This is a genomic window from Fodinibius sp. AD559 (assembly GCF_052712805.1).
The window spans coordinates 518,169-575,839 of the sequence record NZ_JBQPVW010000001.1 but is presented as its reverse complement, the minus strand read 5'-3'; the positions used below and the strand labels follow the sequence as shown (position 1 = coordinate 575,839).

The window sequence follows — 57,671 nt, the reverse complement described above, 5'->3', positions numbered from 1 at the left end:
CCAGGTCTTCGAGACTCTTAATATATCCCAGTCCACGCACCAAATACTCTACATTATTCATTTCTATAGTCCGGGCCCCCACATCAACATTACTGCCGCGGACGGCTTCAAAGATCTGTTTCATGGTAATATCGTACACCTGCATCGCCTCCGGATCAACGTCCACCTGGTATTCCTTGACATATCCACCAACGGGTGCTACCTCGGCTACCCCCTGGGCTGAAGTCAGAGCATAATCCACCGTATAATCCTGGATTGTGCGCAATTCCTGCAGATCCCAGCCCCCGGCCGGGTTCCCATTGCTGTCTCGTCCCTCCAGAGTATACCAAAATATTTGTCCCAAACCGGTGGCATCAGGTCCAAGCGATGGTTGTACGTCCTCAGGCAAGATGCCCGAGGGAAGCGCATTAAGCTTTTCCAGGATACGAGATCGACTCCAGTAAAATTCGATATCCTCCTCAAAAATTACATAGATGGTGGAGAGACCGATCATAGAACTGCTTCGTATATTTTTAACTCCGGGAAGCCCCAGCAACTCTGTCGTCAGCGGATAGGTAATCTGATCTTCAATATCCTGTGGCGAACGTCCCGGCCATTCGGTATGAATGATCTGCTGATTTTCACCGAGATCAGGGATGGCATCTACCGGAACCGGATCACGTGGAAAAATTTCGTCAAGCTGCCAGTTAAAGGGAGCCACGGAAATACCCCATCCCACAAAAAGGAGAAGCAAAAGTACCGAGATAAGTTTGTTTTCAAGAAAGAAACGTATGGTTTTGTCGAGCATTGAATTAGTCATGAGTATTGAATTATTGAGCAATACGAAAAGCACACGCAGTAGGATTATTCTATGTTAATTTGTAATCCGTGATGCGTAAAAGCCTTAAAAAGGTTAAAAGGCTTATATAAGTGACTAATTCAGAAAAGTGCTATTTAGCAAGAATAGAGGGGGAGATTCCGGTTGCTGGCTCAGTTCGGCATTTGCAAGAAAAGTGGGAATAGATGCCGATTCGGTGTCAATAAAATAGAAGATCGAAACAACAAATGGCTGCACCAATTTTTTATTAACAGTTGGAATAGTCTTGTTTGTTAGATCTGTTTGGGTAATCTCACAAGTCAGGGTCCAACTGCAATTGTCGTTTGGGCTGCCAGAGTTCAGTTGATCCGAATCATTTTGATCAGATTGGTATGCCATCAACATACACTGTTTATCGGCAACTGTATTTATTGGCGATTGTTGCATTTCCGTATCACAATGTACGGCTGCCACCAAAGTGGACGGCAGGCTAATACTCAAAGCAAGAAATATTGCTATGAATAGTGCAAAAAGGCGATATGTCGTTGAATGTCGTTTCATCTGAAAATTGAATTCCCAAAATTAGTAAAAAAACCGGCAGTAATGAAATTGTTTTTTTTAAGTGTTATCAACCGATAAATATATTGTTTAGAAACTGAGCTAATATGGAAATATTATTTTATCAATCGTTCAATAGACAAAAAACTTTTATTTTGAGCTTCTGGGAAATACCTTTACTTATTTGACTTATCAATTACCTTATTTAGAAAACATTATTCATGCGTATAGTTTCTCTACTGCCCAGCACTACCGAAATTGTTACCGCTCTCGGCAAGAAGGATGAGCTCGTCGGTCGATCTCACGAATGCAATTATCCCGAAGGAATAACTGATCTTCCCTACTGTACTGAGCCGAAGTTCAACCCTGACGGAAACAGCTATGAGATAGACCAGCGGGTAAAAGCATTGCTGCAGGAAGGGCTTTCAGTGTATAGAGTAGATCAACAAAAACTGACTGAGCTGGAACCCGATATTATACTAACGCAAGATCACTGCGAAGTGTGCGCGGCCTCTTTTAATGAGGTAAAAGAAGCAGTCCACTCGAGTCTTAGTGATCATGTGAAAGTAGTTTCGGTATCACCTACTGATTTATCGAGCTGGGTACAATCGATCCGAACCATTGCAGATGCTATTGATGCCAGTGAAGCTGCCGAAGAACTTACCCAGCGCATGAAATCGGAACTACAGTACATCCAACAAAAAACAAGTGAACTCACACTTCCAAAGGTGCTTTCTATAGAGTGGATGGATCCGTTGATGACCGCCGGAAACTGGATTCCGGAACTAGTGCAAATTGCGGGCGGTATTCCTGTGGGCTCTAAATCGGGGAAACATTCCCCGCAAATCTCATGGAAAAAAATCCAACAGCTCAATCCAGATATTATCACGATCATTCCCTGCGGTTATTCTGTTCATCAAACCCTTTCAGAAATTTCAACGCTTACCTCTCGTAATAACTGGAATCAACTCCGCGCCGTACAAAACAAACAGATATATATTGCTGACGGCGATCACTATTTTAACCGTCCGGGGCCACGCCTGGTGGATTCCACACGCATCTTAGCAGAGATCATACATCCTGCCCTGTTCCGAAAAGAAGAACATCCAGAGTGGATCAACTTTGCCACCCATCAATTCCAGCAGAAAATAGCATCAACTTTATGAAACAGAGAGTAACTATCATTGGTGCTACTTCCGGCATCGGACGAGCCCTGACAGTTGAAATGCACGAGCGCGGATATGTAGTGGGCGCAACGGGTCGTCGTCTCGAACGACTGGAAGAATTGCGCAATCAACTTAAAACAAATATTCATATTCAATATATGGATGTGGCCGAACTCGACGATGCTATCAACCAGCTCGATCAGCTTAAAAAAGATATGGGAGGACTGGATATCATCGTGCTTAACGCCGGGGTCTCGAACTATCAAAAAGAATCCGTGGGACGACAAGCCGACCTGCACGTAATTGATGTCAACGTTCGTGGATTTGCAAATCTGGCAAGCTATAGCTTCAACCTGTTTGAGGAACAGGGATACGGTCACATTGTGGGAATCTCATCTGTTGCCTCTCTGTTTGGCTGGGGATTAAACATCCCCTATAACGCTTCTAAATCATTTGTGAATACCTATCTTCAAGGATATAGACAAAAGGCCAATCATTCAGATGCAGATATTTCCGTTTCAACAATTTTACCGGGCTTCGTAGAATCCGAGATGACTGACGGCAAAAAAGATCTGTTCTGGGTACAAGAAACAGAAAAAGCGGCTAAACAAATCGCCGACGCCATTGAACGCAAAAAAAATGAAGCTTTTATCACAAAACGCTGGCAACTTGTGGGATGGTTGGTCAAAATGACTCCCAACTGGATATGGAATCGAATGTAATTTTAAAATTTTGAAACTACTTTTAGAAAGTGTCAAATATTAGCGCCGGCATACTACTTTTTACCCGTAAACCCAGTTTAGAATTGCTGCTGGCTCATCCCGGCGGCCCCTACTGGTGGGATAAAGATGAAGGAGCATGGTCGATTCCCAAGGGTGAGGTCGAAGACGACGAGGATTTGTTGGATGCCGCCAAGCGAGAATTCAAGGAAGAGCTTAACTTTGTTCCCGAAGGGGATTTTATCGATTTGGGATCGGTAAAACAGAAAGGTGGCAAAATCGTGTATGCCTGGGCCATAGAATATCAAATTCCCGATGACTTTATCTTTGCTCCCAACGAGTTTGAAATAGAGTGGCCGCCCAATTCCGGGAAAACGGAATTATTCCCCGAAATTGATCGGATAGAATATTTTGGTCCCTTTGAAGCACGCGAGAAAATCAATCCCGCTCAACGTGAGTTTATCAGCCGACTCATTGATTACTGCAGTCGAAACCGGTAATGCAATTACTGTTTAAATTAATAAGCCCATAGGCGGAGTCCCATCCAATCCCAATAGAAAAAGAACAGGGTAAATCCTATTAACGTCACTGAAATAATAGAGAAGTAAATTTTTATAGCAGGATGTATCTCTTTTTGCCAGCTGCGCAAGCTTGTCCATAGTGCCCCAACAGAACTTACCCCAAACAGGTAGGTAGCTGCAGTAATTAACATTGCGGCAAAAGTTCGCTCACCGATCGTTAACAATTCAAGCTGTGATGCTCCCAAGACTAACAATCCGATGCTGCACAACGCGGCAAACGGCCACCAGAAAAGTGCCTGATACGAAAACGGTGTATGGTTTGAGCTGTATTTGCGATAACCTTCAAACGGTATCCAAAACAAGCTGAACAATAATAAGGTTACCAATATCCCTAAGCCACCAAAAAATGCCCCGCGGTATACATACTTTTTCCAGCTCCCCGTTTTCACATAAAAGTTACTGTCATGCTGCATTACTTGTCCATACTCTTCCGTACCCATAAAAAAGGTAGAAGCCATTATTTTATCTTTGCTGCGAAATTTATTTTCCGAAACGGGCAGTAATGACTTGGTCGACTCCATAAATCCTTTAGTACACAACGTATCATCAGATACCTCAAGCGTTACTCCATCTAACAATACATGCAGCGGCATAAACAGTTGGTTTCGTGGACTCCGATAGGCGTAATATCCCTCATATTTATCTAACTGTTTCTCGGATAATTCAACGGTAGATTGTGGCTCCGGTTTTTTGACATTATCCAGTAAAAATCTTGTCACTTTTTCTCGGATATCACCAAAACCCGAAGAGCTGTTTAACAGCAATACATATCCCAAGTCATATTCCGGGAAATACATGTACTGGGATACAAAACCATCGATACCGCCTCCATGATTTAAATTTGGGTACCCAGCCATTTCAGAATTTGTAATTCCCAGTCCGTAGCCCCTGCTAAATCCATGTTTAGCAGCAAGCGTCGTCTCTGTCGTTTCCATCCTCTCAACTAAGATTTCCGCAATAATTTCTTGTCCATTAAGCGAACCATTATTAAGCAAGAGTTGTACAAACTTTGCCATATCAGTGGGTGACGAATGCAGCATACCAGCCGGACGCAAATAAATGTGCTGATATTCAACCGGCTCATATTCTCCTTTGTAACCCGTAGCCAGAGCTTCTTTTACAGAATCGCTGTACGCAAATGAAGACCTGTTCATTTCTAAAGGATTTAAAATATGTTCTCGCAGATAATCTTCATACGACTGACCGGTTACTTTTTCAATAATATAGCCTGCCACCGCATAGCCCGGATTGGAATATGAATACCGAGTACCCGGGCGCCAACGCACTTCTCTTGATTTGGGATTGATGCTCAAGGCTTTTTCGAGAGATATATTGGGATCATGTCGGGTATTATAAAACTCGCTAAAGTGCATATCATCAAATCCGGCCGTGTGCTCCAACAGGTGTTTAACTCGTACGGGATCGGTTTCATGCCACCGATTCTTGATTTCGACCTCGGGCACCAGCTCTTGCACTTCATCATCGAGGCTCAGTTTCCCATCTTGCACAAGCTGCATTATCCCCATAGCCACGAACGTTTTGGATATAGATCCAACCCGAAACAGATGATCAGCAGTGACCGGTTTTTTATCCTCATAATCTGCATAACCCACACCTCCGGACCAGATAACAGAATCTTTATGCACCAAGGCTATTCCTGCTCCCGGAATATTATTTTCCTGAAGCAAAGAATCGACTGTTGTTTGCAAGGAATCAATATCAGCAACTATTGAATGATCCTGTTTTTGTTGTGCTAACATATCACCGGAAGAAAGGCAAAAAACTAACAACAATAATGCTACTGAAATCCAACATCTTTTACTCATATTGTATCCTATTTTATCTCCACCCTATTTCTTATTCAGTTGTAATTACGTCTATTAATTTTCATTGTTACAATTAAAATAATGAATACAGAACGCTAATTATCAATCTGAAGTTAATGTAATATAGAAGCTACGATAACACTATTAATTTAAATAAATCGAATATTTCATTATGGAAGGCAAAAAATTATTAATGCTTGTAGGAGATTTCGGAGAAGATTATGAAATCATGGTGCCATTTCAGGCATTGCAGATGGTAGGCCATACCGTGCATGCGGTTTGTCCCGGAAAAAAGAAAGGAGATACCGTAAAAACGGCTATTCACGATTTTGAAGGAGATCAAACCTATACCGAAAAACCGGGCCATAATTTCGCCCTCAATGCTACTTTTGATAAAGCTGATCCCGCTGACTACGACGGACTTGTTGTTGCCGGCGGTCGTGCCCCGGAATACCTGCGTCTCGAAGATGGCGTACTGGACATGGTTCGTCATTTCTTTGAGGAGGACAAACCCGTTGCAGCTATCTGTCACGGACTCCAGATTTTATCCGCTGCCGACGTGATCAGCGGTAAAACTTTAACAGCCTACCCCGCATGTGGTCCTGAGATGGAAGCCGCCGGTGCCGATTTCAAAGATGTAGAAGCGACGGAAGTTGTTGTTGATGGTAAGCTCGTAACATCACCCGCCTGGCCAGGACATCCCAAATGGTTGAGCGCTTTTCTGGATGTTTTGGGCACTAAAATTACTCACTAAAAAAAGAATAGCTGAAATGATGAGCGAGGAGAATTAACTCTCCTCGCTTTTTCTATTCGCACAAGTAAAAATTTGCACTAATTTAAATGGCTTTTGAGTCTCAAAGTTCGACATTAATCTTAAAGGATTGTATAATGCAAAAGTCTTAGTTCAGCGGCATTTATCAAAATAGGATTGGATAAAAAAAAGAATGTCCTCAACATTTGAAACCTCCATACAATGGGTGCTATTATTTATATTTCTAACAACCATTGGAGGTTGTGAGATATCACAAAGAAATAGCGATCAAATTCTATCCAAACTCCAACTCCCGGATGGCTTTAAAGCAGAGATTTTCGCTGATAGTGTACCCAATGCTCGTCAGCTTGCTATGGGGGATAACGGAATCATTTATGCGGGAAGCCGAGAAGCGGGAAATGTATATGCTATCGTAGATAAGAACGAAGATTACAAGGCTGATCGTGTTCACACCATTGCCGAGGATATGAACATGCCGAGTGGTATTGCCTACCGAAACGGCTCGCTCTATATTGCTGCTGTCAGTACCATCTATCGCTATGATAGTATTGACGAGAACCTACAAAATCCGTCCGATCCTGTTATTGTTACAGATGAGTATCCCGCTGATGGACACCATGGCTGGAAATTTATTGCTTTTGGTCCCGATAATAAACTCTACGTACCCGTAGGCGCTCCCTGCAATATTTGTAACCCGGATGACAAAATTTTTGCCAGCATCACTCGTATCAATCCGAATGGAACAGGTCGTGAAATTATTGCTGAGGGCGTTCGCAATTCGGTCGGCTTCGACTGGCATCCCCAGACAGACAATCTATGGTTTACCGATAACGGCCGCGACTGGTTGGGCGATAATCGTCCGCCGGATGAGCTGAATCACCTGTCAGAAATCGGTCAACATTTCGGTTATCCCTACAAACACGGCCACGATATCTGGGATCCCAAATTTGGCGATAAAGGTAGAACGATGAATCGGGAGTTCACTGATCCGGCCCAGGCTCTGGGGCCTCACGTAGCACCATTGGGAATGATTTTTTATACCGGTGATATGTTTCCGGAAACATATCACAACCAAATTTTGATTGCAGAACACGGAAGTTGGAACAGAACTGAAAAAATCGGGTATCGTATAACGAAGGTTACTCTTAAAGACGGCGAAACTACTTCTTATGAACCGTTCATTGAAGGTTGGCTTCAAGATAATGAATCGGTATGGGGACGTCCCGTCGATTTGTTACAATTGCCGGATGGATCAGTACTTATCTCTGACGACCACAGCGGCGTAATTTATCGCATTAGTTATCAAAACGGTTAAATAAATATATAATGTCACCACTTCGAAAACGAGGTATCTATCGTAATGTTGGACTTTTAATTATTCGAATTGGACTCGGTATCATGTTTATTTTACACGGTTACCCAAAAATGTTTGGCGGTCCCGATACCTGGGTCGAAGTAGGATCAGCCATGCAGTTTCTGGGAATTAATTTTGCCCCCATGTTTTTTGGCTTTATGGCCGGTGTTACCGAATTTTTTGGAGGGATATTCTTATTATTCGGCCTCTTTTTTACGCCCAGTGTGATATTCCTTTTTATCGTGATGCTGGTAGCTACGATACAACATATTGGGGCCGGCGATGGCTTTGTTAACTATTCTCACAGCATTGAAATTGCTATCGTTTTTGCAGGATTATTGTTTATAGGTCCCGGCAAATACAGCCTTGATCGTAAACTCCAACAAAGAAACAGGCGGCGCTACTAAAAACTTTTCCTATCATGAAAGCAATGGTTTTACATTCCGTTGGCAAACCCTTGGAACTACAGGATATTCCAACTCCTAATCCCGATAAAAACCAGCTACTGTTAAAAGTACAAACCTGTGGCGTTTGCCGAACCGATCTTCATATTATTGACGGTGAACTGGAAGATCCCAACTTGCCGCTTGTATTGGGTCACCAAATTGTAGGTACAATAGCAGAAGTGGGCAAAAATGTATCAGGGTTTAAAGCAGGTGATAAAGTGGGTGTCCCCTGGCTGGGATATACCTGTGGTAATTGTGAGTTCTGTCAAAAAAATCAGGAGAACCTCTGCAACAATGCCCTTTTTACCGGCTATGATATCAACGGCGGTTTTGCCGAGTATGCCGTAGCCGATGCCCGGTTTTGTTTTCCCATTCCTAATAATTATCCGGCTATTCAAGCTGCACCGCTGCTCTGCGCCGGACTTATCGGCTATCGATCTTTACGTAAAACTAACAATGCACAACGATTAGGATTTTACGGATTTGGATCGGCTGCTCATATTCTTACCCAGGTTGCTTTTCATCAGAACAAAGAAATATATGCTTTTACTCGTCCGGGCGATAAAAAAAGTCAGGAGTTTGCCGAAAGCATCGGAGCTACATGGGCCGGGGGATCTGAAACACTGCCACCCCAAAAGTTGGATGCAGCAATCATTTTTGCACCCGTAGGTCCCCTTGTTCCACAGGCACTAAAATCCATTAAAAAAGGAGGAAAGGTCGTCTGTGCCGGCATCCACATGAGTGACATCCCAAGCTTTCCGTACAACGATCTTTGGGAGGAACGATCTATTGAGTCCGTAGCCAATCTAACTCGTCGGGATGGTACCGAGTTTATGCAGATAGCTCCTAAGGTACCGATTGAATCTCAAGTTACAACCTATCCACTTACCGAAGCTAACCAGGCGCTCGATGATTTACGAGCCGGAAATTTTGAGGGATCGGCCGTATTAACCATTAGTGACGGGTAACTTTAGTTAGCCAGATAAGTTATGACATAAAGTCCTATTATTTGTATCTTTGCGGGCTATAATAGCAGATAAAAATTAATCCGAGCTCTTCTAAACACATTTATCCTCATGCACGACATTGTTTTAATCCCCGGTGATGGTATTGGCCCCGAAATCACAGAATCAGTAACAACTATTTTAGATGAAGCCGGTGCAGATATAAACTGGATACGCTGCACGGCAGGCCTCTCCGCCCACAAAGAACTGGGTGATCCTCTTCCCGGCGATACCATTGCGGCCATTGAAAAACACCGTATTGCATTAAAAGGACCATTGACCACTCCTGTCGGTTCCGGTTTCCGTTCGGTTAATGTAGCCATGCGCAAAAAGTTCGAACTCTATAGCAACATTCGTCCGGCTAAAACCTTACCTCATATCAAAAGCCGATTCGATGATGTAAATCTGGTCATGTTTCGTGAGAATACCGAGGGCCTGTATATCGGCAAAGAGCAGTGGGTAAAAGAAAACAGCCACGCCGAAAGTATTGCTGTCGTCACACGAAGTGCAAGTGAAAAGATAATTCGTGCTGCTTTTGAATACGCTAAAAAGAAAGATCGAAAGAAAGTTACGCTCGTCCATAAGGCTAATATTCTCAAGTTCACTTGTGGTCTTTTTATGGAGGTCGGCGAAGAGATTGCTAAGAATTATCCCGAAATTGAGTATGAAGATCTGATCGTCGACAACATGGCTATGCAGATGGTATTGCAACCGGAACAATTTGATGTGATCGTAACCACTAATCTCTTTGGAGATATTCTCTCTGATCTGGCTTCGGGATTGGTTGGTGGACTCGGCTTAACAGGTGCTGCAAACATTGGCGATGATACGGCCATGTTCGAAGCAGTTCACGGTTCTGCTCCCGATATAGCGGGACAAAATAAAGCAAACCCTATTGCCTTCCTGTTCTCAGCCCTGATGATGCTTGAACATATTGGCGAAGAGAATCGTGCTGACAGAATTCGCCAGGCTGTTTATTATACGCTGGAAAATAAATCAGCTTGCACCCCCGATATCGGCGGTAACGGAACAACCAAAACCTTTACAGAGGCTGTCGTTAGGAATCTGAAAAAGTAATTACCACCCATCCTATTAATATTAGCGCATTGTGCATTTCAAATAATAATTATTGAAGTGCACAATGCATTTTTTAATCCAAAGTCACAAACGAAACATCTATAGCTTCAGTATCCAAAAGGGCAATCGTGGCCTCCTCATCAAATCCATGAGCCGTGCCGGGATTTACTGCTAAGGTGTTTTTGACAAATTCGACTCTTTTTTCGTGGGTATGCCCAGATATTACCACATCATACTTACCACACTGTTCTAATGCTTCCGTAATAGGCATATTCGTCCCATGATACAGGGCAATAGTTCGGTTAGCTACAATCACTTCGCCGAAACTACCTAAATGCGTCGCTCCTATCTCGCTAAACTTTTCCAAGATCAAATAATGATCTCCATCGTTATTGCCAAAAACTCCTTTCAAATTGAATCCCTTAAAGGGTGGAATGGTAAAGGGACTACAGAAATCACCGGCATGTAAAATAAGTTCTACATCACGTTCTTTAAATATTTTGACGGCATTTTCAATATTCTGAACATGATCGTGAGAATCTGAAATGAGTCCAATAATCATAGTATTTACTTTTTTAGATATTTATAAGATTTAGAAAGAGATTACAAATTTTAGGCATCCGACTAATATTATTGGCTTTACAAAAAGTAATTTCTATTATTATCATACTTTTGATTATTAACCTAAAAACAGAGGCGCTGACATTATGAAGAAATTATCATTATTCATATTAACATTATCAATTATCTGTTTCATCGGGGGGCCAACTACCACTACTGCCCAGGATTTTGAGGGCGTTATTTATTTTGAGATGGCAGACTTAGCTAAGCAGGGTATGGGCGAAATGCCTTATATGGTGAAGGGTAATAAGGGCCGCATGGAGATGAGCCATCAGGGACAAAAAAGTGCTATGATTATGTTACCGGATGAATCAAAGATGGTGATTGTTATTGAACAGATGCAGGGTTATATAGAAATGGATCTCAATAATAATGACATCGGCAATACGGAAATGGATAAAGCATCTGAGATAGACATGACTAACACAGGTGAAACCAAGACTATTGCCGGCAGAACATGCGAAGTTTGGAGAATGGAATCAAAAGATGGCACCTTCGAAACTTGCATGGCCAAAGGCATGGGCACTTTTATGATGCCTCAAAACCAAATGCAAAAACGCAATCCTCCGGCTTGGGCTCAAAAATTTGCAGAAGAAGGATCTATGCCACTTGAAATTGTTGAAATCAAGGACGGAAGTCGCACCGTTCAGATGAAGGCCACAAAGATTGAAGAAAAATCACTTTCTGATGATCTCTTTAAAGTGCCGGAAGGATATCGTGATATGAGCGGCATGATGAAGGGAATGCAAAAGAGGAATTAGATCCCAAAGAATTCAGCCCATTTTAAAAGCGGCACCTTAGTTAAAGGTGTCGCTTTTTATTTGCTAATTTATCTCTGCAAGTAACTCTTCTGCTTGTTGCCGATATTCTTTTTCGGCCTCCGCTTCTATCACATTATTTAGTATGCCTTTCGCTCTATCCTTACTCCCATTTTTAGCCAACAATTTACCGGCCAAATAGCCCGAAACAACATAAAAAGAACGGTTTTCTGTATCCGGCAGCTCCCCACCCAATGTAAAAGCTTTGGTATAACAATCGATAGCTTCATCGTTACGTTCTCTCTTTTCTAAAATACGTCCCTTCCAAGTAAGCAACTCTTCTTGTACCACCTTAGGATCCGGTAGATCTTTCTCCTTCCATCTCTGCAAATTGCTCTCAATAACTTTTAATGCTTCATCAAAACGAGACTGTTTATAATAGCTCTTTACCAAAACCCGAACATAATAACTGTTATTGGGATATCTCTGATTAAGCTTTTCGAAATTACGGACGGCCACTCCAAAATTCTTTTCATAGTTGTAGTGAATATTACCCAGAAAATAAATGGCTTCTGCCTGGGCAAAAATCGCGTTTTTTGATGCATTTTCTATAGCTTCCAGCCCTTTTTTCTTATCACCATCAGGGAGTGCCCAACTAACCGTTTTTACCACGGGATACTCATCAGGTATATAATCCAAATAGTAGAGTTTCAACCCCTCTGCAAGTTTCAAGTCATTTAGTTCGGGCTGAATATCAAGAAGGTAATTATAAGCCTGTATTGCTTTGCGGCCATAATTTATGCTCGTTATCCACTCTTCGCGATTCGCGTATTGACGGGCCATATATCCGTTACTTATTGCTCGAATCAACAATCCGTCTACATGGTTGGGCTGACGATGAAGCAACTTGCCCGCTTGATAATCAGTCTTTTTCATCATCTCAAAAAATTGCTCATCGTGCGAGCGATCGTGAAGATCCGTCAACACCGTCCACCACAATTGCATGCCTTCAAAAAGGATCCACAGAGGATGATCCGGGTATTCATCCTTCCAATCACTTAGCCTATTCTGAGCACCCTCAAAATTGAGATTATACACCGAATCCACAGCCGCCTTGGCATCTGTTCTAAAATCAGGATTATTAATGAGTTCGGGAACCTGGGCGCGTACCGGCTGAAAAATAGTTAGTACGAAGAATAGAAGGAATAAGTAGCGAATAATTTTCACCTTTTTTACTATAATAACTGATTCAATTCCGACTTATTTTAAATGCGATTGGAACCAGTTACCCGTGATACTCAAAACGGTTATAAATGCTTCGGGAAATTCTTCATCCTCAAACGGATGCGCAGTATCAAAAGTGTGACCAGAATCCGGGATCAATTCAATTTTCTTATCTTCGGCATTACAATGTTCATACAACTTTTCCGCCTCACTATAGGGCACTCCCTCATCACCTTTAGAATGAACAAAAAGGGCCGGTATATCTAATTCCTGAACGCGTTTTACAGCCATTAAGCGATCGGCATTTTCAATGGCATCTTTATAAACCACATCTTTAACAGGCATCATTTGACCTGTTCGGCCATTTTTAATTTCGGTGACACCCTTTTCTTCCCAGTCATTAATCATTTCATCACTCCAACGGGCATTGTAATCGGCCACTGCAGACCATGTAACCAAACACTTTATTTCGGGATATTCTGCCGCAACTGCTACAGCTGTATGCCCCCCGCGTGAATGTCCCAAGACACCAATGGTGCTCGCATCCAAAGAAACCCCTTCTCCTGCGATATCTTTGTCTTTTAACGCCTTGATGACCGTTCCTACATCCTCTAAATCCTGGCTTAGCGTTTCTCGGGCAAACAGATCCAGCTGATCAAATTCAGTCATACTTTCACTTACACCATTCAGCGAAAAGTTCATCGCCAAGACCGCAAACCCAGCTTTACTCAGTTCATGGCAGGCATCCGGAAAAGCGCCCCAGTCTTTGAAGCCCTTAAATCCATGCAGAAATAATATTACCGGCAAGTTATCCTGTTTGGTATCCGTCGGATAATATAAATCGTAATAGATGGGAAGATTTTCGGTAGATGGTACAGAAGATGAAATTTTTGAAATCTTATTATCCTTCATGAATATTAATATGGTCTATATAGCTATTATAAAAAGGCTTCGTTCCGTTACTCTACTTAGGAACGAAATAACAAAGTAAAAGTCACCTTTCATGTCATCCAATTAATCAAAATCGAGCGGATCAAGCTTAACCAACTTACGCAAGCCATTGATCTCGCCTTTCTTAAGGTAGCGCCAGCGGCCCATTTTTACATCGCGGAGCGTAAGCCCGGCATATTCAATGCGTTTTAGCTTCGTCACCTCAGTGCCAAAATATTCTACCATTCGACGTACAAGACGATTTCGTCCTTCAAAAATAGAAAGGACAAAACCATCGGGCGTTCGTGCAATATTATATGCCTGTGCTGTGCCGTCCTCAAGCTCAATACCTTGAGACAACTGCTGAAGTTCATCATCTTTCAGACCGCGCTCGGTTTCCACTTCGTACGTTTTTCGCACCTCGTAACTGGGATGCATCAATCGATTCGCCAAATCTCCATCGTTGGTTAAAATCAACAATCCCATAGTATGACGATCAAGACGACCCACAGGATACACGCGTTTGCCTGTCGCATTCTCAATTTTATCCATCACCGTATCGCGATTACGAGGATCATCGGTCGTGGTAATCGTATCTTTTGGCTTATTTAGCAGGATATACACAAACTTTTCAAGGCTCAAAACCTGTCCCTCTACCTCAACCTTGTCCGTTCGCTGGACTTTAACCCCCATCTGGGTAACCACCTCATCATTCACTTTTACCTTGCCGGCTGCAATATAATCATCCGCTTTACGCCGCGAAGTAAATCCACAGTGGGCAATATATTTGTTCAGACGAATCTCCTCGTCCTCATCGTAATTCTGGTCAACCTGGTGGTCAGGCTCTTCAATTTTTCCTCGTTTATTTCTCTTCTTTCTTCGTCGACTCATCCTCTAAATTTTCCTGAATATTATCCGATTCATTTTCCAATTCCTCACTTATTTCGTCGTCCTCGTCACTTTCTTCCTCGTCATTAAGCTGCAACACATCTGCCGTATATCCATCCAGATCGGGCACTTCATCCTCATCAATTTTTTCTACGGCCTCAATTAATGACATCGCCGTTTCCGTAGCGTCCTCGTCTTCTGCCGTCTCCTGTAGTTCCTTGAGCTCCAGCTGACGATCAAACAAAAACTGGCGGTGCTCGGCCATATCATCATCTTTGAGGATCTCTTCAATTTCTCGCGGCTTGGGCAGCTCATCAATCGAGTTAATGCCAAAATGCTTCAGGAAGTGCTTGGTCGTCCGATACAATAGCGGCTTCCCGGGAGCATCCAACCGACCGGAAACCTCGATAAGCACTTTCTCCAACAACTGACGCAGCATGTAACCAGAATCCACACCCCGAATATCATCCACTTCGGGCTTAGTAATCGGCTGTTTGTACGCCACAATAGCAAGCGTTTCTATAGCTGATTGTGATAGTTTTCGATAGGCACTTTCGTGCTGAAAAATACTGAGCCAGGGCTCGAAACGCTTTTTCGTTGAAAACGTATATCCGCCCGCTACATGCTCAATATTAAATGCCAGCCCATTTTCTTCGTACCGCTGATTCAGCTTCTCTACAAAAGGTTCTATAGCATCAACTTCCAATCCTAAATTCTCTTCTCCCTTTGCAATAATCTCACAAATCTTTTCTTCCGAAATAGGTTCCGGACTGGCAAAAATAAGCGCTTCAATTACTGAAGACAGGCGCGTACCGTCAACAAATTGATAGTCTTGCATAACTGTTCCCGTTGTAGGAAAAATTCTTCTTTAAATTACGGCCGTATTCACAAGGGCCATAAAATAACAAATTTTTTACCCTTCATTCTCTTTAATGATAAAAAAGCCGTCGTTACCCTGTCGCTGATAGAGGGGCATCAAAATATAGCCATCCGTTTGTGCGATAATTTTGCCTTCATTATCATTAGCGAGCCACTCCCCTTTTTTAATAGGCTGAAAATTTGAGTAGCCCGGTCGCATGGCAAAACCGTCGCCCGGATCAATAATATGCTGATACACCAGTTCGGTCTCCACCGGTAGGTGTTGGGTATGTTGCTTCAGGTGACGTTCATACTCCTTTATTTTTTCCACATACTGTTTTTCGATAGATCCCACCGCATGGAGCAAAAGTAAAAGCGAAGCCGTTATATTATATTCTGTCAGCTCATTTTCATGCTGGCCACCTTCCAACCCAAATGAGATAAAACCCTGATCCTGGTAATATCCCAGCGCTGTGCCGCGAAGCGATTTCTCAATCCCAAAAACCATGGGCACATACAAGTTGGACAATAGTTCGCGCTGACGGGGATCAGAACTTGTAATACTGAACATGCTACCCTCAGCAGAAAACGTGTGAACATCTGCCAATACAACCGGCCCATCGCTGCGCTCTTCGATATCATCAAGAATAGGGAGCAGCTGCTTCATCTGCCTACGCTCATTTGACTTAATACGAGCTTCAGGCATATCCCGGACCTTCTCAATTATCGAAGGAAACCACAGGCGATTCATATCCTCATCAAGATAACGGACATTGTGTTCAAGCGCCGGCAAATTCGCGCGGAGAATAACTAACCGTCCATTAATTCGCGGTCGAATACCGTCGAGCATTTCCAATATATTTTGGGCCGCGTCAACTCCGGCAGACTCATTGCCATGCAACCCCGTTACCAACACTACAGTAGGCCCACCGGGATCACCTTCAATAGTTCCCAAAATCCGATCGCCTTCTGTTTCTGGTGCAATATTACTTTTCGTCGGATTCCTCATTCTCCTCATTATTCAAATGTAATACTTTCAACAATCTGCGTGCTATTCTCATATAATTGTGCTCGGTAATAATCCCAACGAGCCTGTTATTTTTTACCACAGGAAGACACCCAATTTCCTGGCTATTCATAATTTCCATCGCTTCCATGATAGAGGCCTCCGGATGAATAGTAATAGGATTCTCGATCATGATATCTTCAACCGTCTCTACAACGTTTTCATCATGATTTACCGACTTCGAATAGGCATTAAAAACCATCCGCATCGTCACCAAGCCAACAAGATGTTTTTTGTCATCCTCTACCGGAACATACCGGATACGCCGCCAATCTATCAAGTTTGCCGTAAACTCTACCAAGTCATCTTTCTGTACCGTAAACAGATCCGTAGTCATAAACTCTTCGACGATTAAGCTCGAAGGCTTCCAGTGCTCCAGATCCTCCATGCGGGCACGTCCCCATTTATGTACCGGCTCACCCTTTTTCTGATTTTTGATCATCGCCGTAGTTATCGCCGCCAGAGTCTGCTCCTTGGAACCATGCTCCTTCATCAACGATGCATAATTATTTAGCATCCAATGTGATGGAGTTTGTCCCGCCGTTACCCGTTGCTCAATAATATCCAGATATTCTGTAATATCGCTATCATCTATCTTTGCTTCCTCGAGTCCTTCCCTGGCAATGGGCAACAGCTCTTCGGTTATCAAATCCACTGCATTAATACGCTGATCATCGAACCACCGCAACTTCGTATCGAGTCCCATTTTAGAAACCGCCATAAAATTCATCCGGGCATCATCAAAATCCATCTCTTCAGATACATTGGGATGATAATCTTCCATCTTATTCATCAAACCCAGCCAAAACGCAGAATTAGCCACTTCATCCGTAACCGTCGGGCCAGAGGGACAAACCCTATTCTCGATACGTAGATGTGCCTTCCCATCAGTAATACCGTAGCAGGGGCGATTCCAGCGATACACCGTCCCGTTATGGACCTGTAAAGCTCGTAAGGCCGGTGGCGTACCTTCATCCAACAACTTTTCTACATCTTCTGTTACCTCCGAACTCAACATTACCCGATAGCGGGCAGTATCTTCTTGAAAAATCTCAAGAATACTCTCGTCTACCCACTTATTACCAAACGTTACGCGCGGGCTACTTTCTCGCAGATGATCACCTACCGTTCGCGTATCTACTGACTGCTGGAAAAGGGCAATTCGGGTCTCATTCCATAATCGCTTACCAAACAGAATGGGTGAACCAACAGTTGACGCCAGTACGGGAGCTGTTACCAGCTGAGCAATATTATACTTGGGCACAAATTCCTCGGGCCCTACCTGCAGGTGCACCTGGAACCCGGTATTACACGCTTCCAGTAGCGGGGAATCACATTTCATTAACAGCTCATCCATGCCCTGGATACGCACATCATAATCACCGCCACGCAGTTTGTTGATAGCCTGGGTAAGTGCGCGATAACGCTGTAATGGCGTTTGGTTTTTCAGATCGATATCAACCTTGCGAATGGTCGGCAAAATGCCCGTCAATACAATTTCTCCTCCGAGCTCTTCCGTTGCCATTCGGACCTCATCAACCTGCTTCTGGAGATTCTTCTCCATCCTCGAAAGGCAGTCCCCTTTAAATTCAAGGGGATCCATATTTATTTCGAGATTGAATTTTGCGTATTCCGTAGTAAAGCTGCCATTTTCATCTCCCTGTAAATGCTCAAGCACTTCCATGTTGTGAGGCCAGGCTTTAGCCTGTTGGTCAACCAGACAAAGCTCCTGTTCGGCTCCAATCCGTATGGTATCGGTATCAAACCAATCGTCCTCATTAAGCATACGATCCAGCGCCCGGAGATCCTTCAACACATATTTCATAAAGCGCTGTACTTCTTCCTGACTGTCGGCCAATTTTACCCGAGATTCGCCCATAGGCACCTCTTTATTAATTATAAAGGTATCTTTCCGCTGTAATAATCGAATTTATTATACAGAATGCAAGCGTTCTATCCTGCATTTTCTAAATGCGTGTTATCTAACAAATAATTTCAGCTGATAATTTAATCAAAATTACAAAAGGTGATTATTCCAACGCATCCACATTTACATTAATACGAACGGAACTGGCGCCTTTCGGTTTTCGACCATCAAACAGATCAAACGTCCTGTCAAGCATTTGCTCAATAGCCGAAGCGCCATTGGTCGGATCTACTTTAATAAAGCTCTCCCACCGATAGAAATTTTGCATTTTCGCAATAGCCGCCGGTGATGGACCCAATACCGAGTCAAAACCTCCTAATACTTCCGTCAGGCATTCGGTATAGGTTTCTGCCACTCTTTGGACACGTCCCTCCTGCTCACCCTTAAATATAAACCTGATAATGCGCGAATACGGTGGATACTGCAGCATTTTACGATAGGCCAGCTCCTGACGCGCAAATGACTTGTAATCGTGTTCTTTCGCTTTTTGTATTGCGGGATGATCGGGCTGCCAAGTCTGGAAAAATACCTTGCCCTCCTTATCAGCTCTACCCGAGCGCCCCGCTACCTGGCTCAACAGCTGATACATCCGCTCTCCCGAACGGAACGAAGGAAAAGCAAGCTCGGTATCAGCATCAATGACTCCTACCACCGTCACATCCGGAAAATCTAATCCCTTCCCCACAATCTGAGTTCCAACCAGTATATCAGCCTCTTTTCGTCCAAATGCCTTTAAAATTTTTGAATGGGCATTCTTGCCCGAAGTCGTATCAAAATCCATGCGCAGCGTTTCCGCATCGGGGTAGAGCTCAGCAATTTGCTCCTCCAGCTGCTGGGTTCCACTACCTCGAGCTTCCACCGAATTATTTCCACATTCCTTGCACCGGCGGGGCTGACGTTCGGAATAACCACAATAGTGACATCGCAACTGCTTTTTTGCTTTGTGAAAGGTCAAACTCACTGAACAATTCGGACATTCAGGGATTTCTCCACACGTTGCGCATTGCAAATACGATGCAAAGCCTCTTCTGTTATACAAAAGGATTGCTTGTTCATTCTTTTCTATGGCTTCATCAATTGCATTATAAAGAGGAATGGCGATCGGTCCTTTCATAGCCGATTTATATTGTTTGAGATCGAGCAATTTCACCTCAGGAAGTTTCGCATCAAAGGGACGCTCATTAATTTCCAAGTATTCGCTTTTCCCTTTCTTCGTCCCGTACAGAGAAACCATACTTGGCGTCGCCGATCCCAAGACGACCGGCACATCATTGATATGGGCTCGCATAATCGCTACATCGCGTCCGTTATAACGGGGAGCGGGATCTTCCTGCTTATACGACATATCGTGCTCCTCATCTACCACGATAAGTCCCAGGTTCTGCACCGGGGCAAAGACCGCTGATCGGGCTCCTATAGCTATTCGTTTTTCTCCCTTTTGCAGGGCACGCCATGCATCATATCGCTCCCGGTCGGTGAGCCTGCTATGCAATACGGCAATATCGTCACCGAATATCAGATGAAACCGCTTTACAATTTGTGGCGTTAAACCAATCTCAGGAACAAGAACCAATCCCCCTTTCCCCTGGTCCAATACTTTCTTTAAAGCATGGATATATACTTCTGTTTTCCCACTGCCCGTTATACCATATAACAAGTAGCTGCCGAACGATTCTTTATCAATTGATTTTTCAATCTCACAAAAAGCCGCCTGCTGCTCATCATTTAGCGTATTAAGCTGTGTGGGATCATACTCCAGCTTCATACTCAAATTGGTGGTCTCGACCTCGTCGTATTTAATTATCCCTTCCTCCGCGATTCTGTTGAGCGTATAGTATTCCAACAACTCAAAATCGGACAGCTCTTTTTGAAACTCCGGCAGGTCCAAACCAAGCAATACTTTCAGTGCTTGAACCCATTTATAATTCTTACCCTCTTTCTCATGCTCCTCAACAATTTTTTGGGCTTCCCTTTTGCTTTTTTCTCCCTTCCATTGCCACAATTTATCCGTACTCGGATCCATCTTCATTTCCGGTTCCTCCCAGACTTCCAGTACCTTCTGGCCCACCAGTTTATCGATAACTTTATCACCCCACCTCTTTTGGGCTTCAGCTAACAAGTAGGATCCGTTCTGCTGAATTTCTTCAACGATTTCAACTTCATCGTCATTAAGAAAATCAGGTAATTCACTTTCTATTGCTTTCAAATATTTCTGGGCATAAAAATTTAATCCCACCGGCAATGCAGCCTGTATCACTTCACCCCATCCACAGTAATAAAAACGGTGAATCCATTCAGTTAGCTTTAATAACTCTTCAGAAATAATCGGCTTTTCATCGAGCACCTGCTGCACCGGGCGGGTATTAAAGTCAGGTTTCTCATCATGGATGCTAACGACAATCCCGATTTTTTTATGCTTTTGCAGGGGCACCCACACCCGTTTACCCACTTCTATATCACCTTGATACTCCTCGGGCAGGCTATAAGTAAATTGCCGCCGAACAGCGGTAGGGAATACAATGTCTGCGTATAAGGACAAGCCTATCTATTTACTATGGGTTATCATTGAAAGCTGCTGCAAAGCATATTCATTCTGTGGCTGTGAGTCAATATATAATACAAATAAAAAAGGGCTCCGATTGCTCGGAGCCCCTTTAATTCGATACTTACCGTAAAACGATAAGCTAAGTTTTTCTAACGGTTAATTTACAGAACTGGCATAGTCTGTATCCCAGAAAAGAAGCGTGCTTGTTTCATCACCATCTCCACCTAAAGCATCAGATGCTGCTTCCCAGTTAGACTGGTTTAGGTTCTGCTCGTCTACAGGATAGGTAAAGCGAACGGGGATATCATCTTCGACATCAGCATTTGGATTATCATTGGCAACAAACCATGTCGGATGATCCAGTCGTCGCCAATCAGTCCATGCTTGCAGATTATCATTCATGTACTGACCTAACCATTTCTGAACAGCAATTGCTTTCAGCTTGTCTTGCAAGCTACCAGCAGTCGGATAAGGGTTATTAGCTACATAAGTAGCAATTTCACCTGAATCTATCTCCTTCTCCGCTGCAGATGGTTCTTGTCCTTCTTCCCAAATTCCGCCAGCTTGTGCGGCTTCACTCCAATAATTCATATCAGCAGCTATAGCTTCATTGTAATGTTCAGCTGCTGTTGTGACAGGATCACCAGTGATCACAGATGTACCTGTAGGATGTTGAGCAGTCCAACCCCGAGCTTGAGCTTCTGCTCGGATAAATTGAACCTCATCATAACCCAGAAGAACACCTTCAAAATCATTTTGGATTAAAGGCCCCTGAATATGGGAGTAATCAACGTAGTCGTTAGATACACCATAGGTTCCACCAACATAGTTGCCATCAACTTGGGTGAAATGTATTGGACGACGTGGGTCATCCATACTATTCATCATATTGATCAGCGTGTTAGAAGCAACAAAGTCGTTACGACCTGTGCTTATAACATCTTCCCAAACCGGGTTGGTATGCGGCTGCGAAGATTGAAATTGAAGAGTCAGCTGATCAGCATTTGAACCAAATGCATTTGGTGAGGCTTCATTAATAGCAGTTTGTGCTGCTCCTGCATCTACATCGGTTAATTGTATAGCCAAGCGCATTTTAAGCGAATTGGCAAACTTCACCCAAGCATCAACATTGCCACCATAGAAAACATCTGCGGTAGCCGAGAAGCCTGAGCTTCCTGAATTCAGATCACTAATGGCCGTATTCAACCGACTCATAAGATCTGAATAAATGGTTTCATCGTCGTCGTATGCAGGAGAAGGATTTTCAGCATCCAACGCTTCTGTATATGGAATATCACCAAATACAGTGACAAGCTGATGGTATGCCATCACCTGCATGACTTCGATTTGAGCCTGCATTACCGTTTTCTGTCCATCAGGAATAAGCTCATCTTCAGCAATAAGGGTCGAAGACTCCTTCAAGTCATTGAGTACATCGCGATAGATTTCACTCCAATAGTTAGAAGGAATAGAGCGACCGGTTAAATTATACTGAGATTCATCAGCATATGTGGTCGCAGCCCAGTACTGAGACATGAACATAAACATGTTATCGTTGTAGTCTACGCTTGTATTCAACGTTCCCAAACTAACGAGAGCGTTGGAAAACAAGGGATCCGCCGGTACATCAGTTGCGCCTTTCGGATTCTCATTCAAGCTGGTCAAATCATCCTCGCACGAACCGAGTACCAGTGCAAATACTAATAAAGGTAATAATAGTTTTCTCATGGTATTCAATCCTAAAATTCAAGTTTCAAGTTAAACGTGAAGTTGCGTGTGGATGGATAAGCACCACCTTGATAACCTTGTACGTTACCTGCAACAATTCCCTGCTCAGGGTCGGCATGCGGAATATTTTTATGAATAATCCACAAGTTACGACCAATAGCCGAAACAGAAGCCCCCTTGATTGGTCCAACCTTGTCAAGAAGGTTTTGCGGTAAGTTATAGGTTAATCCTACTTCTCGAAGCTTCACATAACTGCCGTCGTAGATAAACTGAGCAGCAGGATTGGTCACCCAACCGTAAGCTCCGTAGTAGACATCAGCACGCGCACGAACATCGTTTTTACTTCCATCAGCCTTGTAACCGTCGAGGATCACTCCACCACCGTTAGTAAGACTATTACGCTTAGGATTGCCTAAGTCGTTCATACCAGCAGTAATGGGATATTGACCCGTTCCCTGACCGTAGTATTGGTCGAGTGAGAAGATATCTCCTCCCCATCGCACGTCAACCAAGAAGTTGAGTGAGATGTTTTTGTAATTCAAGCGGTTGGAAATACCACCCGTCCAGTCAGGATTCATGTTCCCAATAATGTTATTGGAGGATGAGGTGATTGCATAATAACCACCTTCTACCAGCTTTTTGCCGCCATTTTCGCTCCAGGCTTCATCATCAAGATTGACGAAGTCAGTTCCACGGATTGCACCGTAGGGTTCACCTTCTGCCGCACTAATGGAAACACCACCCTGTGGCGAAGCTAACTGATAGTTATCAATACCTGGTGCAAGAGCTTCAACTTCGTTGATGTTTTTGCTCCAGTTTACATTCATTGTCCAGGCAAAGTCTTGGCTTACAACCGGACGTAGTGTTGCAGAAACCTCCCAACCTCGGTTTACAACGCTACCAGCATTTACAAACTTCGTTGCATAACCGGTAGCTCGAGAAACCTCAGTAGCAAGAATCTGATCAGTTGTATTTTGGTCGTAATAATTTACGTCTAAAGTTGCACGATCATTAAATACGCCCAACTGCAATCCAACTTCCCAACTCTTAGTACGTTCTGGCTTCAGGTTGGAATTATTCTTCGTGGATGGCAGCGTATAAAGACCCGCTGGTCCAAAGTTAGAAGGACGCGAATAGGTGTCACGTATACTGTGCGGAGGTGCGGTATTACCAACCTCAGCCCAGCTACCACGAATCTTACCGAATGACAACCAGTCTGCGTCAACAAACTCACTAAACGTAAATCCGGCAGAAACTGATGGATAGTAATAGACGTTTTCGCCATCAGGTAAACTTGAAGACTTATCCCGTCGGCCCGTGGCTTCCAAGTTAAAGAACCCGCCGTAGTTCACATTTAAGCTTGCAAAATAACCATTTACACCCAACTCCTGATCTGTTTCACCTGGATATTGGATTGAATTAACTGAGTTACTGAGAGAATACAAGCGAGGAACTACGAGCCCACCGTTTGTTTGTGCAGATATAGCCTCTTGGTGATTACGACGTAAGTTCATACCAACGACACCGCTAACACGAACATCTTCGTTCAGCTGCTTATTATAGTTGGCAAGAAGGTCATAGTTAAACTCACTAAAGTTCTCCGTCATTCGATAGTATCCTGCATAGTCAGTACCATGTCCAATACTACCAACGTTATTACGCTCTTCGATAAGCTGACTATAACTGTCAATACTTACTCGACCGGTTAAATTTAACCAATCAGAAACTTCGTAATTCGCTTCCACGTTTCCGAAATAACGGTCGCGCTCATCAGTAGCATAGTTTTCATAGCGATCCCAATATGGATTGTTCCAGTAAATAGGACGTTCACCCAATCCACCTTGTGCCCAGTTCCATGTTTCGTTGGTACGATTGCGGAAATAAGCACGTTTTTGGTCTTCAAGATCAACAGAAGTATTCCACCACTGGCGGAATGCACTCATCATGGTACTATAACCACGAGATGGTCGAGCATAACCTTGAGTCTTAGAATACTGAATCTTACCGGAAACAGAGAATTTGTCACTCACATCATAGCCGGCAGAGAAATTCAGCTTATTCTTATCAAGCTTTGCATTTGGAACAATACCGGTTGTATTTGTTTGGTTATAACCCATGTTATAATAACCGCCATCGAAACCACCATTGATCTGGATACTGTTGGTAAAGTCTGTACCCGTATCAAAGAAATCAACTGGTGTATTTTCAGGAGCTTCCCAGGGAGTTGGCGTCATAAAGTTAGGCCCTCCTTCAACAAAGGCATCCCATTGATACACAGATTGACCTTCAAACTTCGGACCATATGAAGCGTCACTATACGGATTACCAATGGTTTCGTCAGAACCATCTTCATCAATATCCATTGATCCAAAAGAAGGTACATAGCCACCACCGTACTGCATCTGGTGATCAACAAATGTATTCTTATTAATCTTCTGGATCGTGGCACTGGAGTTGAATGTTACTTCAACAGGTCGGTCTCCCGATTTACCACCTTTGGTTTCAATTATAATCGCACCATTTGATGCTCGAGAACCGTATAGCGCTGCCGCAGCAGGTCCTTTCAGCACGTTAACAGATGCAATATTATCCGGATTAACATCGACGCCGGTATTTCCATAGTCATAACCGGCAAAACCAGCTTCAGTACTGGCATCGTTGAATTCCTGGTTTGCATAAGGCACACCGTCAACAACGAATAGTACCTGGTTATTCCCGGAAATAGACTTGTACCCACGCATCACAATATTTGTGGAACCACCCATTCCATTAGACTGGCTTACTTTAAGACCGGCTACACGGCCGCTCAAAGAAGCAGCAAAATTATCATTTCGACTTTCAGCAATAATCTCGCCGTCAACCTGCTGTGCAGAATAGGGGAGATCGTTCAAACTTTGTTCAACGCCATACGCTGTTACCACAACGTCATCAAGCTGTTGCATTGATGATGAAAGTGGAATGTCGAGCGTAACCGTTGATTGGTCAACTGTGACCTCTTGTTCGAACGTGTCATAGCCTACGAAGCTGGCGCGCACGGTATATGTACCGTACTCAACCCCTTCGATCGTAAACTCACCTTGTGCGTTGGTAGCGGCACCCCGCTGCAACTCCACAATGTAGACGTTTACACTAGGCAATGTTTCACCCGAACTTTCGTCGGTAACTGTACCTGTTATTGTCCCGGACTGCGCAAAGGCAGAGGCGGAAAATATCAGGCATAACGTAAATAGAGATAGTAGTTTTTTTACCATAGCCCTGATTTGTTTTAGTTATGATTATAATAAATCCCAAAGAGTGCTAAGTGAATAGACTTAACACTCTCTTAATAGTTTTCAACCACGCTCTTATATATGTAAAATTGTTCAAAGAATAAAATATTTCATAATGATTATTCGTTGTGCCTTTTTCGACCTCTCAAAACCCAGACAAATAGCCATATCTGATTGTAGCGCAATGAATTAATGTAATCAAAAAACGTCCCTTCTCTTTATAATGTGTTTCACAATTAGGGAATATTCTATTGTAAAAATGTTTTACATGTTCATTTTAACAAACTGCAGAGAGAGCATTTTCACGGCCTGAAGCTTGCTGAAGCAGTTTTCTAATCAATTTCCACTTCAACTACAGTTTTATACCTGAAAAATTCCAATTAAATCCTGTTTAGAAAAGAAATCTACCAAGACCCTACATTTTTTAAGGAAAACACTGCGTAATAAAAAAGCACCGAGCTTATTTCAATCCGGTGCTCAAAAAAAACTTGCTTGTCCTTTAATTATCGTCACTTGCGGCTTTAGTAACAATTTCAATTACTCCATAACCCGATTGTCCACCATACTGCGAGGCTTCTGATTCGGACAATAACCGCACAGATTTTATTTCGCCCGGTGAAAACATCTGCGCTACATTCGGATAATTACGACCTACCTTCTGGCCATCAACGACAAATAACGGCTGGCGCTGGTCGCTATCTCCTACTGCAAGATCACCTTTCCCTGAAGAAGTAGCCCCACGACTGGCTCCCGAAAATCCTCTGGGTCGCAACATGACCTTGGCATAATCACCACTGCCGGTTACCTGAACACCATTAATGCGACGAAGGTGATCTTCCAATGTCATGTTTTCGGTTCCATCGGTTCCAGCCGTACTCTTTTGGTTTGTGGTACTACTGGTTGCACATCCGGCCATCATTAAAAGTGATGCCACGATGATCAACTTTATTCCTTTGTTTACAAATTCCATAACGATATTCTTTTGTTTTATGTTTATCCTATTAAAAATGGTACAAACTAATCATCAACAAGTAAAGACGGTCCATCACATTTATTTATTACTTTCTATAAAGAGAGCTATTGGAGACAGTCAATCTCCCTAAAACCCTCTTCCCAAAGAGGGACTTTGTATTGATTGCTAAGCAAACAATCATTAGCTCTATAATGATCAACAAGTTCCTCCTTAGAGAAGCCTGCCTGCGCGAAACCTTCAGACAGATAAGGCTGCCATAAATACAAAAGCTTCGGCGAAAGCTGGGAGAACAGGAGAATTGAATGGTTTGAACCCATAGCTTAGAACTAACTTTAATAGGTAAATACGTTAGACTAAATACCATTTCTGGGCTTTATTTAATTATCCAAGCCATCCTTCCCGATCTAAACTTCGATATTGAATCGCTTCTGCAATATGATTGGATCGAATACTTTCTGATCGCTCAAGATCGGCAATTGTTCTCGATACTTTAAGAATACGATCGTATGCACGGGCCGATAATCCCAATGAAGTAATTGCTTTTTTCAGCATCTGCTTACCGGCATCATCGAGCGTACATATTTTGCGCGACATCTTGGTATTCATCTGCGCATTACAATATACATCCTCTATACCCATAAAGCGTTGCGTTTGCACTTCGCGGGCTCGAATCACCCTTTTTCTGATATCATAAGAGGGCTCTCCCTTTGCTTTACTTGAAAGCTCATCATAACTCACTTTCTGTACTTCAATATGGAGGTCAATTCGGTCAAGCATAGGCCCGCTTATTTTACTCAGATAGCGCTGCATCTGTGCAGGAGAAGCTCCCCCCGGATCGGCAGGGTCGTACCAATCACCGGTAGGTGACGGATTCATGGAAGCAACCAACATAATTCTACTGGGATAACTTACGCTCATGCGCGCACGCGATATACTAACAGAGCCATCTTCGAGCGGTTGCCGCATAACTTCGAGGGCACTGCGCTTGAATTCGGGCAGCTCATCCAAAAACAAAACTCCATTGTGTGCCATAGAAATTTCTCCCGGCATCGGAATACTTCCCCCTCCAACCAAAGCCACATCCGAAACCGTGTGGTGGGGAGAACGAAACGGTCGCTTCGTTACCAACGCTTCTCCTGTGGGCAATAATCCCGCTACGGAATGGATTTTTGTTGTTTCCAAAGCTTCATCAAGCGTTAGCGGTGGTAATATGGTAGGTAACCGCCGTGCCATCATGGTCTTCCCCGATCCCGGTGGCCCGACCATAATAACATTGTGGCCGCCAGCCGCAGAAACTTCCAACGCACGTTTAACGTTTTCCTGTCCTCGCACATCACTAAAATCCAGGATCTCCCCTTCTCCATTTTGCCTGAACATCTTCTTTACATCTATATTCAGCGGCTGGTACGGATCCATATCACGCAACCAGCCCATCACCTCTGTTAAATGTTCAAACGCATACACATCAATACCATCGACAACAGCAGCTTCCGGACCATTTGCAGCCGGAACCACCACATTTGTTAATCCTTTATCACGAGCCTGTACCACCATTGGCAACACTCCGTTTACGGGACGTAATTTACCGTCGAGCGCCAATTCCCCTAAAATTAACGTTTCCTCAAGCTTATCGGTTTTAATTTGTCCGGATACGTTCAACAGTGTTACAGCGATAGGCAGATCAAAGGCACTGCCCTCTTTGGGAAGATCGGCCGGAGCCAGATTAACCGTAATTCGTCCCTTTGGAAATTCGGCATTTGAATTCTTCAGCGCCGCTTCAATACGATCGCTTGATTCACTTACGGCCCGATCCGGCAATCCCACTAAAAAATATTTGGGCACTCCGGTAGACATATTTGTTTCTACTTCGATGAGGCGGGCATCAACTCCAATGGTAGAAGCGCAATAAACACGTGATAACATAATATCTCCTGATGAATCATTTACTATTATTTAACGTAGTAAGACCTTGAAGCAAATGATTCCTTACAAAAGGAGTTTATTTTTCTAATAATCAGCAGCAAATATTAAGATGAAAACTCACATTATGAATACTTCAAACTCCCGAAAAACATTTACGGAAGAAATACAAGGCACTGTTTCTGAAATTATCAGTCAGGTCAAAAAGCTGATTAAGGAAGGCAACGCTCGGCGGGTCATCATTAAAAATTCGAAGGGCAAAGTGTTATTTCAATCTCAACTAACGGTTGGCGTAGGCGGAGCGGCTATTCTGACAAGCATTGCCCCCATCGTTTCGGCTATTGGAATGTTTGCTCTGTTTATGAATGATGTCAAAGTTATTGTTGAACGTTATCCTAAGGACGAAACCGAAGAAGATAATGATGAATATGAAGTGGAAGCTGAGTTTATCGAAATCCGGGATGAGGAAGACGAAGAAGAGACTGCTTCCAACCAAAAAGACAAAACTGGATCAGAAAATAAAACCGATAAAACGGTAGGCAAAGGTGGAGAAACGTGAGACGGCAGAGGGCAAACGCGAATCTCTTTCTGATAAACGCCAGCTAATCTGAGAAACATATCAAGTGATATTTCCGCACCTTAGAAATAAAAAGTACGTTTGCCGTCTCACTCCCAGCGTCTACCGTTATCACTTCCAATGCTCTTCGGCTACGGCTTCTTTGGAGACTTCCATTTCAGCCAGATAGCTTTCAGCATCGAGGGCAGCCTTACAGCCGGTGCCAGCTGCCGTAACGGCCTGTCGATATACCGCATCCATTGCGTCACCACAGGCAAAAATACCGGGCATATCCGTCTTTGTTGACTGGCCTTTGGTTTGGATGTATCCGACATCATCCATCTTGAGCACGCCTTTAAAAAGATCGGTATTGGGCTTATGTCCAATAGCAATAAAGACTCCTGTTACATCATCAAGCGTCGTAATTTCCTGGGTCTCATTGTTGATGACTTTTACTCCGTCAACGGCATCTTCGCCCAACACCTCTTCGAGCTCAGTATCCCACATAAACTCAATTTTTTCGTCATTAAACGCACGCTGCTGCATAGTCTTTGAAGCACGCAGTTCCTGGCGTCGATGGAGCACCGTAACTTTACTGGCAAATTTCGTTAGGAACGTTGCTTCTTCCATGGCAGTATCACCACCACCTACAACAATTACATGCTGATCACGGAAGAAAGCACCATCGCAAGTGGCACAGGCAGAAACTCCTTTCCCGCGCATTTTTTGCTCGCTATCAAGTCCCAGCCATTTCGCCGATGCACCGGTAGATACTATAATAGCCTTGGCTTTTATTGCTACCTCTTCATCAATAGTCATTTTATAGGGACGATCATCAAACTCAATATTTGTTACCATGCCGTAACGCGTATCAGCACCAAAACGCTGTGCCTGTTCGCGAAAATCCTGCATCATTTGGGGCCCCATCACGCCTTCGGGATATCCAGGGTAGTTCTCGACATCCGTCGTCTGCATCAATTGCCCGCCGGGTTCAGGTCCCTCGAACACAATCGGACTCAAATCGGCCCGCGCTGCATACAGTGCAGCTGTTAATCCTGCGGGACCACTTCCCACGATTACCACATCAAACGTTTTTCCTGCAATATCTTCCATGAGTAGTTTTACCTGTTTTCGCTTAATAATTTCATGTTAAAGTACAAAAATAAGAGGTGAGAATTGAGTCGATATTTCCTATCTCCTTAATAAGATTCATCAATTAAAAAAAATACTGCCTAATCCTTCGATGACTTGGTTAACCTAAATCTTACATTGCTATGTTTAACTCTATATTAATGGAAGCCCACAATATAGATCTTATCACTAATTCCATTACAAAAATCCCATTTGCAATACCGTAACTTTTCAATAAGTTATGCTTTAACCTTAAACTCTTCGGGTATTTACTGTGATTATAGCTATTCCAAAAGAAACGGCCGAGCGCGAGAACCGGGTGGCCCTTATTCCAGATACAATCTCAAAGCTTGTTGAGAACAGCCACGATGTTTGGGTTGAATCTGACGCCGGTAAAGCTTCCAGCTATTTAGATGAAGCCTACCAGTCGGCAGGTGCAGAAATTATTACCGATCGCGCCAAACTTTTTGCTGATTCCGACATCCTGATCAGTATCCAAACACCACCGGAAGAAGATCTCAACAAAATGAAGTCCGGAAGCATACTGATCTGCTTTTTGTGGGCGTTACAAAACGAGAATACAGTTTCTTTCTTACAAGAAAAGAATATTACGGCATTGGGGATGGACGCCGTCCCGCGTATTTCGCGTGCACAAAGTATGGATGCGCTTTCTTCGATGAGTTCTATTGCCGGATACAAATCGGCCCTGATTGCAGCTAACGAATTGGATCGCTATATGCCGATGATGATGACGGCAGCAGGTACGGTTGCTCCGGCCAAAGTTTTAGTGCTCGGTGCGGGAGTTGCGGGACTACAAGCCATTGCTACAGCCAAACGACTGGGTGCTAAAGTAGAAGCTTTTGACATTCGCGCCGCTGTTAAAGAACAAGTTGAAAGTTTGGGTGCTACCTTTGTGGAAGTTCCTGATTTGGATGAAGAATCGGAAACTGAAAGCGGTTATGCCAAAGAACTGGCTGAAGATGAACAGGAACGCCAGCGCCAGGTTATTCACGAGCACGCGAAAAAATCTGATATTATTATTACGACAGCGCTCATTCCCGGAAAACCTGCTCCGCTTTTGGTAACCAAAGAGATGGTTGAAGATATGCACGCCGGAGCAGTTATTGTGGATCTGGCTGCCGAGCAAGGAGGTAACTGTGAAGTTACCGAACCGGGAGAAACGGCCATCAAAGATGATGTAAAAGTTATTGGTCCGTTAAATATACCCAGCCAGCTGGCCTATCACGCAAGCCAATTATATTCGAAAAATATGCTTTCATTGCTGAATCATCTTATTCAAGACGACAAAGCAGAATTCGATTTTGAGGATGAAATTACGCTAAATACAACCATAACACACCAGGGCGAAATTATCAGCCCCATGCTTAAAAATAATTAAAAATGAAGAATTAGGAATTAATGGTTTTTATCCCATTCCTAATTCCTCATTCCTAATTTAATTACACAGTCATGTCAGGACTCATTTTTAATTTATTTATCTTCGTACTGGCCTCATTTATAGGCTTCGAGCTTATCTCGAAAGTTCCGCCAACGCTACACACTCCATTAATGTCAGGTGCTAATGCCATTTCGGGCATTACCATTTTGGGCGCTCTCATTGTTGCGGGTCAGGTGGATAACCAAATCGCCCAATATATCGGATTCGTGGCCATCGTTTTTGCAACCATCAACGTTGTAGGCGGATTTATGGTAACCGACCGCATGCTGGAAATGTTCAAGAAAAAAGATAAGAACAATGAGTGATTTTCTACCACCATCTATCCAAGCGATTCTACCTGATCTAATCCAGCTGGTTTACCTGGTAGCTACTGGTATTTTTATTATTGGGATTAAACGCCTCGGTTCTCCCGCAACCGCACGATCAGGTAATCAATTAGCTGCTCTGGGAATGTTCATCGGTGTTGTTGTCACGCTATTTGACCAGCAAATTATCACTTACGAGTACATTATTGCAGGTATCGTAGTTGGAGCAGCCATTGGTGCTACAGCTGCCAAAAAAGTAGAAATGACCGCCATGCCCGAGATGGTTGCTATTTTTAATGGATTTGGCGGTGGAGCATCGGCAGTAGTTGCCTGGGGTGAATTCACCCGCTTCGAAGCTTCTGCCATTGCTACGCAGGACTTAGTAACCATCGGACTCAGTATCCTCATCGGTTCTATTACTTTTACCGGCAGTTTTATCGCCTTTGGGAAGCTCAAGGGATTCATCAGCGGAAACCCCATTACCTTTCCCGGACACAATATTTTTAATGGATTACTAACAATCGGTACCCTTGGACTCGTCGGGTGGCTCACCTATGATCCCACAAGTCAGCTAATATTCTGGATGTTGTTTGGTATTGCACTCTTACTCGGAATTTTGACAGTCATTCCTATCGGTGGAGCGGATATGCCGGTCGTCATTTCGCTATTGAACTCCTACTCCGGGATTGCTGCCTCGATGGCCGGATTTGTCATCAACAATAACCTGCTCATTATCAGTGGTGCGCTTGTCGGAGCAGCCGGACTCATCCTCACAAATATTATGTGTAAAGCCATGAATCGCTCACTCGGTAATGTGCTATTCGGTGCCTTCGGCGGTGATAGTGGTTCGGGAAGTGGTCCGGCCGCAGACACCGACAAGACCGTCCGCGAAACAACACCTGATGATGTGGCTCTGCAATGCGCCTATTCCGACCGCGTAGTTGTTGTACCGGGATACGGATTAGCAGTTGCCCAGGCCCAACACGTGCTCAAAGAAGTCGTCGACAAACTTGAAAAACGAGGCGTGGAAGTTAAATATGGGATTCATCCCGTTGCGGGACGTATGCCCGGACATATGAATGTGCTTTTGGCCGAAGCCGATGTGCCTTACGATCAGCTTTATGATATGGAGCAGATCAATCCGGAATTTAAGTCAACGGATGTGGTGCTGATTATCGGGGCCAATGATGTTGTAAATCCAGTGGCCAAAACAGAGCCCGGAAGTCCAATTTACGGTATGCCGATTATGAATGTGGATGAAGCTGAACGAACGATTGTCTTTAAGCGGAGCCTAAGTCCCGGTTTTGCCGGCATTGATAATCCACTTTTTTATAAAGAGTCCAACCAGATGTTTTTTGGGGATGCCAAGAAAACCTTGCAGTCCCTGGCAAAATCTTTAGATGATGTATAATCAAGATTCAGGATTTAAGAAACAGGATCTCCTCTTAGCTTTTATGTCCTTTTTCAACTGACTTAATAAAATCGTGAAGTTTTCGGCCCAGAATGTCTAACTTCTGTGACAACCTTTGGAATATCTCTTCATCATTTAAAGAACCTGTTTCTAATAGTATTTCAAGATGATCTCGAGTTTCATCTACGGAGGAATGAGCATAAATCAAGAATCTTATAAAATCTTGTTTGTATCGTCTCCTACCATATTGCTCAAAAATATTCGACCTAATAGATTTTGAAGAACGTCTAATCTGACTTCCCGTCTCATATAATCCAAATTTGGGTGGTTTCATAGACATTTTATGTACATCTATAACCACTTCTCTTGACAATTTCCAAATATCTAATTTTTTATAACTCATAATTTTCAGCCTTTTTATAAGAAAGACCGATATGATCCAGATACCTTACAGAAAAACTTTGTAGGCTTACACTTACAATACCAATTCAGGATATTCTATTGTAAGCTTCCCTATCTTTCATCCTGTGACCTGCATCCTACTCTATTCAAACTCCACACACCCTTCTGTAGGCTGATATACTGCAGCCGATTGTTGATAGACGAGCTCACCTCCAAGATGCCCCACATAACCCAAGAAACCGCAACCTGCAATAAGTAAAATTCCTAACCCAAAGTGCAGGTACTTTTTAGTAATAATATTCAGATAGCCCTTAAATGCTACCCAGTCAATCACTACAAAAGCAGAAAACAAATATCCCACGGTAAAAGCAAAGCGCTCATGATCTTTAGCAACCGTAGGATCACACAGTGAACGTGCCACTTGCCCATCAGCCAAATTGCCGGTGTACACTGCAACCCAGGCTCCAATCGTACCAATAAAAACCAACAACCTACCCGAAGGGCGTAGATGCGGAAATTGTTTGTGTAGAAACATGCTTGCAATCCAGAACAATGAACCCACAAGCAGTAACGCTACCGGGATATGAACAACAAACGGGTGGATCAACTCCACCCGCCACATACTTAATGGATCTTGCATTTCAATTAATCCCTATCGGTTTTCGAGAATCTCAACTCGCAAAGGATCTAAACGCTGGCCTACCTTCTCAACTTCAACGCGAACATTTTGTCCAGTAGCAAGGCTATCAAATGGAACGGCTGTTGTATCTTTCACCAATTCAGTCTCTTCGATAAAATATAACTCCAATGTTTTGTCATCTGCTGTTTTTACATAAATTTCAGATTCCTCCGCATTCACTTCCTGTATCGTTCCTTCATAGATACCGCTCTCTACAACATCTGTCGACTCCCCGCCACATGCTACAACAAGCATTAGCACTATCGCGAAGCTTCCCAATTTTGTGATCAATGATTTCATAGTCTTTCTTTGTTAGATTAATGATAATTAGAATACCCTTTATAACACTTTAAAGTTAAGGGGTTTGTAATCAGAAGCAAACATTCGTAAAGAGATTCGAAAAATCAATATAAAGCTAATATTTGAATATGGATACAAATGAAAACTGATTACAACCAATAAATCTATATTAGATACAACAAGATTTACAGCCTAACTTTCTTCCTCATCCCGATCATAATGTTGCATAGCCATCCAGAAAAAGATTGTCGCCAATACTCCACAGCAGGTAAATACCAGCATCAGGGCTTTTGCCGCGCCGTAATCTCCGGTAAAAATCGTATCCATGAGCCATCCGGTAAGTGGCGGACCAATACCAAATCCCACCACGCTAATCACAAACAGATACAATCCGCTGGCCAACGCCCGCATATTTGGCTTCACCAAATACTGCAAAATTGCTGCCGCAATTCCGTTGTAGGATGAGGAAATCACATTCGCCAACCCAATTAAAATCAACGCTGTCATCGCAGATTCTGCAAACAATCCATAATAGTACAGTGGCAGGCACCCCAAAGCTGCAACGATACCCGGTACAAACCGATACGAAGGTTTTATTTTTTGACCCAGCCAGTCCGCAGCCTTGCCCGACGCCATCACGCTGAGTCCCGTCGCCATCATAAACCAGCCATATTGCGGAACCAAGGAACCTGCACCATGGATATCAGTAAGGACTATCCCAATAAAACCCAAAATTGTGTAGCCGGTAAAAGCCATAAAAGAGAATCCAAGGAAATGGTATCGTATGGTTTTTTTGCGGATGATATACCCGACCACATCGCCAAAACTCTGCTCGGCATCAAATCGCCGGTTCTCTTGGGATTGCGTAATCCCTCTGGGAAACTCTTTAATCACAAACCACGCTACGGCAGCAATCAGCAGCCCCGGTGCTCCCACGGCTATCAAAGAGGTGCGCCAATCGTAAGCTTCGGCAATGCCACCGCCAACCAAGAATGAAACGCCAATCCCTACAAATATTCCGGCAGCATAAATAGAAAAAACCGTCCCTCGCTGTTCGGGCTTAAAATAATCAGAAAGCAAGGAATATACGGCCGGACTTAAGGCCGATTCACTCATCCCCACAAAGAAACGGGCGACAATCAGAAAAGTAAGTGAAGTCGCAAATCCACTAACTACGGTCATCAGGCTCCACACCACCAAGCCGACTACGATCATAAGCTTCCGGGAATAAATGTCAGCCAGCCGCCCCATCGGTATACCGCACAACGCATAAATAAAGGAAAAGGCGGTGCCGTAGAGAATGCCTACCTGGAAATTACTCAGCGAAAGTTCATCCTGAATCTCCGGAGCTAATACCGCAATAATTTGTCGATCTACAAAGCTGGAAATATAGATGAGGGTTAGCAATCCCAGTACTAACCACGCATAAGGACTCGAAACTAATTTTTTAGCCTTTTCTTTTGGTAGAGACATTCCGTTTGTTTTCATTTATTTAGTGAAGGCAAAGGTAGGGGAAATTAGACGTTGAAATCTACCTTTGACAATAATTTTTTACTGCAAACTCTGAACTCACGAATGTTCGAGACACGCCAAGTTCAGGATCACACAAAAACAATAATAGAAACCTTAGCAAAACCCATCTGATGGCTGATTTTGCCATCCGATGGGTACGTTAGAACTTTGTTAATCCATCCGATCGCAAATTCAGCGTTCGGATGAGGTAGTAATTCGAAACCTTCTATCAAGTATATCCGATAAACAATCATCAAAAATGGCGAAAACCAAGCAGTACGATGATCTCCCGAAACTCCCCGAAAAAACGGAAGAGCAAAAAGCCCATGCCAAAGAAATTCTGGATAAACTTTACGAGCACTATCCGAATCCGCATTGTGCATTAGACTATCGAAACCCCTTTGAATTACTATGTGCCACCATTTTGAGCGCACAGTGCACCGATGTACGCGTCAATAAGACGACACCGAGTTTGTTTGAAGCTTATCCAACGCCCGAAGCCATGGCTGAAGCACCCATTCAAGAATTGGAAGAGCTCGTTCGTTCCACCGGTTTTTATCGCAACAAGGCCAAGGCATTAAAGCAATCATCCCAAGCTATTGTAGAAAAACACGACGGCGAAGTCCCCCAGAACATGGACGATCTTTTGGAGTTTTATGGTGTTGCACGTAAAACGGCCAATGTGGTGCTTGGCAATGCCTTTAATATAAATAAGGGGGTTGTTGTGGATACACACGTGCGTCGATTTTCAAATCGGTATGGACTTACGGAGCACGAAAAAAACACGGACAAAATCGAACGTGACCTCATGGCGCTCTTTCCGCGGGAACACTGGACCAATCTTTCGCATTTGATGATTCACCACGGGCGGAATGCCTGCAAGTCGCGTATTTCCGAACCGCCCGATCATCCACTTTGTGAGCAGTATGGGATTAAGTGCGAATGTCAGGCAATGAGGAAAAATAATTGATCTAATAATCATCCCCCTTAGTCCCCCTTCGAAGGGGGAAATTCACTGTGCTTTTCAATGAATCAGGGAGATAAAAAAACAGAAGAAAATCAATAAACTATGAGTGAGGAAAAGCTTTTTGATTCTAAGTCACAACCTATTCCCCCTTTGCGGCGGGATATTCAGGTTATACCCATACAAGAAAATGGCAGTGCCCTCCTCTATTTCCATGATCAGCGAGGATATGCCACTTCTGATTTTGCCCTAAAGCGCGAAGCCGGGCAATTGCTTTCTATCCTCGACGGACAAAAAAGCATTAACGACCTGGAGCCTCACCTGGGAAAGGGCATCAGCAAAGATGATCTGTTACAATTTATCCAGCTGTTGGATAAAAACCGGGTTTTAGCTTCCGATTATTTTGAGCAGCATGCCGAAACCATCGAAGCGAAATATGAGGCATCAACAGTGCACCAATCCGTAACGGCCGGCAACTCTTACCCTGCCGATCCCAACGACCTAAAAGATTATTTGGATAACGCTTTTGCAAAGCATGCCCAAGAAAATCTCAACTTACCCGACTCTGCTAAAGCCCTTTATGCTCCGCATATCGATCCCCGGGTTGCGTTGGAAAGTTATGTAAAGGCTTTTGCTCCCATTCGTGATTTAAAACCCAACCGCGTAATTATGCTGGCTACATCGCATCATGCCGGACTCTATCCCGATCTCTATCAAAACAATCCTTTTATTCTGATCAATAAAGACTTTAACATGCCATTGGGAACGATTCCCAGAGATCAGAAAGCTATTAAGAAATTACAACATGCCGATACTGACATGGGAATCTCCGCCCATGATCGTGCTCACCGTATGGAGCACAGCCTCGAACTGCACCTACTTTTTCTGAGCTATCTTTGGGATCACGAATACGAAATTGTGCCTTTCGTTATCCGAGGGCTGGACGACTTGTATTATGTGGAAGATGGTCATTTGGGTCAGCAGCTTAATAATTTTTCCGCATTTCTAAACAAAAAGTACGCGGATGATAACGACACCTTTTTCCTAATCAGTGGCGACTTAGCTCATATCGGCAAAAAGTTTGGGGATGACTCACCAGCCGCAACAATGTTTGATGATGTAAAGTCCTTCGATCAGCGCTTTTTAGAACATGGATCTCAAAACAGCCGGGCTGCAATGCTTGAACTCATGAAAAAAGATTATGACCCTTATCGCATTTGTGGATTCCCACCGCTATATACCTTCCTACAGGCTATGCCTAATATACAGGGAGAAATTTTGAGCTATGATTTATGGGATGAACGTGAACGAGACAGTGCCGTGACTTTTGGTTCTATTTTATACAATGATCAGTAACCATTTTGAAAAATAGTTATCTCATTGCACATTCCGTTCTGTAGAAATCTTTATTTACTCTTGTAAAAAACAAAGATTTCTCGCTTCACTACGTTCTGCTCGAAATGACAAGGTGGTTTTTTTTATCTACTTATCAAGGATCTCCATTTTGTCGGCGAAGTAAGCAGTGAAATCACGCATATCTTCAGCCATCCCCTCTTCTTCGGTGGCATTTTCCAGTGTATCAGCCATCGTTACCAGCGTCTGATGAAAGAAGATTTTCATCTCATCTTTGGTCATCTCTTTTGTCCACAAATCCAAGCGCAGCGTATCCTGCTTTTTGGGGTCCCACATCGATAAAAACATCGCCTTGCAGTTGGCAATACCTTCACCCTCTTTATCGGTAGCATTCCAGTCTATTTTTTCGGGCACATTATTATCGTCGAGCTCTACAGTAATACTAATTTCTTTTTTGTTATCAGACATAATATCTATTCATTTAAAATTTTGACATAAAAATATTCAAAACTTCCCAACTTTATAAAAAGAACAACAATGAATTTGACCTCTTTTGTTCATCTGTCACGCATATACTACTGAAGCATTTGTAGTTTCAGGATTTATCATAACTAAGAAATTTCTCTCAATATTAAACAAGACCTCTGCGATAAATTTTGGGCTTCAATCAATGTATGCCAATAATTTTGATTTTAAACTCAATAAAAAGACATCTGTTATGAAGTTGTATACCTATCCGGCAATACGTTCTTTAATATACAAGCTATTCACCGTAGTCTTATTCACAACTTTTTTCTTTTGGGGATGTTCACCAAGTGCACAGTTATTAAACGATATACCTGTCAATTCAGCAGAAATAAAGGTACTAAATCAAAATAATGAACCTATAGAAGGGGCCCAGGTTGAAGCCTCGAATGGACGTAAATCCACTACTGATTCCACCGGTGTTGCTACGATACGATTTGGAACCGTCGGCCTTTACACCGTTAGCGTAATAGCAGAAAATTATATGCCTTCAAATTTTACGCTCACCATGCCATCCGCCAACAATGAAACGTTCACCCGTCATCTATCGCAACAGGTTAACTACACAGGGATGAGTGGAATGAACTTTGGTTCGGCCAATATGTACCCCATGATGTTCAGCTATCTCTTCAGTAGTTACGGATACGGTCTTGAGTTAGACTCCTATGAAGAATCAGAAATGACAAAATGGAAAATCACGACTGAAGGTGATGGTCTCATCATGAAGAAAGCCTTTCTGAAAAAGTTAGATAACGGCAAAGAGTGGTGGCAAATCGCTCTCCTTGAAAAGGAATCCGAGAACCCTCAATACATCGCCGAGGTACTGTTTTCCGAAAATAGAAAATCTATCCTCCGATATCGGGAACAGGTGGCAGATGGAGAAATACAGGAGAAGCCGGTTTCTGAAGGCTGGTACAGTCAACCTACAGAACTCACACAAGAATCAATTGAAGGTGCAAAGGAAAAAACTAATGTATCTGTTGAAACACCAGCGGGAACTTTTAAAACAGACTTGCTGAACTTTGGAGTTACCGTTGGAACATCTCTTAAAATGTGGCGTGTGGATAAAGGCATTCCGGGCGGTGTTGTAAAATACCAAACAACAAGAGAGGGAGAAGTCTTATACGAGAGTGAACTGCTCTCGTACGGGAATGATGCCAAATCGCTACTTAACAGCTTTTAAAGCTGAAAATAAAAAGGCCTCATTCATCGCAAAATGAATGAGGCCAAAATTAATTACTAAACTGCTATTAAAAATTAATAGCGATAATGATCAGGCTTGTATGGTCCCTCTTTGGGAACATCAATATATTCAGCCTGCTCTTCAGAAAGCTCTTCAAGCTCCACTCCAATTTTCTTGAGGTGCAGACGAGCCACTTTTTCATCCAGCTCTTTTGGCAATACACTTACTTCCAGATCAAAATCTTCCGGACGATTCCAGAGTGCAATCTGTGCCAGCGTCTGGTTGGTAAAGCTGTTTGACATCACAAAAGAGGGATGCCCTGTTGCATTACCAAGGTTCATCAAGCGACCTTCGGAAAGGAGAATAATCTCTTTTCCATTGTCATCGAGCTTAAACAGATCAACCTGCGGCTTGATGTTATCGCGCTCAGAATTTTCTTTGAGCCAAGATACATCAATTTCGTTATCAAAGTGACCGATATTACCGACAATCGTCTTATCCTTCATATTCTTGAAGTGACGCTCAGTAATAATATCTTTATTACCCGTTGCCGTAACTACGATGTCTGCTTCTTTAACAGCATCGTCCATCTTCATCACTCTGTAGCCTTCCATAGCAGCTTGAAGTGCACAGATGGGATCAATTTCCGTAACGATAACACGAGCACCGGCTCCGCGTAACGAAGCAGCAGAACCTTTCCCGACGTCGCCGTATCCGGCAACAACCGCAACTTTTCCTGCCAGCATAATATCGGTAGCACGCTTAACCGCATCTACACAAGACTCGCGGCAACCGTACTTATTGTCAAACTTTGATTTGGTTACCGAATCATTAACGTTGATTGCAGGAGCACCCAGCGTTCCGTTTTTCGACATTTGATAGAGGCGATTCACACCGGTCGTGGTCTCCTCAGAAATTCCGTTGATGCCGTCAAGCAGCTCGGGATAATCTTCATGCACCAGCTTGGTCAAATCTCCACCGTCATCAAGAATCATATTCAGCGGCTCACCGTCTTCAAAGAAGAGCGTCTGCTCAATCGCCCACCAAAACTCTTCTTCGTTCATTCCTTTCCATGCATATACCGGAACACCTCGCTCTGCCATTGCAGCAGCGGCGTGATCTTGGGTAGAAAAAATATTGCATGAAGACCACTGAACTTCAGCGCCGAGCTCAAGTAATGTTTCAATCAATACTGCTGTTTGTACCGTCATATGCAGGCAACCCGCGATACGTGCTCCTTTCAACGGTTGTTCATCTGCATATTCTTCGCGGAGTGCCATCAGCCCGGGCATTTCTGCTTCGGCCAAACGTATCTCTTTACGGCCAAAATCAGCCAGTCCAATGTCCTTAACTTTGTAAGGAAGTTTCTCTTTTACCTTCTGTGTCATGAATTTTATTACTTAATTTCCGTTTTGTGAAAGTTTATAAAAATACAATATTTACCGACGTTACTCAACAACAGCGAATTAAAATAGATTCCTTCGTAATACTATATTATTTATGCTGCTCGATGATCTTTTTTAGTTTCTTATAATCTTCCTTTGGGCCGGACGTTCCCATCGACTTTTCTATAAAATTTCCTTCGGCATCAACATATACCTTAAAGGGGATACCCTGCACGCCTAACTTTCGATGCAGGTTATTTGAATCCATGAGATACTCGAAGGTATAATCATTCTTCTGGGCAAAGGCCTCAGCATCTTCCTTTGTATCCGTAAATCCGGGTGTAACTGCCAGCACTACAAAACTATCAGAATATTCTTCCTGCACTTTCTGCATAGTTGGAAAACTTGCCAGACAGGGTTTGCACCATGTCTCCCAAAAATCGATAAGTACCACCTTCCCTTCAAAATCCGAAATTGACACCTCATTACCATCAAAATCAGTAAACGTAGCCTGCTCTACATACTCGGCGTCCGTTTGCGGTTCTGACTCTGTTTCCGACGTCGTTTTCTGCTGCGGCTCATCTGAGGAGCTACAACTTGCTATCAGTATAAAAGCGAATGCAAGTAAAAAGGAAATACCGGATCTTCTAATCATAAATTTCATATTGTATATTAATAAGTAAGATAAATCTGCTTTAACAACGAAGGAATATAAAATCAATTTCACACTAATTTAATTCTTATCCCAAAAAGAATAACGTTTTATTTATCCCCAGTCTGCGTTTTTGTATTTTTGGCGACTAATTTTAGGGATGAATAAACTTTAGCTCATGGCAACATACGATTTCATCATAGTTGGAGCCGGTATTATTGGTCTTTCAACAGCATATAAAATTTCTGAATCCTACCCAGATTTAGATATCCTGGTGCTTGAAAAAGAAGACAACGTTGCTGCTCACCAGACCGGCAACAACTCAGGCGTTATTCACTCGGGTATTTACTACAAGCCTAACAGCTATCGTGCGAAAAATTGCGTGGACGGACGCCACCAACTTGTCGATTTTTGCAAGCAATATGATGTAGATTATGAAATTTGTGGCAAGGTGATTGTCGCCACCGATGAAGATGATATTCCGCGTTTAAACAAAATTTTTGAAACGGGTCAAATTAACGGAATCGAGAACATCAAAAAAATCGACCCACAGGAAGTTACCGAAATTGAACCTTACGTTACCAACAGTGTAAAAGGTATTCACGTGCCCTGTTCGGGCATTGTGGATTATATGGGCGTTTGCCAACAACTGCGAACGCTTATCGAACAAAACGGCAACCGCGTTGCCTGTGGACAAGAGGTTACCCAAATTAAACAAAAGGAAAGCAGTCTTGCGGTTAATACCACAATCGATGTCTTTTCCGGGAGATACCTAATCAACTGTGCCGGTTTGTACAGCGATCATGTGGCAGAATCTGCAGGGGTTCACCCCGATATCCAAATCGTGCCCTTCCGAGGTGAATACTATGAGCTAAAACCGGAAGTCGAGCATTTTGTTAACGGATTGATTTACCCTATGCCCAATCCGGCGTTTCCATTCCTGGGCGTGCACTTTACCAAAATGGTCCGCGGTGCAGTAGAATGCGGACCCAATGCCGTTTTTGCTTTTAAACGCGAAGGCTATGATAAGCTCTCTTTTGATCTGGAGGAAACCATTGAAACGCTCAACTTTCCAGGATTCTATAACCTGTCCAGAAAGTACTGGAAAATGGGATTGGATGAGTGGTACCGATCCTTTTCCAAAAGAGCTTTTGTAAAAGGACTTCAAAAATTAATCCCCTCCATTCGTCCCAAACATCTCCAACCATCCCCTTCAGGCGTTCGTGCAATGGCTCTGAAGCCAAATGGCGAAATTCTGGATGATTTCCAATTTGAAGTTACTGATCGAGAAATTCATGTCCTCAATGCCCCAAGTCCCGCCGCAACAGCCGGACTTGCCATTGGCGATGAGATCCTGAAACGCGCCGAAAAAGCTTTTATGTAATTTAAACCCCAAAGGTTTCCGAAATCCTCGGGATTTTATCTATCCTTTTATAGATGCTGAAACAAGCTCAGCATGACACGATAGAATTGTTGCAAAGGCAGCTAAATATTGGTATATCTTTCTCCTATGGATATATCTGTTCAAGCCTCCACTCCCAACATTCATACCGACAACCAAACTCGCCGCTTATATGCCAATGACGCCTCCAGCTATGAGGAATTGCCTGAAGGTGTAGCTTTTCCAAAATCTCAGCATGAGATTGTAAAACTTATTCAATGGGCTCGCGAAAACGGCAAGAGTATCACCGCACGGGGAGCGGGTACCAGCCTGGCGGGACAAACGACCGGCGGGGGCATCGTGATGGATGTTGGACGCAACATGAACCAGATCATTGAAATTAACGAAAGAGAGCAGTTTGCACATGTACAGCCGGGCGTCATTCGGGATACCTTAAACCGGGAAGCCGGCAAATATAACCTGCTCTTTGGTCCCGATACGGCCACGACCAATCGCTGCATGATCGGCGGAATGATCGGCAACAATTCTTGCGGTATCTTTTCTATCAAACATAAAACAACTCGCGAGCATGTCCTCGAAATTGATGCTGTTTTAAGTGACGGTTCCCATACTACTTTTAAACCACTTTCCGAGACTGAACTGGCGGCCAAAATGGAGCTCGATACGCTTGAAGGACATATCTATCGAGAAATAGTTTCACTTATTCGTGAGCATCGCAATCAAATTTTAGAAAACTATCCGCATCCCGAAATTATTCGGCGTAATACCGGTTATGCCCTTGATCGTCTCTGCGAAATGCAGCCGTTCAACTCTGACGGCAGAAAATTCAATATGGCTGAATTGCTTTGTGGCAGTGAGGGGACATTAGCCATGACTACTTCGGCAAAATTAAATCTCGTGCCCCGTGATTCTGAATCCATAATTTTAGCGCCCCATTTTTCAACAATCCGAAAAGCCCTTGAAGCCACAGTCGAAATTGTGAAGGAAGATCCTGCTGCCGTTGAGTTGGTTGACGATGTTATTCTCAACGCAACCAAAGGCAACATCGAACAGCGCGAAAACCGCTTCTTTTTGGATGGGGATCCCAAAGCGATTCTTATTGTCCAGTTTGACGGCGACGATGCTAATAACCTCCGCCAAAAAGCTGAAAAGCTTTCCAAAAAAATACAGGAGATGGAACTCAGTGATACTACGCCTATCATTACTGATGAGGACAAAATGGAACGGGTTTGGAATCTGCGTAAAGCGGGTCTGGGGCTACTGATGGGACTTGGCTCAGAGGGACGTACACCTACTTTTGCTGAAGATACGGCTGTGCGTGTTTCCGATCTGCCCGATTACATCGATGACTTCCAAAAAATTTTGGACAAGCACGAAACCGACTGTGTGTTTTATGCACACGCTTCAGTTGGAGAACTGCACTTGCGTCCGGTCATAGATCTGCAAAAGCCGAAGGAAATCGAGAAAATGAAAACGATGGCCGGTGAAATTGCCGACCTGGTCCGAAGTTATCGCGGATCGCTATCCGGAGAACACGGCGACGGACGTGCACGAGCCCCGTATATCGAAAAAGTGCTTGGGGCAGAGATGATGCCGCTTCTCGAGAAGGTAAAACAAATCTGGGATCCTCAACATATTTTCAATCCCGGTAAAATTACCGATCCCAAACCGATGGAGCAGGATCTTCGGTATTCTCCTTCTTATCAAAAGCCCAAAGTAGACACCCATTTCAACTGGCGCAAGGAGGAGAGCTTTGCAGACGCGGTAGAGCTTTGCAACGGTGCGGGCGTTTGCCGTAAGCTTTCAGAAAGTGGAGGTACGATGTGTCCCAGCTACATGGCTACCAAAGAGGAAAAGGATTCCACTCGCGGACGGGCAAATCTATTTCGACAGCTATTTTCCGGTAAGCAGAAAGAGGCTTTTCAATCAGAAGAGCTGAAGGACGCGCTGGATCTTTGTCTGAGTTGCAAAGCGTGCAAAAGCGAATGTCCCGCCAATGTGGATATGGCAAAAATGAAAGCCGAATTCACTCAGGGATGGCATCAAGAACACGGAATATCGCTGGGCGAACGATTTTTTGGTCAGGCGGCCAAACTGTATCCCCTGGCTTCGCTGTTTCCACAACTTTCAAACTGGCTCTTGAAACAACCCGTTACCAAAGAATTACTGCAACAATTTCTGGGGATCGACAAGCGCCGCGATTTGCCGACTTTTGCCAATCAAACATTTATGAATTGGTGGGAAAATAACAAAGCTAATTCAACTCGTCCGACGTCAAGCCCAGACGTTGGACGAGAAAGCAGACAAGAAGTGGTTCTCTTAATAGATATTTTTACCAATTACCACGAACCGGAAATCGGCAAAGCGGCTGTTCGATTTTTAGAGTCCCGAGATTATAGAGTCATTGTCCCCAATTTTCACGAGGTCGGACGTCCACAAATATCCAAAGGAATGCTTACCCACGCTAAAGAAATCCTGGATACTAACCTACCCCGGCTGGCCAATTTTGCCGATCAGGAAATACCTATTATCGGACTCGAGCCTTCGGAGATTTTAACGCTGCGCGATGAATACCTCGATTTATGTGACGAAGACCAGGTTCACTCAGCACAAAAAGTAGCCGATGCCAGCTATACTTTTGAAGAATTCGCCGCTAACTTGCCGGCAGATTCTTCTGTATCCCCAAAAAACAAAAAAGTGTTTATACACGGACACTGCCACGCCAAATCACTCATTGGCAATTCAGCCATCCGCAAAATGCTGGAACGCGCCGGCTATGAGGTTGAGGTGGGAGACACCGGCTGCTGCGGAATGGCGGGCAGCTTTGGATATGAAGTTGGTCATTATGAGGTATCAATGGATATTGGGAAACAACGTTTATTCCCTACCCTGCAAGGTCTTCCGGAAGATGCGCTCGTCTGTGTGCCGGGATTTTCGTGCCGTCATCAGATTAAAGATGGCGTTAACTTACAAGCCCTCCACCCTGCCCAACTGCTCGCTGAGACTTTGGCCTGATATTGAAAACCTCCTCTCGGAGGCAACCCTCATCACGAAACTGCTGTATAGGTAAGAAACGACCTTCAGCAATCTAATCAGAATTACGGGGGATTTATTATGCTAATAAACAACCAGCGAAATATACTTTTGACTATTGTTGTATCGGTATTTCTGATTCTCGCAGGATGTAGCGATTCAAGTACCGATTCTGACAACGAGAATAATAACCAAAATCAAGCTGCAAGCTTTTCAAGCGGACCAATTGCACCCGGAGAAACCTTTAGCTATACCTTTGAGGAAGAGGAAACAGCTGACTATTACTGCACTATCCATACACCAGATATGACCGGACAAATTACCGTAACCAGTAGTGTGGAAGCGGTAGATCGAGATACCGTTATCATGGAAAACGACCAGTTTGTGCCCGAAAACCTTGAAGTAGCACCCAATACCGAGGTAGTATGGGTTAACAACCAGGACCACGATCACGATATACAAACGGGTACTCCTTCATCGGATGGTAACGGAGACGATCCGAACTATTAATTTGGCCTGATGTCAAAGATATGACTCCATACTAAGCTCATCTGCAGACTTCTATTACCCATCTTCCCTTGCTTTGAGGTTGGGTGCGAAAGCATCCAACCTCTTTTTTATGTCTCTTTCTTTTTAATAGGATATCCTGCTTCCGCCCAGGATCGAAATCCGCCGGCCATTGATTTTACCTTTTGATATCCCATTTTCTGCAAGTTATCAGCAGCCAGTGCCGAACGATATCCGCCCCCGCAATACAGTACAATTTCTTCATCTGTATCGGGATACTCTTCTTCAATATCACGCTCCAAAATACCCCGCCCAAGATATTCGGCTCCCGCAATACGGGCACTTTTCCATTCATTTTGCTCACGGATATCTAACAATACAAAATCATTATCGGACTTTTGTTTCTGCCTTACTTCTCCGGGTGTAATTTCCTCAATACGAGTTTTAGCGTCATCTACAATTCTTACAAAACGATCGGAGTGATGTTTTCCCATAAATTAGTATCTCTTTGCCACAGAGCTATACAGATTTGAACAGATTTATTGGCTTTAAAAATATCACGAATACGTTTCATTCATTCAACTCCAGAGGTAATTCAACAGATCCTGAAACGAGTATGACTGTGCCAAGGCTTCGTAGTACAGATTCAAGAGGAACCGTCAATTCTTGAAAGTATTTTTATTGATTAATTCCTGAGCACTTTTGAGGGCGGCTTCAGTAACTTCTTCACCGCTCATCAGCGTAGCAACTTCTGTAATGTGCTCATTTTCATCCAATGGAATGATGCGTGATACCGTTCGTCCGTCCTGTTCCACTTTCTGCACTTTATAATGTTTATGCGCCTGACTGGCAATCTGGGGCTGATGCGTAATCGCAATAATCTGGCATCGCTCGGATAAACGACGCATTGTTCGTCCCACTTTCTCAGAAATCTCTCCGCTTATTCCGGTATCAATTTCGTCAAAGATCATTACCGGCAGGCTCTGCTCGCGGGCTATTATGGACTTAAGAGCCAGCATTACACGACTGATTTCTCCACCCGAGGCAATTTTGGCCAGTGGTTTTGGCTCTTCACCCTTATTCGTAGAAATGTACAGTCGAATCTCGTCACAACCATGTTCAGTACACTCTACCGGTTGGCCATCAACCGTAATCCATCCCTGTAATTCCGACGTCAGCATCCAATCCACACGTACCTCAAAATTGGCGTGCGGAATTCCCAGCTTACTCAACTCGTCTTCAATCTGTTTTGAGAGTTGCTCTCCCACTTTTTCACGAACATTGTGTAATTCTTTTGCCTTCTCGGCCAGCACATCAGCCTGATCATCAATTTGGTTCTCCAGCTTCTCAATCTCGAGATCAAAATTCTCTGCCAAGCTTAACTCTTTTTTGATCTCATGCAGATACTCAATCAGCTCGGGAATACTGCGATGATATTTTTTCTGCAGGCTATTCAACTGGTTCTGGCGCTTGCGCAGCTTCTCTAACCGACTGGAATTAAACTCAATCTTGCTGCGGTACCGCTCGGCAAATTGCACCGTCTCCCTGATACTGATACGCGCCGACGAAATTTCCTCCAAATAGCTTTCAAACTCCGGCTCAATTCGGGCAATATCCTCTAAGTGCAATTTAATCTCGTTCAGCAGCCCCATTACATTTATCTCATTGTGATCCCCCATCTCCACAATGGCTCCTGCCTTTTGATCAAGCTCCTCAGCATTATCAAGGAGGTGTATCTCCTCCTCAAGCTTTTCTTCTTCCTCCGGATCAAGGTCTGCATCCTCAAGCTCTTCAACCTGAAATTGATACAGCTCTACCTTTTCCTGCAGCTCACGCTCCCGTTTTTTTAGGCTACGCAATTCTTTTCGAAGCTCTACCATCTCTTGATACGATTGCCTATAGGCTTTCAACGTCGGCTGTACTTCAGCAAATCCATCGATAACACCACGATGATTTTCTTCTTTGAGCAACATTTGGTGATCGTGTTGGCCATGTAGATCCACCAGGTAATTACCCACCTGCCGCAGTACTGAAATATTTACCGGTGTATCGTTGATAAATCCCCGGCTGCCCGACGAACGAATCTCCCGCCTGAGGATCAGCTCCGGACGTTTTTCAACAGCATTTTCTTCGAGCAGTTCGTTAACCTCTTCGTATTCCCCTACATCTATGATAGCTTCGGCAATGGCTTTACTGGCCCCCTGGCGAATCACTTCCGTATCGGCACGTTCGCCTAAAATCATATTGAGTGCCCCAACAATGATTGATTTACCCGCTCCCGTTTGACCGGTTAGGATATTGAGTCCCTCTTGAAAAGAGACTTCCAGCTCATCGATCAATGCAAAATCTTTTATATAAAGTGATTGTATCATAGTCGCTGTACTCTAATTGGATACTAAAATACAAAAAATAGCACATGGAATAACACAAATCGAGGTTTTAGCTATATCTATTATCAACTATCATCCCCCTGTCCCCCTTCAAAGGGGGAAATGCACGGTGATTTTCGTGCAAAGGGGGATGACCCTATTCTCAGATTATCAAACCAAACTAAGGTTATTCTAAAAACAAACACCAACCTTAAACACCTCAAATTACATTATTAATTCAAAAATGATTAATACCACGTCTGGCCTGTATTAATCCGCATTCTATTTCCAATGCAAAATAAAAAAGGCCCCCGCTTTTTACGGGAGCCTAATTTGTTTGTGCCCTCAAGGTATCTATCTTAATGAACAGTCATTAGTAAGACCCTTAAGGAAGGCAATCCTTACAAAATAATTTCAGTTTTTTTGTAGTTTCTTGAACAATCAATATAAATCCTTATTTAAACGATCTGATGTCCAATAATAACAGCGATCAATTTCAAGAATATTACCTGGAAGTTCCGGAAGAAGAAACTTCGGGCACTCGTTTAGATAAATATCTGGCGTCGAAAATAGAAGATACCTCGCGGACCAAAATCCAGGAAGCCATAAAGGAAGGGCACATAACCGTTAACGGGAAAGAAGAAAAAGCATCCTATCCCGTAGAACCCGGGGATGCTTTAGATGTGCGTATCCCAATTCCACAACCCCCGGAGATTACACCAGAGAAAATGCCATTGGATATTGTTTATGAGGATGATGATCTGCTGCTTGTTAATAAAAGTGCCAATATGGTTGTTCATCCCGCCAAGGGGAACTGGTCCGGCACCCTGGTTAATGGATTGATGTGGCATACCGATGAACTCTCGGAACCTGAGGAGGATACTGTTCGACCCGGCATTGTCCACCGACTGGATAAAGATACCAGTGGATTACTTGTCGTTGCCAAAAACGACAAGACCCACCGTATTCTCAGCAAATATTTTAGAACAAAAGATATTGAACGTACCTACTGGGCTATTGTCTGGGGTACTCCGGATGAGAAAGAAGGAACGATTACCGGCGCTATCGGTCGCGATCCGCATAACAGAAAACGAATGGCTGTTGTACCCGATGATGAAGGCAAGCATGCTAAAACGCACTACAAAGTACTCGAATATTTTGATCATCTCAGCCTGCTTGAATTAAAACTGGAGACCGGGCGGACACACCAAATCCGTGTTCATTTGGCTGATAACAACCTGTGGGTTTTCGGGGACCAAAAATACAGCGGCGACTCGGTGCGATACGGTCCCAACACCGGTAGCCGAAGGCAGATGTTTCAGAATCTTTTCGCCTCGCTGCAACGCCAGTGTTTGCATGCCAAAACGCTCGGCTTTGAGCACCCCACCACAGGAGAAATGGTAGAGTTCAACTCTGAGCTACCCGGCGATTTCCAGCAGGTTTTGGGGATGCTTCGACAGAATTGTAAGCCGAAACATATTTACTAATTATTTTTATAGAATAGATCTTAGCATTACAACAAAATCTTTTCCAATAAAAAAGGAGCCCACTTTTAAGTGGACTCCTTCTGATGTAACCTAAGCCAAAACTAATTCTCGATATCGAAGCTCGCTTGTAATGCCGCTTCAATTCTCGAAACGGATTCCTCTAAATGAGCCTGCGTGTAATCATTGAAATCATAGGTTGGCGGTGAAAGACGAGCTTCCAACTGATTTTGCAACCTTTTAAGCTGCTGCCTGGCCACCGAACGAGCATCAGCGGGCATATCATCCGGAGCCTCCGTTATCAGCCTCACCATACGGTTCAGGTGATTTCGCTGCAAGTCCCGACGATTGGTTTCAATATTTTGTCCGGGCGATGTCAGTACCTCCGACCAGATGGATTCGGTCAGCGCACTCATCAGCTCGGGAATAGTTACCGTATTCTCAGTACCGAACTTAACCTCGGTATCCCGGATACGGGACAACCGAACCGGATCTAACAACTCCTCCAGGAGCGAACTTTGAATACCAAGCATCGTTCCGTGTAGCGGGTAGTCGACGCGTCCGCCATAGGTTGTGCTGTTGCCCCAGTGGCTCCAGCGATCAGCTCCCATTTTCTGGAAGATATCCTGTGGCAACGTCATCGCATCCGCCACAAAAGCATAATTCACAATCATATCGAGCGCTTCTTTTTGCTCTTCATAGTCTACCGGCTCAAACGGCATGCGTCCGTCGGGATCGCCTACATGATCACGGTACTGATGCTGACCGCCAATATATTTTACAGCCGGCGTAAGCACACGTGCATATTGATAGAGATAACTTTGAAACAAATCCGTTGCCTCATAATACGGGGCATTATCTTCTAATTTGATTTCACCAATTTGAGGAATTAGTCCACTTAACAGATCAGCTCGCTCCTTTCCCCAGGCCAGCGGATCAGATCCCAAATCAAACACATTCACATGCGGATCTACGGCTCCTGCTCCGCGAGCATCTTCATCAGTCCCATATGCGTGGCCGGGCTGTGCGGCCTGACGTGCAATCTCCTCTGCTTTCTCATCATCGGGCGTATATCCGTAGGAAATAACCCAGCGATCATACGAACCCACCCCGGGATTATAGTAATAGGAATCTTCGGATTTATCCTCGGGATGAAGGTTAATAGAAGGATATTCCATAGCCGAGCTAAAAACTCCTTTTTCTTCTCCCCATTCCTCATCATAAAGTTTATCGAGCGGCGTATCTATGGATGATCGGAAATTGTGCCGTAGTCCCAAGGTATGACCCACTTCGTGCATGGTTACCCATTTGAGCGCCTGATCCACAAATTCTTTCGGCACCGGATCACCTGCTTCAATCTGTCCGTTGGCCAGCAAGAAACTGTGAATCAAATCAAACTGGGCATTCATTTCGCTGTAAAAAGATTTCGTTTTTACGCCCCTACTCATAAGTGCCAGCTCTTCTTCACTCACATTAAAAACCTCATCGATGGCAGAACGGGGTTCAACCAAATTGCGATAGGCGTCTTTATCACCCAACAACATGGAGGCTTCAAAAAGGATATCAGCATCTAATATTTCTCCCGTTCGCGGATCTACTACTGAGGGACCAATGGCTCCATATCCGGGCTGATCGGACGTGCTCCAGCGCAACGTCGGATAACGAATATCTTCGGCCATTACACTGTCAGGCAACATTTTTGCCTGTACCGCATTTTTAAATCCGGCATCTTCAAATGCATCCGACCACGCCTCAATACCATTCATCATAGCCTCACGATACTTTTCGGGGACCGTACGATCTATATAATAAGTGATGGGTTTCTTAGGGGAACAAAGTTCTCCTTCGGACGCTCCTTCTTCACACTCCAGTCGCCAGCGATTAACATATCGCTTGAAAAAATTATCGGACTCTTTGGAAAAATCTTTGTGCACCGTCATAAAATAACCGGCACGATCGTCGGCCATACGCGGCTTCATCGGTTCTTCCGGCAGCTCAACCATGGTATAAAACAGTGACAACGGAATATACCGACCATCGGGCACCGTTCGGGGCGCATTACTCTCAGCATTATTAAACGTCAGCTTGGCCTGAATATTCACATTGTCGGGAAAGGCCTGCACTTTTTCGAGATGGGATCGGCTTTTATCAAATGATACCCGACCCGGTTGTCCGTTTTCACCCACGGCATATTTCAGGCGTTGCGAAATACCCGACAAATCCCCCACAAACCAATCGTATATATTGACCAGCATTTGGGAACTGTCAGCATTAAAGGCTTCCACTTTGGCCGTTTCAAGGACCGAACTTCCGTAAGCAAGGTTGAGTGCTTTTTCCAGGGTTTCATCTCCACCTGCGGTATAACGATGGGGATGCTGAACCAGCATAACTTTGCCTTCGTGTTTTTCCAGGGATACTACCAATCCCTCAAAAATAGTTAGCATGCTTCCTCCGTAAAGACCTGCAGATCCGATTCCCCGGGCCAGTTCAAAGTTCATGAGGAACAGCTCGTCCAATTGATCTTTATCAACCGACAGATAGAGCTCATCGTCCTTTTGATAAAGGTCAAAATAGCCTTCGTATTTATCAGCGTCTTTCGTCAGCTCTTCATATTTATTTTCCTGCTGTGCATCTTTTTTCTGATTATTTACGGTTTGCTCGGTTGTTGAGCAAGCTGTAAATACCAGACCAACGCACAGTATCATCAGAAATGCATGTTTCATAACTTTTTTTATTGATTAATGTTTAAGAAGTAACATTTTAAATGTAATCAGAAATGCATTACGGTGTGGCCCGAAAAATGTTTTAAAATGTTAAGATTATTTAGAAAATTCTTGTCACAAAAGAGTTGATATGAAATAAATATAGGCGTATCTTTGGCCTCTTATTGAACTGCGCCTGTAGCTCAACTGGATAGAGCACCTGATTACGGATCAGGAGGCTAGGGGTTCGAATCCTCTCAGGCGTACTCTTCTTTTTTATCCCAAAAACCCCGCTTATTCAACGATAGGCGGGGTTTTTTGTTGGTATATACCTCAACTACCACTCCTTGTTTTCGGGAAAACTTTTCCCAAATAGCCCCTATTTTCCTTGCTCGGTACTACATATGGTACTACATTTCTAGTGTACTCTTAACCTAACCCGATCCAATATTTATGGCTAGTCTAACAAAGAGAAATGGATACTACTCATTAGTATTTAAAACCACCTTAAATGGCAAGTCTTACAAAAAGACGTATGCACTGGGTACCAAATACAAAAAGATTGCCGAGCAGAAAAAGCTGGAATATGAAAAACTCTATGATGCTGGTAAGATAAATCCATTCGATGACGACTGGAATCTCCAGGAATATGAAAAAGAGCAAGAACTCGATGGCACGTCTCTTACTAGTCCAATCATTAATACGCTTCAGAAACAATTCTTAAAAGACAAAACAAACGTAACAGAACAGACCAAAAAAACGTACCGGCAAGTTATTAGCCAGTTCATGGAACAGGTAGGATACAGTATGCCTGTGACTATGATCAATACCAATGATATCAAAAAGTTTTGCTTGAAACCTCATTTGGCTAACGCTTCGAAAAAAAACTACCTGATACATCTCAAAGCCTTTTTTAACTGGGTCATGGAAAAGGAAATTTTAGAATCCAATCCCTGCGATAACATCAAGTTACCTAAAACGCGAGATAACATCGTTGATAAAATTATTGATGAAGAACAGCTCAACGAGATATTTGAAAAGTTCAAAGCATATCAGAAAAAGCACCAAGAGTCTGGGGCAATTTCAGCCGACGAGCAAATGCAACATTGGTTTATTCCCCTTATCACCCTAGCCTTTTACACCGGACTTCGAAGAAAAGAAATTATTCAACTTCGGTGGGAGCATGTCAATCTTAACGATCGATTCCTACGAGTCACGGACACCAAAAACGGATATGAACGTACGGTTCCTATTTTTGATAATCTTTATACTGAGTTAAAGCAGTGGCATACCTTCAATGGAAATCCTAGAAAGGGACTTGTATTTCCAAGCCCAATGTCCGTTCCCAATGGTGAAAAAGCTCTTATGGGTGATAACGTATCGAAACGGTTCAAATACTATGCAGTTGAAGAAGCCAAGTTGAAAGATTCGATCCATTTTCACGGTCTTCGACACTCTTGTGCCACCTTCCTCCTGCGCAACGGATTTAATGTGATCGAGGTAAAAAACATGTTGGGTCACAAAAGCTTGGAAGTAACCAATAAATATGTTCACCTGGTAGCGAATGACCTACTCAACACGGCTAACAGAAACGGGCTTATAACCAAATAAAAAGATTAAAATTTTCTTAAAAAATGTTGATTTAAAAAGTGCATTTTGTTCTGAAAAGTCATTTCTTTTTGCGGCAAAAAACCAAAGCATCAAAAGAAGATTCATGACAGAACAAGACCCCAAAGATTCTCTTCTCGAAACAATAGCTACCCTAGAAGCCAAGTTAGATTTTGTTTTAGATTCTATACTGGTTAAACCAGATAAATCTAAATATATGACAGCGCAAGAAATCCAAAAAGAGTATGGAATTTCGCAGCGAACTATACTAAACCGAAGTAACTTTCTCCCAGGCCATAAAAAGTATATCCCAAGCTTTCGGACAGGCCCCCGACGTAAATACTTTGAACGAAATGTAATTGAACGGTTATTTGAACAAAACGAATAGAATTTCCGACTGCTACTAAATTGCCTTTTTTAACAAATCCAGCAGCGCTGACATGACATCCGGATCCAGCTTGAGCTCCGGATGTTCTTCCAACTGCTGGTCGATATCCGATACCAATTCTTTAATCTCCACCATTCTATTCTCCAGCAACTGTTTTTGCTTGAGCTCGGTTTTAAGCTCTTCCTCATTGCCTATCACAAAATGAGGTCCTTCCCCGGTCAATAGCCAATTGATATTGATACCTGCTTCGGCAAAATGACGTAAGGTCGAACTGTTTACCTCACTTTTTGTCCCATTCTTCAGTTCAGATATGACCGAGCGGTTAGCTCCCGTTTGTCGCTGCATTTCCGATACGTTCCCATCATAATATTCATCTAACAAATACTGAATATTGTTCTGGAGAATATCTTCCTGGTTTTCTTTCACTGTATTATTCTATTTATGTCCTTGTTTTAGCTGAATTACCTATCTCTCATTTTTCATAAAAAAAGTCACTATCACAACGTTTTTAGTTGTTTTGATGTCATCGCATCACTAAATTAGCACCTGCGGTAACGGTAGTGCTTACCTATAACGCGCATATAATACTGCTAACCTACAATATTAAAAAGATAATTTTGCAGTGCATCCAACAATAACCAAATATGATTTAAACCGACTGCGACTACGTATCATAAAGAATGAGATAATCGATCAATATGATACGTATAACGAGTTTCGGGAAACCCTGTTCCCTAATATAAAACTGAATACTTTCCGGCAATGGTTTAAGAAACCATACTACATTTCGGACCTCCGTTTGTGCAAAATGGAACAAGCATTAGGGATTTCAGAGCACACACTTAGCCAACGCATAAACAAGGAATTTGACCTTCCCATCGAAGCCCTTTGCAGGGCGAAAGGAATTCGATTAACTCTTTAACCAACCGCATGACCTATGGCCAAAATACGTACCCGCTATACCCTTGGCGATCCCATTGAATTTATCGATACCGAAGGAAGGCCGCGCAAGGAAATCGTCCGCATGATCGAAACCCAACTGGTGGAAGGTTACGACCTCTGGGTGATTTATGGATATGGCGACAACCTCTATGAACTCAACCATGTGAGTGAACACAAAATTTTAATATCTCAACAACAAATAAATGAGCAACAAAACCCGGGAAGAGTCCCCAACGCTATTGTCCCCAAACAACCGGCAACAACCCGATGATTACGGGCCAGCAGCAGTATCCAATTCTCAAAATGAACCATTTGAATACGTCGACAGCTCCGACCCCCTGGATTTTGGCTGGTACCGCAACGAAACCGATGGTACCAATCGCCGGATCGGCACCTTTGATATCGAAATACAT

General features: G+C 43.4%; 51 protein-coding genes and 1 tRNA gene (2 of these 52 cut by a window edge). 25 read left to right on the top strand and 27 right to left on the bottom strand.

The genetic code is table 11. The features are described from left to right. Together ACQ4LT_RS02740 and ACQ4LT_RS02735 are read right to left on the bottom strand one after the other, a co-directional pair. A protein-coding gene (locus tag ACQ4LT_RS02740; protein ID WP_445664548.1) for an efflux RND transporter permease subunit crosses the window boundary here: on the bottom strand, positions 1 to 787 show its beginning. Its footprint begins 3,029 nt before the window's first position; the window shows 787 of its 3,816 coding nt (coding positions 1-787); it begins with the start codon at positions 785 to 787; the stop codon falls past the left edge of the window. A 126-nt stretch (positions 788 to 913) separates the two neighbouring features. Further along, positions 914 to 1,357, bottom strand: coding sequence for a hypothetical protein (locus tag ACQ4LT_RS02735; protein WP_445664470.1), 444 nt, complete (start codon positions 1,355 to 1,357; stop codon positions 914 to 916). A gap of 218 nt (positions 1,358 to 1,575) precedes the next feature. On the opposite strand from ACQ4LT_RS02735, the gene ACQ4LT_RS02730 reads away from it, so the two are divergent. Genes ACQ4LT_RS02730 through ACQ4LT_RS02720 form a run of 3 tightly spaced genes read left to right on the top strand, consistent with a single transcriptional unit; the run spans position 1,576 to position 3,739 of the window. Continuing rightward, the gene (locus ACQ4LT_RS02730; RefSeq protein WP_445664469.1) at positions 1,576 to 2,520 is read left to right on the top strand and encodes a cobalamin-binding protein; all 945 of its coding nucleotides are present in this window, start codon (positions 1,576 to 1,578) and stop codon (positions 2,518 to 2,520) included. Continuing rightward, entirely contained in the window at positions 2,517 to 3,242 is a 726-nt protein-coding gene (locus tag ACQ4LT_RS02725) for an SDR family NAD(P)-dependent oxidoreductase (protein ID WP_445664468.1), read from the top strand. Before ACQ4LT_RS02730 ends, ACQ4LT_RS02725 begins: the two co-directional genes overlap by 4 nt. 29 nt (positions 3,243 to 3,271) lie before the next feature. Further along, positions 3,272 to 3,739, top strand: a complete 468-nt coding sequence (locus ACQ4LT_RS02720) for an NUDIX domain-containing protein (protein ID WP_445664467.1) — start codon at positions 3,272 to 3,274, stop codon at positions 3,737 to 3,739. A 17-nt stretch (positions 3,740 to 3,756) separates the two neighbouring features. Here the strand turns inward: ACQ4LT_RS02720 and ACQ4LT_RS02715 are convergent, their stop codons facing one another. Continuing rightward, the gene (locus ACQ4LT_RS02715) at positions 3,757 to 5,646 is read right to left on the bottom strand and encodes a serine hydrolase domain-containing protein (RefSeq protein WP_445664466.1); all 1,890 of its coding nucleotides are present in this window, start codon (positions 5,644 to 5,646) and stop codon (positions 3,757 to 3,759) included. 172 nt (positions 5,647 to 5,818) lie between these two features. Here ACQ4LT_RS02715 and ACQ4LT_RS02710 point away from each other — a divergent pair, with 172 nt between their 5' ends. From ACQ4LT_RS02710 to ACQ4LT_RS02690, 5 genes are all read left to right on the top strand, one after another. After that, positions 5,819 to 6,400 carry a DJ-1/PfpI family protein gene (locus ACQ4LT_RS02710; protein WP_445664465.1) on the top strand — a complete coding sequence of 194 codons (582 nt, stop codon included), beginning with the start codon at positions 5,819 to 5,821 and terminating at the stop codon, positions 6,398 to 6,400. Positions 6,401 to 6,590: 190 nt separating this feature from the next. Then, a complete protein-coding gene (locus ACQ4LT_RS02705; protein WP_445664463.1) occupies positions 6,591 to 7,733 on the top strand; it encodes a PQQ-dependent sugar dehydrogenase in 1,143 nt (380 codons plus the stop codon). An 11-nt stretch (positions 7,734 to 7,744) separates the two neighbouring features. Next, positions 7,745 to 8,179: a DoxX family protein gene (locus tag ACQ4LT_RS02700; RefSeq protein WP_445664462.1), complete on the top strand. Its 435-nt coding sequence runs from the start codon at positions 7,745 to 7,747 to the stop codon at positions 8,177 to 8,179. Positions 8,180 to 8,193: 14 nt separating this feature from the next. Then, positions 8,194 to 9,186, top strand: coding sequence for a zinc-dependent alcohol dehydrogenase family protein (locus ACQ4LT_RS02695; protein ID WP_445664461.1), 993 nt, complete (start codon positions 8,194 to 8,196; stop codon positions 9,184 to 9,186). Positions 9,187 to 9,294: 108 nt separating this feature from the next. Further along, positions 9,295 to 10,299, top strand: coding sequence for an isocitrate/isopropylmalate dehydrogenase family protein (locus ACQ4LT_RS02690; protein WP_445664460.1), 1,005 nt, complete (start codon positions 9,295 to 9,297; stop codon positions 10,297 to 10,299). 73 nt (positions 10,300 to 10,372) lie between these two features. Here ACQ4LT_RS02690 and ACQ4LT_RS02685 read toward each other — a convergent pair whose 3' ends face one another. After that, the gene (locus ACQ4LT_RS02685; protein ID WP_445664459.1) at positions 10,373 to 10,861 is read right to left on the bottom strand and encodes a metallophosphoesterase; all 489 of its coding nucleotides are present in this window, start codon (positions 10,859 to 10,861) and stop codon (positions 10,373 to 10,375) included. A 145-nt stretch (positions 10,862 to 11,006) separates the two neighbouring features. Here ACQ4LT_RS02685 and ACQ4LT_RS02680 point away from each other — a divergent pair, with 145 nt between their 5' ends. Next, positions 11,007 to 11,681: a DUF4412 domain-containing protein gene (locus ACQ4LT_RS02680; RefSeq protein WP_445664458.1), complete on the top strand. Its 675-nt coding sequence runs from the start codon at positions 11,007 to 11,009 to the stop codon at positions 11,679 to 11,681. A gap of 63 nt (positions 11,682 to 11,744) precedes the next feature. Here ACQ4LT_RS02680 and ACQ4LT_RS02675 read toward each other — a convergent pair whose 3' ends face one another. The 11 genes from ACQ4LT_RS02675 to ACQ4LT_RS02625 form a co-directional block, all read right to left on the bottom strand. Next, complete coding sequence (locus tag ACQ4LT_RS02675; RefSeq protein WP_445664457.1) at positions 11,745 to 12,905, bottom strand: tetratricopeptide repeat protein; 1,161 nt, start codon at positions 12,903 to 12,905, stop codon at positions 11,745 to 11,747. Between the two features lie 33 nt (positions 12,906 to 12,938). After that, positions 12,939 to 13,814 (bottom strand): alpha/beta hydrolase family protein, encoded by an 876-nt coding sequence (locus ACQ4LT_RS02670; RefSeq protein ID WP_445664456.1) that lies wholly within the window; start codon positions 13,812 to 13,814, stop codon positions 12,939 to 12,941. Between the two features lie 102 nt (positions 13,815 to 13,916). Further along, complete coding sequence (locus tag ACQ4LT_RS02665; protein WP_445664455.1) at positions 13,917 to 14,723, bottom strand: pseudouridine synthase; 807 nt, start codon at positions 14,721 to 14,723, stop codon at positions 13,917 to 13,919. Beyond that, a complete protein-coding gene (gene scpB, locus ACQ4LT_RS02660) occupies positions 14,695 to 15,558 on the bottom strand; it encodes an SMC-Scp complex subunit ScpB (protein WP_445664454.1) in 864 nt (287 codons plus the stop codon). The genes ACQ4LT_RS02665 and scpB overlap by 29 nt, the downstream gene beginning before the upstream one ends. Before the next feature lie 75 nt (positions 15,559 to 15,633). Further along, positions 15,634 to 16,587, bottom strand: coding sequence for a hypothetical protein (locus tag ACQ4LT_RS02655; protein WP_445664453.1), 954 nt, complete (start codon positions 16,585 to 16,587; stop codon positions 15,634 to 15,636). Further along, positions 16,565 to 18,523 carry a glutamate-cysteine ligase family protein gene (locus ACQ4LT_RS02650; RefSeq protein ID WP_445664452.1) on the bottom strand — a complete coding sequence of 653 codons (1,959 nt, stop codon included), beginning with the start codon at positions 18,521 to 18,523 and terminating at the stop codon, positions 16,565 to 16,567. The genes ACQ4LT_RS02655 and ACQ4LT_RS02650 overlap by 23 nt, the downstream gene beginning before the upstream one ends. A 151-nt stretch (positions 18,524 to 18,674) precedes the next feature. Further along, positions 18,675 to 21,110: a replication restart helicase PriA gene (gene priA, locus ACQ4LT_RS02645; protein ID WP_445664451.1), complete on the bottom strand. Its 2,436-nt coding sequence runs from the start codon at positions 21,108 to 21,110 to the stop codon at positions 18,675 to 18,677. A 162-nt stretch (positions 21,111 to 21,272) separates the two neighbouring features. After that, a complete protein-coding gene (locus ACQ4LT_RS02640) occupies positions 21,273 to 22,844 on the bottom strand; it encodes a SusD/RagB family nutrient-binding outer membrane lipoprotein (RefSeq protein ID WP_445664547.1) in 1,572 nt (523 codons plus the stop codon). Positions 22,845 to 22,855: 11 nt separating this feature from the next. Continuing rightward, on the bottom strand, positions 22,856 to 26,095 hold the full coding sequence (locus tag ACQ4LT_RS02635) for a SusC/RagA family TonB-linked outer membrane protein (protein ID WP_445664450.1): 3,240 nt from the start codon (positions 26,093 to 26,095) through the stop codon (positions 22,856 to 22,858). A 517-nt stretch (positions 26,096 to 26,612) separates the two neighbouring features. After that, positions 26,613 to 27,083, bottom strand: a complete 471-nt coding sequence (locus ACQ4LT_RS02630) for a TonB-dependent receptor plug domain-containing protein (RefSeq protein WP_445664449.1) — start codon at positions 27,081 to 27,083, stop codon at positions 26,613 to 26,615. Positions 27,084 to 27,467: 384 nt separating this feature from the next. Further along, on the bottom strand, positions 27,468 to 29,009 hold the full coding sequence (locus ACQ4LT_RS02625) for a YifB family Mg chelatase-like AAA ATPase (RefSeq protein ID WP_445664448.1): 1,542 nt from the start codon (positions 29,007 to 29,009) through the stop codon (positions 27,468 to 27,470). 124 nt (positions 29,010 to 29,133) lie between these two features. Here ACQ4LT_RS02625 and ACQ4LT_RS02620 point away from each other — a divergent pair, with 124 nt between their 5' ends. Continuing rightward, a complete protein-coding gene (locus tag ACQ4LT_RS02620) occupies positions 29,134 to 29,565 on the top strand; it encodes a DUF4342 domain-containing protein (protein WP_445664447.1) in 432 nt (143 codons plus the stop codon). A 129-nt stretch (positions 29,566 to 29,694) separates the two neighbouring features. Here the strand turns inward: ACQ4LT_RS02620 and trxB are convergent, their stop codons facing one another. Then, on the bottom strand, positions 29,695 to 30,675 hold the full coding sequence (gene trxB / locus ACQ4LT_RS02615) for a thioredoxin-disulfide reductase (RefSeq protein WP_445664446.1): 981 nt from the start codon (positions 30,673 to 30,675) through the stop codon (positions 29,695 to 29,697). A gap of 292 nt (positions 30,676 to 30,967) precedes the next feature. On the opposite strand from trxB, the gene ACQ4LT_RS02610 reads away from it, so the two are divergent. From ACQ4LT_RS02610 to ACQ4LT_RS02600, 3 genes are all read left to right on the top strand, one after another. Then, complete coding sequence (locus tag ACQ4LT_RS02610) at positions 30,968 to 32,092, top strand: Re/Si-specific NAD(P)(+) transhydrogenase subunit alpha (RefSeq protein WP_445664445.1); 1,125 nt, start codon at positions 30,968 to 30,970, stop codon at positions 32,090 to 32,092. Between the two features lie 71 nt (positions 32,093 to 32,163). Continuing rightward, entirely contained in the window at positions 32,164 to 32,457 is a 294-nt protein-coding gene (locus ACQ4LT_RS02605) for an NAD(P) transhydrogenase subunit alpha (RefSeq protein ID WP_445664444.1), read from the top strand. Next, on the top strand, positions 32,450 to 33,868 hold the full coding sequence (locus ACQ4LT_RS02600) for an NAD(P)(+) transhydrogenase (Re/Si-specific) subunit beta (RefSeq protein WP_445664443.1): 1,419 nt from the start codon (positions 32,450 to 32,452) through the stop codon (positions 33,866 to 33,868). The genes ACQ4LT_RS02605 and ACQ4LT_RS02600 overlap by 8 nt, the downstream gene beginning before the upstream one ends. A gap of 34 nt (positions 33,869 to 33,902) precedes the next feature. On the opposite strand, the gene ACQ4LT_RS02595 is transcribed toward ACQ4LT_RS02600, so the two are convergent. The 4 genes from ACQ4LT_RS02595 to ACQ4LT_RS02580 all read right to left on the bottom strand — a co-directional run bounded on the left by ACQ4LT_RS02595 (position 33,903) and on the right by ACQ4LT_RS02580 (position 36,722). Continuing rightward, positions 33,903 to 34,271: a four helix bundle protein gene (locus ACQ4LT_RS02595; protein WP_445664442.1), complete on the bottom strand. Its 369-nt coding sequence runs from the start codon at positions 34,269 to 34,271 to the stop codon at positions 33,903 to 33,905. Between the two features lie 141 nt (positions 34,272 to 34,412). After that, positions 34,413 to 34,910, bottom strand: coding sequence for a DUF2231 domain-containing protein (locus ACQ4LT_RS02590; RefSeq protein ID WP_445664441.1), 498 nt, complete (start codon positions 34,908 to 34,910; stop codon positions 34,413 to 34,415). 12 nt (positions 34,911 to 34,922) lie between these two features. Further along, positions 34,923 to 35,249, bottom strand: a complete 327-nt coding sequence (locus ACQ4LT_RS02585) for a hypothetical protein (RefSeq protein WP_445664440.1) — start codon at positions 35,247 to 35,249, stop codon at positions 34,923 to 34,925. Positions 35,250 to 35,441: 192 nt separating this feature from the next. Next, complete coding sequence (locus tag ACQ4LT_RS02580; protein WP_445664439.1) at positions 35,442 to 36,722, bottom strand: spinster family MFS transporter; 1,281 nt, start codon at positions 36,720 to 36,722, stop codon at positions 35,442 to 35,444. A 298-nt stretch (positions 36,723 to 37,020) separates the two neighbouring features. Between ACQ4LT_RS02580 and nth the strand changes: the two genes are divergently transcribed. Further along, complete coding sequence (nth, locus tag ACQ4LT_RS02575; RefSeq protein WP_445664438.1) at positions 37,021 to 37,731, top strand: endonuclease III; 711 nt, start codon at positions 37,021 to 37,023, stop codon at positions 37,729 to 37,731. Between the two features lie 99 nt (positions 37,732 to 37,830). Then, positions 37,831 to 39,081 carry an AmmeMemoRadiSam system protein B gene (gene amrB / locus ACQ4LT_RS02570; RefSeq protein ID WP_445664437.1) on the top strand — a complete coding sequence of 417 codons (1,251 nt, stop codon included), beginning with the start codon at positions 37,831 to 37,833 and terminating at the stop codon, positions 39,079 to 39,081. A gap of 126 nt (positions 39,082 to 39,207) precedes the next feature. Here the strand turns inward: amrB and gldC are convergent, their stop codons facing one another. After that, complete coding sequence (gldC, locus tag ACQ4LT_RS02565) at positions 39,208 to 39,546, bottom strand: gliding motility protein GldC (RefSeq protein ID WP_445664436.1); 339 nt, start codon at positions 39,544 to 39,546, stop codon at positions 39,208 to 39,210. Positions 39,547 to 39,796: 250 nt separating this feature from the next. Between gldC and ACQ4LT_RS02560 the strand changes: the two genes are divergently transcribed. Continuing rightward, positions 39,797 to 40,786, top strand: coding sequence for a carboxypeptidase-like regulatory domain-containing protein (locus ACQ4LT_RS02560; protein ID WP_445664435.1), 990 nt, complete (start codon positions 39,797 to 39,799; stop codon positions 40,784 to 40,786). Between the two features lie 74 nt (positions 40,787 to 40,860). Here ACQ4LT_RS02560 and ahcY read toward each other — a convergent pair whose 3' ends face one another. Together ahcY and ACQ4LT_RS02550 are read right to left on the bottom strand one after the other, a co-directional pair. Next, a complete protein-coding gene (gene ahcY, locus ACQ4LT_RS02555; protein WP_445664434.1) occupies positions 40,861 to 42,174 on the bottom strand; it encodes an adenosylhomocysteinase in 1,314 nt (437 codons plus the stop codon). 106 nt (positions 42,175 to 42,280) lie between these two features. Next, on the bottom strand, positions 42,281 to 42,826 hold the full coding sequence (locus ACQ4LT_RS02550) for a TlpA family protein disulfide reductase (protein ID WP_445664433.1): 546 nt from the start codon (positions 42,824 to 42,826) through the stop codon (positions 42,281 to 42,283). Positions 42,827 to 43,001: 175 nt separating this feature from the next. Here ACQ4LT_RS02550 and lhgO point away from each other — a divergent pair, with 175 nt between their 5' ends. The 3 genes from lhgO (at position 43,002) to ACQ4LT_RS02535 (ending at position 47,768) form a co-directional block, all read left to right on the top strand. Beyond that, complete coding sequence (lhgO, locus tag ACQ4LT_RS02545) at positions 43,002 to 44,207, top strand: L-2-hydroxyglutarate oxidase (RefSeq protein ID WP_445664432.1); 1,206 nt, start codon at positions 43,002 to 43,004, stop codon at positions 44,205 to 44,207. A 126-nt stretch (positions 44,208 to 44,333) separates the two neighbouring features. After that, positions 44,334 to 47,240, top strand: coding sequence for an FAD-binding and (Fe-S)-binding domain-containing protein (locus tag ACQ4LT_RS02540; RefSeq protein ID WP_445664431.1), 2,907 nt, complete (start codon positions 44,334 to 44,336; stop codon positions 47,238 to 47,240). Between the two features lie 129 nt (positions 47,241 to 47,369). Beyond that, on the top strand, positions 47,370 to 47,768 hold the full coding sequence (locus tag ACQ4LT_RS02535; protein WP_445664430.1) for a cupredoxin domain-containing protein: 399 nt from the start codon (positions 47,370 to 47,372) through the stop codon (positions 47,766 to 47,768). 107 nt (positions 47,769 to 47,875) lie between these two features. Here ACQ4LT_RS02535 and ACQ4LT_RS02530 read toward each other — a convergent pair whose 3' ends face one another. Then, positions 47,876 to 48,259, bottom strand: a complete 384-nt coding sequence (locus tag ACQ4LT_RS02530; RefSeq protein WP_445664429.1) for a rhodanese-like domain-containing protein — start codon at positions 48,257 to 48,259, stop codon at positions 47,876 to 47,878. Between the two features lie 165 nt (positions 48,260 to 48,424). Continuing rightward, entirely contained in the window at positions 48,425 to 50,137 is a 1,713-nt protein-coding gene (gene recN / locus ACQ4LT_RS02525) for a DNA repair protein RecN (RefSeq protein WP_445664428.1), read from the bottom strand. Between the two features lie 467 nt (positions 50,138 to 50,604). Between recN and ACQ4LT_RS02520 the strand changes: the two genes are divergently transcribed. After that, the gene (locus ACQ4LT_RS02520) at positions 50,605 to 51,621 is read left to right on the top strand and encodes an RluA family pseudouridine synthase (RefSeq protein ID WP_445664427.1); all 1,017 of its coding nucleotides are present in this window, start codon (positions 50,605 to 50,607) and stop codon (positions 51,619 to 51,621) included. 101 nt (positions 51,622 to 51,722) lie between these two features. Here the strand turns inward: ACQ4LT_RS02520 and ACQ4LT_RS02515 are convergent, their stop codons facing one another. Continuing rightward, on the bottom strand, positions 51,723 to 54,341 hold the full coding sequence (locus tag ACQ4LT_RS02515) for a zinc-dependent metalloprotease (protein WP_445664426.1): 2,619 nt from the start codon (positions 54,339 to 54,341) through the stop codon (positions 51,723 to 51,725). A gap of 171 nt (positions 54,342 to 54,512) precedes the next feature. Between ACQ4LT_RS02515 and ACQ4LT_RS02510 the strand changes: the two genes are divergently transcribed. The 3 genes from ACQ4LT_RS02510 to ACQ4LT_RS02500 all read left to right on the top strand — a co-directional run bounded on the left by ACQ4LT_RS02510 (position 54,513) and on the right by ACQ4LT_RS02500 (position 56,316). Beyond that, positions 54,513 to 54,586, top strand: a tRNA-Arg gene (locus tag ACQ4LT_RS02510). A 187-nt stretch (positions 54,587 to 54,773) separates the two neighbouring features. Then, positions 54,774 to 55,931, top strand: a complete 1,158-nt coding sequence (locus ACQ4LT_RS02505; RefSeq protein WP_445664425.1) for a tyrosine-type recombinase/integrase — start codon at positions 54,774 to 54,776, stop codon at positions 55,929 to 55,931. A 103-nt stretch (positions 55,932 to 56,034) separates the two neighbouring features. Further along, positions 56,035 to 56,316, top strand: a complete 282-nt coding sequence (locus ACQ4LT_RS02500; RefSeq protein WP_445664424.1) for a hypothetical protein — start codon at positions 56,035 to 56,037, stop codon at positions 56,314 to 56,316. Between the two features lie 15 nt (positions 56,317 to 56,331). Here ACQ4LT_RS02500 and ACQ4LT_RS02495 read toward each other — a convergent pair whose 3' ends face one another. Beyond that, positions 56,332 to 56,742: a hypothetical protein gene (locus tag ACQ4LT_RS02495; protein ID WP_445664423.1), complete on the bottom strand. Its 411-nt coding sequence runs from the start codon at positions 56,740 to 56,742 to the stop codon at positions 56,332 to 56,334. Positions 56,743 to 57,253: 511 nt separating this feature from the next. Here ACQ4LT_RS02495 and ACQ4LT_RS02490 point away from each other — a divergent pair. Both ACQ4LT_RS02490 and ACQ4LT_RS02485 read left to right on the top strand, forming a co-directional pair. Continuing rightward, positions 57,254 to 57,529, top strand: coding sequence for a hypothetical protein (locus ACQ4LT_RS02490; RefSeq protein WP_445664422.1), 276 nt, complete (start codon positions 57,254 to 57,256; stop codon positions 57,527 to 57,529). Then, positions 57,462 to 57,671, top strand: the 5' portion of a protein-coding gene (locus ACQ4LT_RS02485) for a hypothetical protein (protein WP_445664421.1). It continues 1,929 nt past the right edge of the window; 210 of the gene's 2,139 nt are visible here — the first part of the coding sequence; the start codon lies at positions 57,462 to 57,464; its stop codon lies off the right edge, out of view. The genes ACQ4LT_RS02490 and ACQ4LT_RS02485 overlap by 68 nt, the downstream gene beginning before the upstream one ends.

What these genes read in the sequence shown, in the direction of transcription:
- ACQ4LT_RS02735 (WP_445664470.1), bottom strand. Translation starts at nt 1,357, where the DNA reads ATGAAACGACATTCAACGACATATCGCCTTTTTGCACTATTCATAGCA.
- ACQ4LT_RS02730 (WP_445664469.1), top strand. Translation starts at nt 1,576, where the DNA reads ATGCGTATAGTTTCTCTACTGCCCAGCACTACCGAAATTGTTACCGCT.
- ACQ4LT_RS02725 (WP_445664468.1), top strand. Translation starts at nt 2,517, where the DNA reads ATGAAACAGAGAGTAACTATCATTGGTGCTACTTCCGGCATCGGACGA.
- ACQ4LT_RS02715 (WP_445664466.1), bottom strand. Translation starts at nt 5,646, where the DNA reads ATGAGTAAAAGATGTTGGATTTCAGTAGCATTATTGTTGTTAGTTTTT.
- ACQ4LT_RS02710 (WP_445664465.1), top strand. Translation starts at nt 5,819, where the DNA reads ATGGAAGGCAAAAAATTATTAATGCTTGTAGGAGATTTCGGAGAAGAT.
- ACQ4LT_RS02705 (WP_445664463.1), top strand. Translation starts at nt 6,591, where the DNA reads ATGTCCTCAACATTTGAAACCTCCATACAATGGGTGCTATTATTTATA.
- ACQ4LT_RS02700 (WP_445664462.1), top strand. Translation starts at nt 7,745, where the DNA reads ATGTCACCACTTCGAAAACGAGGTATCTATCGTAATGTTGGACTTTTA.
- ACQ4LT_RS02695 (WP_445664461.1), top strand. Translation starts at nt 8,194, where the DNA reads ATGAAAGCAATGGTTTTACATTCCGTTGGCAAACCCTTGGAACTACAG.
- ACQ4LT_RS02690 (WP_445664460.1), top strand. Translation starts at nt 9,295, where the DNA reads ATGCACGACATTGTTTTAATCCCCGGTGATGGTATTGGCCCCGAAATC.
- ACQ4LT_RS02685 (WP_445664459.1), bottom strand. Translation starts at nt 10,861, where the DNA reads ATGATTATTGGACTCATTTCAGATTCTCACGATCATGTTCAGAATATT.
- ACQ4LT_RS02680 (WP_445664458.1), top strand. Translation starts at nt 11,007, where the DNA reads ATGAAGAAATTATCATTATTCATATTAACATTATCAATTATCTGTTTC.
- ACQ4LT_RS02670 (WP_445664456.1), bottom strand. Translation starts at nt 13,814, where the DNA reads ATGAAGGATAATAAGATTTCAAAAATTTCATCTTCTGTACCATCTACC.
- ACQ4LT_RS02665 (WP_445664455.1), bottom strand. Translation starts at nt 14,723, where the DNA reads ATGAGTCGACGAAGAAAGAAGAGAAATAAACGAGGAAAAATTGAAGAG.
- scpB (WP_445664454.1), bottom strand. Translation starts at nt 15,558, where the DNA reads ATGCAAGACTATCAATTTGTTGACGGTACGCGCCTGTCTTCAGTAATT.
- ACQ4LT_RS02655 (WP_445664453.1), bottom strand. Translation starts at nt 16,587, where the DNA reads ATGAGGAATCCGACGAAAAGTAATATTGCACCAGAAACAGAAGGCGAT.
- ACQ4LT_RS02650 (WP_445664452.1), bottom strand. Translation starts at nt 18,523, where the DNA reads ATGGGCGAATCTCGGGTAAAATTGGCCGACAGTCAGGAAGAAGTACAG.
- ACQ4LT_RS02640 (WP_445664547.1), bottom strand. Translation starts at nt 22,844, where the DNA reads ATGAGAAAACTATTATTACCTTTATTAGTATTTGCACTGGTACTCGGT.
- ACQ4LT_RS02635 (WP_445664450.1), bottom strand. Translation starts at nt 26,095, where the DNA reads ATGGTAAAAAAACTACTATCTCTATTTACGTTATGCCTGATATTTTCC.
- ACQ4LT_RS02630 (WP_445664449.1), bottom strand. Translation starts at nt 27,083, where the DNA reads ATGGAATTTGTAAACAAAGGAATAAAGTTGATCATCGTGGCATCACTT.
- ACQ4LT_RS02625 (WP_445664448.1), bottom strand. Translation starts at nt 29,009, where the DNA reads ATGTTATCACGTGTTTATTGCGCTTCTACCATTGGAGTTGATGCCCGC.
- ACQ4LT_RS02620 (WP_445664447.1), top strand. Translation starts at nt 29,134, where the DNA reads ATGAATACTTCAAACTCCCGAAAAACATTTACGGAAGAAATACAAGGC.
- trxB (WP_445664446.1), bottom strand. Translation starts at nt 30,675, where the DNA reads ATGGAAGATATTGCAGGAAAAACGTTTGATGTGGTAATCGTGGGAAGT.
- ACQ4LT_RS02605 (WP_445664444.1), top strand. Translation starts at nt 32,164, where the DNA reads ATGTCAGGACTCATTTTTAATTTATTTATCTTCGTACTGGCCTCATTT.
- ACQ4LT_RS02600 (WP_445664443.1), top strand. Translation starts at nt 32,450, where the DNA reads ATGAGTGATTTTCTACCACCATCTATCCAAGCGATTCTACCTGATCTA.
- ACQ4LT_RS02595 (WP_445664442.1), bottom strand. Translation starts at nt 34,271, where the DNA reads ATGAGTTATAAAAAATTAGATATTTGGAAATTGTCAAGAGAAGTGGTT.
- ACQ4LT_RS02590 (WP_445664441.1), bottom strand. Translation starts at nt 34,910, where the DNA reads ATGCAAGATCCATTAAGTATGTGGCGGGTGGAGTTGATCCACCCGTTT.
- ACQ4LT_RS02585 (WP_445664440.1), bottom strand. Translation starts at nt 35,249, where the DNA reads ATGAAATCATTGATCACAAAATTGGGAAGCTTCGCGATAGTGCTAATG.
- ACQ4LT_RS02580 (WP_445664439.1), bottom strand. Translation starts at nt 36,722, where the DNA reads ATGTCTCTACCAAAAGAAAAGGCTAAAAAATTAGTTTCGAGTCCTTAT.
- nth (WP_445664438.1), top strand. Translation starts at nt 37,021, where the DNA reads ATGGCGAAAACCAAGCAGTACGATGATCTCCCGAAACTCCCCGAAAAA.
- amrB (WP_445664437.1), top strand. Translation starts at nt 37,831, where the DNA reads ATGAGTGAGGAAAAGCTTTTTGATTCTAAGTCACAACCTATTCCCCCT.
- gldC (WP_445664436.1), bottom strand. Translation starts at nt 39,546, where the DNA reads ATGTCTGATAACAAAAAAGAAATTAGTATTACTGTAGAGCTCGACGAT.
- ACQ4LT_RS02560 (WP_445664435.1), top strand. Translation starts at nt 39,797, where the DNA reads ATGAAGTTGTATACCTATCCGGCAATACGTTCTTTAATATACAAGCTA.
- ahcY (WP_445664434.1), bottom strand. Translation starts at nt 42,174, where the DNA reads ATGACACAGAAGGTAAAAGAGAAACTTCCTTACAAAGTTAAGGACATT.
- ACQ4LT_RS02550 (WP_445664433.1), bottom strand. Translation starts at nt 42,826, where the DNA reads ATGATTAGAAGATCCGGTATTTCCTTTTTACTTGCATTCGCTTTTATA.
- lhgO (WP_445664432.1), top strand. Translation starts at nt 43,002, where the DNA reads ATGGCAACATACGATTTCATCATAGTTGGAGCCGGTATTATTGGTCTT.
- ACQ4LT_RS02540 (WP_445664431.1), top strand. Translation starts at nt 44,334, where the DNA reads ATGGATATATCTGTTCAAGCCTCCACTCCCAACATTCATACCGACAAC.
- ACQ4LT_RS02530 (WP_445664429.1), bottom strand. Translation starts at nt 48,259, where the DNA reads ATGGGAAAACATCACTCCGATCGTTTTGTAAGAATTGTAGATGACGCT.
- recN (WP_445664428.1), bottom strand. Translation starts at nt 50,137, where the DNA reads ATGATACAATCACTTTATATAAAAGATTTTGCATTGATCGATGAGCTG.
- ACQ4LT_RS02520 (WP_445664427.1), top strand. Translation starts at nt 50,605, where the DNA reads ATGTCCAATAATAACAGCGATCAATTTCAAGAATATTACCTGGAAGTT.
- ACQ4LT_RS02515 (WP_445664426.1), bottom strand. Translation starts at nt 54,341, where the DNA reads ATGAAACATGCATTTCTGATGATACTGTGCGTTGGTCTGGTATTTACA.
- ACQ4LT_RS02505 (WP_445664425.1), top strand. Translation starts at nt 54,774, where the DNA reads ATGGCTAGTCTAACAAAGAGAAATGGATACTACTCATTAGTATTTAAA.
- ACQ4LT_RS02500 (WP_445664424.1), top strand. Translation starts at nt 56,035, where the DNA reads ATGACAGAACAAGACCCCAAAGATTCTCTTCTCGAAACAATAGCTACC.
- ACQ4LT_RS02490 (WP_445664422.1), top strand. Translation starts at nt 57,254, where the DNA reads ATGGCCAAAATACGTACCCGCTATACCCTTGGCGATCCCATTGAATTT.